Genomic DNA, 55,863 nt, shown 5'->3' with positions numbered 1-55,863 from the left:
CCAGGGGCGGATCACGGTGAAGACGGCGCGCGGAAACGTCAGCGCGGATCATCTGGTGCTTGCCTGCAACGGCTACCTTGGGGGGCTCGACCGTCAGACGGCCGCGCATGTCATGCCGATCAACAACTTCGTCGTCGCCACGGAGCCGTTCTCCGAAGACGAGGCGGAAAAGCTGATCGCGAACAACGTCGCGGTCGCCGACAGCAAATTCGTGATCAACTATTTCCGCCTGTCGGCCGACCGGCGCCTTCTGTTCGGCGGCGGCGAGAATTACGGCTACCGGTTCCCGGAGGACATCAGGTCCTTTGTGCGCGGGCCGATGCTGGAGATTTTCCCGCAGTTGGAGGATGCCGGCATAGACTACGGCTGGGGGGGCACGCTGGCGATCACGCCGAAACGCATGCCGTATTTCGCAAGGCTCGCTCCCAATATGCTGACAGCGGCCGGTTATTCCGGGCACGGGATCGCCATGGCAACGCTCGGCGGGCGGATTCTCGCAGAAGCGATTGCCGGCACGGCAGGGCGGTTCGATGCGTTGGAAAAGCTGAACATTCCGGCCTTCCCGGGCGGCGACCGCCTCCGGTTTCCGCTTCTCGTGCTGGCGATGACCTGGTTTTCCCTGCGCGACAGGCTTGGAATCTAGGGCCATGAGAAACAGAGAACCTGTCGCGTTCGGTCTTTGTGCCCGTTCCCGGCGGCGTGCCAATTTCACCGCATTTATGAGTCCATAAACGAACATGCTGCAAAGCCACACGGATAACCGCCGCACCATCGGCAGCTATTGGGAAGCCAGTGTGCCCGAGCCCAGGCTCGACCGGCAGCTCATCGGCAACGCGCTGTTCGACGTTGCCGTGGTCGGCGCCGGATATGCGGGCCTCAGCGCGGCGCTGAAGCTTGCGCAGGCGGGTGTTTCCGTCTGTGTTCTGGAGGTCGAACATGTCGGCTATGGGGCTTCCGGCCGCAATGGCGGTTTCTGCTGTCTGGGAGGCACGAAGCTCAACGAGCGTCAGCTGATCAGGGCATTCGGACTGGAAGAAGCCCGCAAATTCGTTGCCTTTCAGGTCGCCGGCGTCAATCTGGTCGCCCACCGGCTCGATAGCTGGGGCGTCGATGCCGACCGCCATTCAAAGGGCGAGGTCTTCCTGGCGCATCGGCCGAAAGACACCGCAGGTCTCCAATCCGAGGGAGCCTTTCTCAAAGAGACGTTCGGCATCAAGACCAGATACCTGTCAAAGGATGACCTGGACGCGGAAGGCCATGGCGGGCCCGGCTTTCACGGCGGCCTGCATGTGCCCTACGGCTTTGCGCTGAACCCGATGGCCTACGTCCAGGCCCTTGCGGAGCAGGTGCGCACGGCAGGCGGGAAGATCTTCGGCAAGTCACCGGTCACGGCCCTGAGCCAGGACGGCGACCGCTGGCGCCTGGAGACCGGGTACGGCCTCGTTCGCGCCAAGAAGGTCGTGCTGGCGGGAAACGGATATGCCAGGGAAGACGTGCCCAAATGGCTGCACGGCCGCACTCTTCCGGTCATGTCGTCCATTCAGGTTACGCGCCCCTTGAGCGAAGATGAGCTGTCCGCCCAGGGCTGGACGAGCGACACAATGTCGGCGGACACGCGCATCCTCCTGCACTATTTCCGACTGCTGCCCGACAGGCGGTTTCTGTTCGGCACGCGCGGCGGCATTTTCGAAAACGAACCCTCTCTGGCGGCAATGCGCAAGCGCGCGCGGTCCGACTTCGAAAACATGTTTCCCGCCTGGGCGCATGTGGAGGCGGAATTCAGCTGGTACGGGCATGTCTGCCTTGCGCGCAGACTGACGCCTTTTGTCGGCGAGGTGCCGGGCATGGCGGGGGTTTATGCGGCCATGGGCTGGCACGGCAGCGGCATCGCCATGGCCTCGATCTCAGGCGAAAAGATCGCCGGCCTGATCACCGGAAAGCTGCGCCGGGAGGACCTGCCGGCGCCCCTGCAGCGGCCGTTCGCAAGATTTCCCCTGCCGGGCCTGCGCAAGCTTTATCTGCAGGGCGCCTATTGGTGGTACGGGATCAAGGACAGGTGACGGGTTCGGTCCACCTGCGTCCGGCGTCGCTTCTGGACCTCGAGGCACTCTATGCCATCTGCCTGCGGACCGGCGATGCCGGCAAGGACGCATCGGGGCTCTATTCCGATCCCAGACTGATGGGACACATCTATGCCGCCCCTTATGTTGCCCTCGACGGACTGATCTGCCTTGTCGCGGAGGACGCCGGGGGTGTTGCAGGATATGTGGCGGGCGCCGCGGATACCCGGGACTTTGAAAGGCGTCTGGAAGCGGAATGGTGGCCGGCCTTGCGCAAGTCATATGCCGAGCCCGAAGGTGACAGGTCTGCCTGGACGGCGGACGAGTTCCGCATCTGGACGATCTTTCACCCCACACCGATTCCGGATGAAATCGCCCGGCGTTATCCGGCCCACATCCACATGAACCTCTTGCCGCGTGCGCAGGGAAAGGGCATCGGCTCAAAGCTTCTGGACGCCTGGATCGAAGCTGCAAAAGCGCTAGGCGTGCAGGCGGTTCATGCAGGTGTCAGTGCTGTGAACCAGCCAGGGCTGACGTTCTGGAAATCCCGGGGCTTCCGGCCCGTGTCGGTCGACCGGTCAGCGGGCTCCCGGGGAACCGTCTGGTGTGGCCGGGATCTCTGAGCATCGGCCTGGACGACAGGCTCAAGCCCTGCGCCGGACCACCGCGACATTCACCCGGCTCCAGATTTCAAAGCCGAGCTTCCGGTAAAGCGCGATGGCACCGTGGTTGTCCGCATAGGAATGCAGGATGGGCGTGTCGCCCCGCTTCCGGATTTCGGCGGCTACATGAACGAAGAGCACGGAGGCGAGCCCGCGGCCGCGATAATCGGGATGGGTGCAGATGCCGCTAATCTCCGTGTAGCCGTCGAGGGCGAGCCGCGTCCCCGCCATGGCGGCAAGGCGCCCGTCGAGCTTCACTCCCCAGAACGTCCCGAGGTCTGGCGTGCGGGACGTAAACGGACCGGGTCTGGTCAGCTCCGCGAGAGCAACCATTTCCGGAATGTCTTGCGGCCCGAGGGCCACGATCGCTGCGTCCCCTGCCGGTCTGGATGAAGGGGTGCGCTCCGTCATCAGGACGCCGGGTGCCGTCATCTCGGCCTCCAGGCTATCAGGCAGGGCAATGTCCTCGCCCTGCAGCAGGTAGACGCGGTCGGCTCCGGGCCCAACAAGCTCGGCAAGCGCCTCGAGCGCCGCCGGCGAATTGTCCCTCGCGGCCGCAAACGGGGAAACGGCTGGATCGAAGCGCCGGGCCAGCGTGCCGCCGGCGGCAAAGGCGTCCTGTCTCGTGGTCAGCGCCGACCAGACGGCGCGGCTGAGCGGGTGTGTCACGGCCGGCTTATTCATAGCTGCGTGCATCTTTGAGCTCGTAGTGCTGCGAAACCTCGTCCCAGCGTTTCAGCACGGACCTCGCCACATCGGGCACATAGCAGCGCTCGTAATCCGCGCCTTGAAAGGCGCCAACGTCGTTGAGCGAGCGAAAACTCATGATGGTGAGGAATTCCACCTCGTCCGCAAGCTCCCGCCGCAGCACCTCGATGCCGAGAAATCCAGGGATATTCTTTGCCTCGATCCCCGGTATGACTTGGGTGGTCAATACTTCGAGATAGGTCGCGGCATTTTCAAGCGTGGTCCAGCCATGCCATATGCGCTTGATCATCAGCCTTCCTCCCGGCGTCGGGCGAGGCTGTCCCAATCGGGCAATGGCGGCGATGGAACGCGTTGCGTGATCGGGACCTCGGCCAGCGCGTCTTCGAGCTGTGCGAGCTGCTCCAGAAACGGTCCGCTGAGCTGCGCGCAGGCGTTTTCGACGGCAAGCGTCACCGCCGGCCAGAGCGTGGCGCGCAATGTCGCGACGAGCACTGCGCCCTTCTCCGTCAGCGCGATGGTGCTCACCCGCCTGTCCCTGTCATCCGGCTGACCCACCACAAGGCCGTCCGCCTTCATCTTGTTGATCATCCTCGTGACCCCGGGCTGGCTGTGCCCTAGGGCCTTGGCGAGATCGCCGATGCTCAAGGGACCATGAAGATCCAGCGCCGCCAGGACCGGGTTGTGCGGCGTCGGCAGATCCGTTCCGGCGAGTTCCCCCGCCAGCTCCTGCGTTTCCGCCTGCAGTCTTTCTCCGATCCTTTTCAACCGGCTGCCGAGAGTGGCGTATCCCAGCGAGCGGACAACGTCTTCAACCATTCATGCCTCCACTAACATAACAAGCTATATAACAAGATATATTTTATTGGCAAGATGTGTCTTGGGAATTGGAGCGCTCTGGTGGGAGAGGAGTTAGACGCTGGTCGAGGCAACCGTCTCGTTTCGACGCGTGTCATCAACTCTGTTCTGCGAATTGATCCCTGATCGCCAGGACGCAATGCGCGATCGGGTCACGGCCGCAAACAGTCACCCCGGCCAAGCACAGCGCAGAGCCGGGGCCTACTCGCAGGTCGGCTTGCCAAAGCTGAAGAGAGGTGCCGGTACGGCCAGCGTCAAACAGGACCCGCTCTGCAAACGAGTAGGCCCCGGGTCTCTCTTCGTTCGCCCGGGGTGACCCAGTGGGGGTTGGTGGGGCAGCTGGAACTACTGATTGTCTGTCTCAAAAGGCTAAACCGGACCAAGCCCACCAACCCACAGTCGGTCAAACAGTGGCCTTGCCGCCCGCTCTCGCCCGCGCATCAGTCAAACTCCGGTCCGCGCGCCCGGTAGGGGGTGATTTCCTTCCAGGCCTTCATCAGGGTCTCCAACTCCTCGTCGTTGTGAGGCGGCATGATGATCTGGAGCTTGACGAGCAGGTCGCCATGGCCGCTGGTCTTGGTCGGCAGGCCCTTGCCCTTCAACCTCATCGTCTTGCCGCTGGAGGAATTGGGCGGAATGGCCAGGTTGACAGCACCGGAAAGTGTCGGAGTGCGGACCTTGGCACCGAGCACGGCCTCATAGAGCGCGAGCGGCAGATCCAGATGCAGGTCCGAGCCCTTGACCTCGAACAGTTTGTGAGGCTTGAAGCGGACCTCGACCATGGCATCGCCTGCCGGGCCGCCGTTCTCGCCCGGATAGCCCTGACCCTTCAGTCGGATCTTCTCGCCTTCCTCAACCCCTTTGGGCAGCGTGACGTTGACGGTCTTGCCGCTCGGCAGCGTCACTTGCGTCTTGCCGGAATTGACGATGTCTTCCAGCGATACGCGCGCCACGATTTCCGCGTTCTTGCCCTTGGTTCTCGGTGCCGTCCTGGCACGTGCGCCGCCAGCAAAACCGGCTCCGGGGCCTGCGCCCGCGCCGGCACCAGGGCGCGCGCGGCCGCCGCCGAAGCTTCCGAAAATATCGTTCAGAATGTCGTCGAAGCTTCCGCCGCCCGCGGTCGACTTGAAGCCGCGCGCCCCGCCTGCGGCGCCGAAGTCTTCGAAACCGCCCGGATAGCCTTCAAATCCATGGGACTGGAAGCGCTGTCTTCCTTCCGCATCGATTTCGCCGCGGTCAAACTGGGCGCGCTTTTCCTTGTCGCCAACGATCTCGTAGGCCTGGTTCACTTCGGCAAAACGCTGCTGTGCCTCCGGAGCATCCCTGTTCTGATCCGGATGGTATTTTTGGCCAACGTTCTGAAGGCCTTTTTTATTTCGCTCTCGCTGGCGGTTTTTGCCACACCGAGAACGCTGTAAGGATCACGCATTCGCATCACCAGATTTCTAAGATTTCCCCGTTGGCAGCCCCACGCGCAAACGCTCCGGATTTGTCCTGTTCCGAAGCGTGCGATCGTCTGGGACTGACATGGCCGGACTTGTCCTCAATATCGGGATGGTATCGTCAAAATTCCAGTCTTCCATCACCGGTCAGAGGATCAGATGTTTTTTTAGCTGGTTTTGCCGCCGGTTCAAGCGTCTGCGACAGAAAGTGTCGTGACGGAGAATTTCTGTGTCACGTCGCGGCAGGCGGTTCCGGAATAGAGCTTGATGCCGGCGATCGTGTTGGCGGTCGTCTTGAAGAAAACGCAGCCCGTTTCGCCAAGCGAGGCGCTGTCGATATTCGTCAGGGTGCCGGAATTGCCGCTCACCGCATTGAGCCAGGGCAGGCTCAGGGCATCCGCCTGACCCGTCTCGGCCAGCTGCGGGCCGGCCACGTCGAGGTTTTCCGCGATGATCTTGCGGTCTTCGACGCTGATATCGGAATAGGCGACATCGGAGGACGAGGGGATCGAGCCTGTCAGCAGGGTCGGCGTATCGACATTGTTGCTGCCCACCGGAACCGAGAACTGGCTGCAACCGCCCAAGACCAGGCCAAGCGGCAGCAGGACGGCCGCAAACTGTTGGATCTTGATGTTACCGGCGATATATGAACGCATAAGCCAGATCTTTAGACGGTCCGAACATCTGGCAGAGGGTTTGGCGGATCCTTGCCATCTTCGGGCCATTCAATCCTTCGACAGGTTATCAATGACAGATCTCAAGCATCCTCCTGAAGAGTTAACAAAAGGTGACTTCGCTGAGGTCACGAAGCCATTTGATCTTTTCCGTGAATGGCTTGTGGATGCGGAAGCTTCCGAACCCAACGATCCCAATGCCCTTTCGCTCGCAACGGTCGACGAGACCGGCATGCCGAATGTGCGCATGGTTCTCCTGAAGGGCTTCGACGAGCGCGGCTTCGTCTTCTACACGAATTTCGAAAGCGCGAAAGGCCGTGAGCTTCTTTTCGCGGGCAAGGCGGCAATGTGTTTTCACTGGAAGTCCCTGCGGCGCCAGGTCCGGATTCGCGGGCCGGTGGAGCAGGTCTCCAAGGAAGAGGCGGACGAATACTACCGGTCGCGGGCGCGCGGCAGCCGCATCGGCGCCTGGGCCTCGAAGCAGTCCCGGCCCCTGGAGAGCCGGTTCGCGCTCGAAAAGGAAGTCGCCAGATACACGGCGAAATTCGGGATCGGCGACATTCCGCGTCCGGACCACTGGTCGGGCATGCGGCTCGTGCCGCTCACCATCGAGTTCTGGCACGACAGGCCGTTCCGCCTGCATGACCGCATTCTCTTCACCCGCGAAAGCGCGGACCGGCCCTGGTCGAAGGAACGGCTTTATCCGTGAGGCCCCGGGGCACGGAGTGCGTTACAGGAGCCCCTTCCAACGGAAAAACAGGAAGGTGGCGATGACGGAGGCGAACATCAGGGCCAGGGAGTACGCAAAGCCCTGTTGCCATTGAAGCTCGGGCATGTTGGAGAAGTTCATGCCGTAGATCGAGGCGATCAGCGTGGGGGGAAGGAAGATCACCCCGAGGACCGTGAAAATCTTCGTGATCTGGTTCTGCTCCAGCGTGACGAGCCCCACCGTGGCGTCCAGCAGGAAGGACAGTTTGTTGTCCAGGGCGTCGCTGTGTTCCTTGATGGAGTGAATGTCCCGGCTGTACATCTTGCACTCGGCGGTCTGTTCCTCGCTCAAGCCGACCCGCTTTGCATGGGCGCTTAGGAACAGCATGACCCGCGACAGGCTGGTGCATACGTCGTGCATCTTGGAGACATGGAGCCCGATCTGGCCGAGCCGCCGGATGGCGACCTGATAGCTGCCAGTCTTGCGGGTGTTGAGGCCCTCGCCGAAGACCTGAATGGAAAGCTCGTCATACCAGGTCGAGGCGCTTTCCATCTCGTCGGCGCAGCGGTCGACAATGATGTCGACCATGGCAAAAAACACCGCCGGTCCCCGATGCGCGATGGTCGCATCGAACTGCACCTTCTTCGACAGGATCACGATGGATTTCGGTTCGCCGTACCGGACGGTAACCAGCCGCTTGGTGTTGAGCACGAAGGTAACCGACGAGACAGCCGGATCGATCATCCGCGTCGCGATCGGCAACTGGGCCGTCATGACGACCGCGCCCGGCTCCACATAGAGCCGCTCGGAGGTCTCGATCGAAGCGATCTCCTCCCGTGTGGGAATCTCCGCGCCCATCAGTTTCTCCGCCGCCAGCTGTTCTTCATGCGTCGGAGAAACGAGGTCGATCCACACGGATGTGGAAGGCAGCGGCGCTCCCGGAGGCAGTTCGATACGCTCCAGGCCCGTGGTCGAGGGGCAGTAGGCAATGATCATTCGGGCAATCTCCGCAAGGACACGCCTGGTGTCCGGTGGGCGGCAGTTTGCCCAAGAGACCGAATTTCAGCAACCGCATCTGCAGGGCCTGGCCGGAGGGTACATATACCGTGCCGGCAGGCGTGGCCGAAAAGCCCGTGTCAGCCCGTCAAGGACGGATCACTTGCCTTTTTTGGCGACTGCGGTTTTGTTGCACAGTGCAGCTGCGTTGAGCGCAGCAATTCCCACAGGCTTGTAGTAGTTTATAAGTTTCGCTCCGGCCGATGGGGCTGGCGCCGGTTGCGCTGTTTTCTCAGACATTTCCTCAGGTCCGTTTTTTGTTGTCCAGGGCCCGCTGGCTGGTGCTTTGTCGTGACTTCACGCGGGCGCAGGTGCATGTCGTATTCAACTAAGGCATTTGGATGGCCGTCCGCCTTGCGAATGCCAATGCCTTACCTGACAACGCAAGGATGCGCCTAAAGTTTCGGCGTGACCAGTCAAAAACAATAACAGGATGTGACGATATCGACAGGAAGTTGAACGTTTCTGGTAAGTAAATCTTTACCATTTTGCTTTCTGGAAATGTAAACGGCCGATTTCGGGAAGTTCACACAAAATAGCTTCGGTAGTTCCGCGGAGGCCGGCAGCGCAGCGCGCGGGAAAGCCCGGTGACACCGCGCGCCAGGGTCAGGGCCACGGTCAGGACCACAAAGGCCAATCCGGCGAAAATCAACGTTGTGGAAAACGAGGCGCCAAGCACGATCATGAGGCAGCCCAGGCCGGCCCCGATCACCAGAAGCCCGACGCTGGTGCGGATATAGAAATAGTGCGCCCTGAACGCGTGCGGCCCGATGTCCGCAAAGAGGATTGCCATGACCAGGGCCAGTGGTGACAGAAACACGGTGAGGGTCAGGAGATAGCAAAGGCAGATAGTGCCGTAACCCGGCCTTGAGAGAGCTGTGAATGCCGCCGGTTTGCGGCCGTTTCCGCCGCTCGTCTTGTCTGGACCACCTGCCGGATGACGGAACCGCGTTCCGGTCATGCCCCACCCCGATTCCAAAAATCATTCCGGCCGGATCCTGGCCCGGCCGAGCCTGGTTCTTATGCTGTTGCTATGAAAGTATGATGAGAGTGCAGGCGAAGTGAAGTTCATTTTTGACAATTTGCCTGTAAAGGAGGAAAGACTCATATGCCCGCGCCAAGCGGCCGGCGGGCAATGCAGGTTGGAAGGCCATGAAGCGCTACGCCGTCAACAGAACTGCCTCAGCCCCCGCCAGCCGGGTGACCGGAGCGCTTGCGCTTGCACTGGCCGTGATCGCCTTTCTGCTCAAGCGGTTCGACCTGATCAGCGCCGACGTTTTCGTGCTGTCGCTGATCGCCGCTGCCGCAATAGCGCTGTTGTCGGCGGCAATGGCCGCGACCGCATTCCACCGGATATGGACCTATGGCGGACCGGGAATTCCCTCGGCGCTGGCCGGGCTCGTCTTCAGCGGACTGTCTCTCGTGCCGCCCGCTCTGGTTCTGGCGATGCTGGTCCTGCGCCCCGAAGCGGAGGATCTGTCCACGGATCTCGGCAATCCGCCGGAGCTGAAGCGCCAGGCGGTGGCGGGTGAACAGCCGTTCTTGAACTGGCTGCAGGATGCGGCGGCGGATCGTGTCTGGCCGTTCATTGCGGGACTGTCCGACCGCAGCCTTTCGGCCGGTGCCGGCCAGGAACAGCTTTACCCCGATATCGTCTCGCGCAGATACAGGATCCCCCCGCCCAATTGCATGCCGCCGCAGAGAAAGCCTTTGAAGAGTTGGGATGGACTGTTGTCGGCGAGTTGCCGCCTGATCTGCTCGATGATCCCACGTGGCTCCAGGCCGAAGGCACCACGCAGATCCTCGGATTGAAGCATGACGTGGCGCTCCGCATCCGCCCCGACGCGGTCGGCGCGCTTCTGGATGTCCGCGCCACATCGCGAACAACCTTGAAGGATCTGTCAGGCAACCCCGACCACATCCGTACCGTCTTCGCTGAAATCGACCGGGTGCTGCTGGAAACCTACGGCGATCTGGCCCGCCTCTCTGTCGAGGAAGCCGGCCTGGACGAGGAGGAATTGCTGCCACAGCCGCAGGAGGAACCGCGCGAGACCATCCCGCAGCCGGGCTTCAAGCCCTACATCGAGAGCGAGGACGAACCGGTCGCGGATGATCTCGGGCTGAGCGACCTCGAAGGCTGACCGGCGGTTGGCGACCCCGGCTACGGAAACCGGCTCCCCGTCAATCGGTCCTGCGCTCTAGCCTGAATTCCGCCGTCAGGGACAGGCCCGGCGCAGCGGACACCAGGCCGCGCGCGGCCAGATCCTCAAGATGGGCGAAAACCGAAAGCGCGGCGGCCGGGTGGAGGGCAGGGTCGACCTCCACGTAGAGCCTGGCGACGATCTGCGCAATGGTCGCCGGACCTGCGGCGAGTTCTTCCAGGATCGAGGCTTCCCTGTTCAGACGGTGGCGTTTCAACTCGCCGACATAGGCGAGGGCGTTGCGGAGAACGCCGCCATGGCCGGGAAAATAGGTCTGCTCCGGCCGGTCCAGAAGTTTGTCGATGGAGACCATGTAGTCCCTCATGCTGCCGTCGGGCGGCGCGACGATCGACGTGGACCAGCCCATGACATGATCGGCGGAAAGGAGAACGTCCTCGCCCTGCAGCACAAAACACAGATGATTTGCCGTGTGCCCGGGCGTCTCGATCGTCTCCAGCGACAGACCCGCCGCCTGGAGAACTTCGCCATCCCGCAGCTCCCGGTCCGGCAGATAGTCCTTGTCGCCGCTGGCGTCGAGCGGATTGATCTCATCCTCCAGCAGCTCCCGGGCAGCCCGGTGGATGCCGCAGCCGACGATCGCTGCCCCGGTCTGTTCCTTGAGCAGGCGTGCCCCCGGCGAATGGTCCACATGTGTGTGGCTGACCAGGATGGCTTCGATCCGCGCGCCGCCGGCCGCCTTTACGATGTCGCCGATATGGTCCGGCAGAGCGGGACCGGGATCGACGACCACGAGCCGGTCCGTGCCGAGCAGATAGGTGTTGGTGCCGAAGAAGGTAAAGGGGCCGGGATTGTGCGCCGTCAGCCGGCGCAGGCCGGGCAGCAGTTCAACGGCGGTTCCGTAGGTGGGGTCGAAGTCGCGATCGTGTTTCATGCCGGATTGCCGTGCGAGGGGCTTTTAGAACTCTCTGCAGAACGTGGTCCGGTTCGCAGGTGAAGGCAATGGTCAATGCGCGGGCATTGGCTTGAAACCGCCTTTTCCTTTGGCGTATCGAGCCAGACCTTTGCCAAGCAGGGGGAATCTATGGAACATTGTCCGTCAGATCGGTCCTGACCACTGAGATTCGCTTGTCGACGGAAAGCCATGACACACGAAACTGAATGCCGGTTCGAGAGCCTTTTGGACCTGCCGCGAGAGCGCGCCTTTTCCCTGTTTGTCGATCGGCCTGATCTGTGGTGGTCCTCGCCGTTCTCCGAGGCAGGCGAGGGACCCGTCGAAGCCGGCATAGAACCTTTTCCCGGCGGCCGTTGCTATGAGATCGACAAAAAGGGCCGCCGCCGGATCTGGGGGACGGTGCTTTCGATCGAGCCTCCGCTGTATCTCCGTCTGGCCTGGCAGGTCTCGCAGGAGGGAGTTGAGATCGCCGATCCGGCTGCGGCGAGCCGGGTGATGGTGAATTTCAGGGAATCGGGCGATGCAACACGCCTGGAGATCGTGCATGACGCCTTTCTCCGCCACGGGGAACATGGCCCGTCCTATCTTGAACAGATGCGCCGGCCGGAAGGATGGCCCCGGATCATCGCCAATCTGAAGGAAGCCGCCCGCACGGCCGTGTGGCGGTGATCTGCGCCTCCACGGCGGTGTGCAATTTCGCCGTGTGGTCTGCAGGCAAACCAACCGCCGCTGTCGCGCAGTTGACATGCTTGCCATGTTAGAGCGTTTCCCGATCTCCCTGTTTCAGCCTTGCACATTTGCTGAGACGTCGAAATAGTATCCGCGATCGTGGCGTAAACCGCTGGCTGACAAGCGCTTATAAAAATCATGACCTTATCCCCATCGCCCCTTGAGGAAACCTCCGAGGCCCGGGCCACCGCATCGCCGCTGACAAGAATAGGCGAAGCGCGCTGGATCCTCCTGACGGCCCTCCTGGCTGCCGGTTCCGCCGTCTTTGCCTATCAGGTTCCGGTCACGGCTGCGGTGGCCGCAATGGCGGCGCTGACGTTCGCGGCCGCCTTCGTGCCACGGCGCTCCGCAAGCCGGCGGGTCAAGTTCAATGCGCAACGGGAAGTCCGCAGGATGTGGCCCGGCACCGGCATGAAGGTGACGGTGGACGCTTTGCCGACTCCCTGTTTCGTCGCCGATGGCCGTGGAATAATCCGCTATGTCAACACACAGGCTCAGACCCTCTATAGCGGCGTGAAGCCGGGCAGTCCCCTGTCGTTTTTCCTGCGGGCGCCGTCCTTGCTCGAAGCTTTCGACCGCGTCTGCGCGACCGGCGGCACGGAGCGCATCAACTGGACCGAACGGGTGCCGACCGAGACCTGGTACGAAGCGCATATCGCGCCGATCTACATGCCCGGTTCCGACGCCCGGGACCGGCCGCACGGCCTGCCGGACTTTATCCTGGTCGTCATTCAGGACCTGACGGAAAACCGGCGGCTTGAGCGCACGCGCACGGACTTTGTCGCAAATGCCAGCCACGAACTGCGCACGCCGCTGGCGTCCCTGACCGGCTTTATCGAAACCATCCAAGGGGCCGCGAAGAACGATCCGGAAGCCCAGGACCGTTTCCTGTCCATCATGCTGGATCAGGCCCGCCGGATGCGCCGCCTGATCGACGATATCCTGTCCCTGTCCCGGATCGAGCTCAAGGCCCATGTACGCCCGGAGAACAAGCTGGATCTGACCGATATCGTGCGCCACACCTCGGACGCCCTGTCGCCGCTGGCGGCGGAGATGAAGGTTGAGATCCGCATGGACATGCCGGAGAAACCGGTCGAGGTGAAAGGCGACCGGGACGAACTCATCCAGGTCGCGGAGAACCTCGTCGAGAACGCGCTGAAATACGGCGGCAGCGGCAAATATGTCGATCTCAGCCTCGCCGAACAGCGCGGCGCGGACGGCGGCCGTCTCTGGGTGCTGTCCGTACGCGATTACGGCGAAGGCATTCCCCGCGAGCATCTGCCGCGTCTGACCGAGCGGTTCTACCGGGTCGATACGGATTCCAGCCGCGCCATGAAAGGCACCGGACTGGGTCTTGCGATCGTCAAGCACATCGTTACCCGCCACCGGGGCCGCCTGGACATCGAGAGCGAGCCGGGCGAGGGGGCAACCTTCAAGGTGACGCTGCCTGCCATCCAGGAGCCGGCAGACGTTTCCGGACCATCGACGGCCTGATTGCGCTCCGGCGGAGCTTCACTTCTGAAAAATTGCAGGCAGGCACACCCTCACCGTGTTTTCGGCAAGCGGCGATAAGAGGCCGCCGTTACCAACACGACACCCGTGCGGCACGCATAGATTGCATCTTTTGAATTTTCGCAATCAGGTGGTTCAAGGAGTCGTTGCGGAACTTTCGGGTGGCCGGAATCGGAGAGGCTTCCGAAAGCCCGGTCCAGGCCGCTCCGGAGGGCGACATAATTGCGATCAAGCGACATAAAAGCTGCAAAGTGAATAATTAGTCTTGTAATTTCAAGATGTTACGATGTCACAAAACTGATAAGGAACTGTCATAGAACTCTCATCCATGGAGCCTAGGTTCCCGGCATCGCTCGTGCAAATCAGTGCTCGGTGATCATCTAGAAACCTTGACATTCAAAGGGAGTGGTCAAGTGAAATTTACGACCCTCGTTAGCGCAACTGCTCTTGCTGTTGCTTCGACCGCATTCGTTGGTGCTGCTCAGGCTCGCGACCAGGTGCAGATCGCCGGTTCCTCCACCGTTCTGCCCTATGCATCCATCGTTGCTGAGGCCTTTGGCGAAAACACCGAATTCCCGACCCCGGTGGTTGAGTCCGGCGGTTCCTCTGCCGGTCTGAAGAAGTTCTGCACCGGCGTTGGTGAAAACACCATCGACATCGCAAACGCCTCCCGTGCGATCCGCGAAAAGGAAATCGCAGCCTGTGCGGAAGCCGGCGTTAAGGACATCATCGAAGTCCGCATCGGTTACGACGGGATCGTCTTCGCTTCCCAGAAAGACGGCCCGGCCTTCGACGCTTTCAACCAGGTACAGTGGTTCAACGCCCTGAGCCCGAAAGTCCTCAAAGACGGTGAACTGGTCGACAACCCGTACACCAAGTGGTCCGAAGTCGACTCTTCCCTGCCGGACGTTGAAATTGCGGCTTTCATTCCCGGCACCAAGCACGGCACCCGTGAAGTCTTCGAAGAGAAGGTCCTGGCCGTCGGCTGTGAAGAATCCGGCGCCCTGAAGGCCATGATCGACAGCGGCATGTCCGAAGACGATGCGGAAGACGCCTGCATCGCGGTTCGCACCGACGGCAAGTCCGTCGACATCGACGGCGACTACACCGAAACGCTGGCTCGCATCGACTCCAACCCGAACGGCATCGGCGTCTTCGGTCTGGCATTCTACGAGAACAACACGGACAAGCTGAAGGTTGCGAACATGGCCGGGGTTGCTCCGTCCACCGAAACCATCGCTTCCGGTGAATACCCGGTTTCCCGCCCGCTGTTCTTCTACATCAAGAAGGCGCATATCGGCGTGATCCCGGGTCTGCAAGAGTACGCCCAGTTCTTCGTTTCTGACGAAATCGCGGGCCCGGACGGCCCGCTGGCTCAGTACGGACTTGTCTCCGACCCTGAGCTGGCCGCTACCCAGGCCAAGATTGAAGCTGCAGAAACGATTGGCAACTAAGCACATCGCTTGCGGAGGGGAGGCCGCGGCCTCCCCTCCTTTCTTTCCTGCCGATCGGGTCGCGTCATGTCACTTCCTCTTGTTTCTGCCGTGCTGCTGGTTCTTGCGGTCGCCGGATATATCTTCGGCCGCGGAAAGGCCCTGAAAACTGTGGGAGGGGATTCGCGCCGCCTGCATTCCCTGTCCGGCTATTACGGCTGGAACGCCGTCGTCTGGACACTGGCGCCTTCGCTCCTGCTCCTGGTGATCTGGCTCCTCCTTCAGCCCATCGTCATCAACGGCAGCGTGTCCTCGATGATTTCGGAAGAGACTGCCGCCGGAAGTTCGCTCGACCTGGTGATGAGCGATGTGGTCCGCATTGCCGAAGGGCTGGACCTTGCCGCCACGCAGGGCGTGATGTCTGCCGAGGACGCCAGCTCCATCCGCATCGAACTGACGGATGTCCGCGACCGCCTGGGGGACGTCGGCGTGGCGCTGGGTTCCGATGTGACAGCCGAAACACTTCGTGCCGCACAGGCCTACCGGGAGATCTCCGCCACCGGCTACCTTCTCCGGTCGGTCGTGGTTATCGGCGCCGCGCTGCTCGGATTGGTGCTTGCTGTCGTGCGCACGAACCCGGAGTTTCGGGCACGGAACGCTGTTGAGAGCGTGGTCCGCTGGATTCTGATCGCGGCCGCATCGATCGCGGTCCTGACGACACTCGGGATTGTACTGTCGCTGATCTTCAACACGGTCGAGTTCTTCCGCATCTATCCGGCCAGCGAGTTCTTCTTCGGTCTGACCTGGGCGCCTAGCTTCGGCGGTGGCTCGGTACTGGGCATCTTGCCGCTGATCTGGGCGACGCTCTATATCTCCCTGATTGCACTTGCTGTGGCCGTGCCGATCGGCCTATTCGCGGCGATTTATCTCTCCGAATATGCAACGCCGCATGTGCGTGCGGTTGCCAAGCCGCTGCTCGAGATCCTGGCGGGTATCCCGACCATCGTTTACGGTCTCTTCGCGTTGCTGACGGTCGGTCCGCTGCTGATGAACGTTTTCGGTTCGGGCGGGGCCTTGGGTGTCAACTGGATGTCCGGCGCCTCGTCGGTCCTCACCGCCGGCATGGTCATGGGGATCATGCTGATCCCGTTCGTGAGTTCTTTGTCCGACGACATCATCAACGCCGTGCCGCAGGCCATGCGTGACGGGTCGCTCGGCCTTGGCGCCACCCATTCCGAAACTGTGAAGCAGGTCATTCTGCCTGCCGCGCTTCCCGGCATTGTCGGTGCCATTCTGCTGGCGGCCTCGCGTGCAATCGGCGAGACCATGATCGTGGTGCTCGGTGCCGGCGCCGCCGCCCGCCTCAGTGTCAATCCGCTTGAAGCCATGACCACCGTTACCGCAAAGATCGTCAGCCAGCTTACGGGCGATGCCGACTTTGCCTCCCCCGAAGCGCTCGTCGCCTTCGCGCTCGGCATGACCCTGTTTGTCGTGACCCTCGGGCTCAACATCATCGCGCTCTACATCGTGCGCAAGTACCGGGAGCAGTACGACTAATGACCGACACGACACTGGCCCAGCAGTCGGACACATCGCACGCTTCGCCCGAGCGAACGGTCTTCTCGATCCTGGAAGGCGACGCCCTGACCAGAAAGCGCAACGCTGCCGAAGCCCGCTTCAAGCTCTACGGCATCATTGCGATCGGGATCGGCCTTTTCTTTCTCGTCGCTCTGCTCTGGGCGATACTGTCCAACGGCCTGGGCGCGTTCACCCAGACCTTCGTGAAGGTCGAGGTCCCGCTGAACCAGCAGCAGATCGAGGAAGCGGAAAAATCCGTCGTCAAAACGTCCAAGTACCGGGCGATCCTCATCGAGGCCTTTGAAAACGACCTGTCAGCGGCCAACATTTCCACCGGCATATCGGCGAAGGACCTCGAGAAGCTGTTTTCCTCCGGTGCGGCAGCCACGATCCGCGACCATGTCCTGGCCCATCCGGACAGCATCGGCTCCACGGTCGGGTTCGATCTGATCGCCTCCTCCCGCGTCGATGGCTATATGAAGGGCCGCGTGGATCGCGACGACCTGGCACAGGACAAGAACCTTGATGCGGCGCATCTGGATCTCGCCGATCAACTGCAGGCAGCCGGCATTCTGGAGAAGCGTTTCAACTGGGAATTCGTGTTCGGCACCGATGCGTCGGACTCTCGTCCCGAGCAGGCCGGTATCGGCGCTTCCATGGTCGGCTCGCTGTTCATGATGCTGGTGGTGCTGGTGCTCTCCCTGCCTATCGGCGTCGCTGCATCTATCTATCTGGAGGAGTTCGCGCCGCAGAACCGGTTTACCGACCTGATTGAGGTGAATATTTCCAATCTCGCCGCGGTTCCGTCGATCGTGTTCGGTATCCTCGGTCTGGCGGTGTTCATCCAGTTCATGCATCTGCCGCAGTCGGCTCCTCTTGTCGGCGGCCTGGTGTTGACCCTGATGACCCTGCCGACGATCATCATTTCGACGCGCGCCTCCCTCAAGGCCGTGCCGCCGAGCATTCGCGACGCGGCCCTCGGCATCGGCGCGTCGAAAATGCAGTCGATCTTTCACCACGTGCTGCCGTTGGCGATGCCGGGCATCCTGACCGGCACGATCATCGGTCTGGCGCAGGCGCTTGGGGAGACGGCGCCGCTGCTTCTCATCGGGATGGTCGGCTTCATCGCCTCCAATTTTCCCGATGGCGTCGCCGCCGGTTTCCTGTCGCCGAACTCGGCCATGCCGGCCCAGATCTACGAATGGGCGAAGCGAGCCGACCCGGCATTCTACGAGCGGGCATGGGGCGGGATCATTGTCCTGCTGGTATTCCTGATGGCCATGAACATTATCGCGATCATCCTGCGCCGCAGGTTTGAGCGCCGCTGGTAAGGACCGAGCCGATGAACGAGATGCCGACAATCGAACAGGCGAACAACATGTCACAGAGCAAGATCTCTGCCGGGAATGTGCAGGTCTATTACGGCGATACCCATGCCATCAAGGATGTGAGCATTGAAATCCGGCCACAGTCGGTCACGGCTTTCATCGGTCCCTCCGGCTGCGGGAAGTCGACTTTCCTGCGGTGTCTGAACCGCATGAACGATACGATTGCGAGCAGCCGGGTCGAGGGCCGGATCGAGATCGACGGTGAAAACATCTACGATCCCAGGGTCGATCCGGTGCGGCTGCGGGCAAAGGTGGGCATGGTGTTCCAGAAGCCCAATCCGTTCCCGAAGTCGATCTATGACAATGTCGCCTATGGGGCGCGCATCCATGGCCTGGCCCGCAACAAGGCCGAGCTGGACGACATCGTCGCCTCCAGCCTGCAGAAGGCGGGACTGTGGGAAGAAGCCAAGGACCGCCTGGACGAGCCGGGCACGGGCATGTCCGGCGGCCAGCAGCAGCGTCTGTGCATCGCCCGTGCGATCGCCGTCAGCCCGGAAGTGATCCTGATGGACGAGCCGTGCTCCGCGCTCGACCCGATCGCGACGGCGAAAGTGGAAGAGCTGATCGACGAACTGCGCGAGAATTTCACCATCGTCATCGTGACGCACTCCATGCAGCAGGCGGCCCGCGTCTCGCAGCGTACCGCATTCTTCCACCTTGGCGTGCTGGTCGAGGAGGGCCTGACCCAGGACATCTTCACCAACCCGAAGGACAAGCGGACGCAGGACTACATCACGGGCCGCTTCGGCTGACCGAAATACCGGATACTAGGGGACACACGATGTCTGAACATATTGTCTCGGCGTTTGACCAGGAACTGACGGACATGGCCGGCAAGATCGCCGAAATGGGCGGCCTGGCTGAAAGGGCCTTTGCGGATGCCGTGTCCGCGCTGGTTTCGCAGGATCTCGAGCTGGCCAGAACCACCATCCGTCAGGATGAGCGCCTGGACGCGCTGCATCACGAAGTCGAGGTGAAGCTGATCGAAATGATCGCCCGCCGCCAGCCGCTGGGCCAGGACCTCAGGGAAATCACCGCGGCAACGCGGATTGCCAACGACCTGGAACGGGTCGGAGACCTGGCCAAGAACGTCGCCAAGCGGGCGATTGCCATCGACAGCGGGCTGCAGTCCAAGAAGCTTGCCATCGGCGTCGAGCACATGACCGAGCTTGCCCTGTCGCAGCTCAAGCAGGTGCTGGACGCTTATACCCGCAAGGACGCCGAAGCCGCGCGCCGGGTCCAGGAGGCCGATGCCGAGGTCGATGCGATCTACACCTCGATCTTCCGCGAGCTGCTGACCTACATGATGGAAGACCCCCGGGTCATTACCCAGTGTGTCCATCTCCTGTTCTGCGCCAAGAACATCGAGCGCATCGGCGATCACGCGACCAACATCGCCGAGAACGTCTACTACATGGTCACCGGTGAGCGCCTGCCGGAAGAGCGCACGAAGATGGACGAAACCATGGGTCCTGCCTGAACCTTGCTCGTTGAACGCCAGGAATGAACTGTCCGGCGCTCGGCGCCGGTGAGGGAAGTGGAGCGATACTGTATGCCGAAGGTGCTCATCGTTGAAGACGAAGAACCACTCAGCCTTCTGTTGCGATACAATCTGGAAGCGGAAGGATACACGGTTGAATCCTGTGTCCGCGGCGATGAAGCGGAACTCCGGCTGAGGGAAAGCCTCCCGGATCTCCTGCTCCTCGACTGGATGCTGCCGGGCCTGTCCGGAATTGAACTGTGCCGGCGCCTGCGTGCCCGTGAAGATACCGAACGTCTGCCGGTCATCATGCTCACGGCCCGCGGCGAGGAGGCCGAGCGCATTCGCGGCCTGGCGACAGGGGCCGACGACTACGTGGTCAAGCCCTTCTCCGTGCCCGAACTGATGGCCCGCGTGCGCGCCATCCTGCGGCGGGCAAGCCCGGAAGTGGTGTCGAGCATGCTGCGCTCCGGCGACATCGAACTGGACCGCGAAACGCACCGCGTCCGCAGGAACGCCAAGGAGATCCATCTCGGGCCGACGGAGTTCCGTCTGCTGGAATTCCTGATGACGTCGCCCGGGCGTGTTTTCTCGCGCGAGCAGTTGCTCGACGGCGTCTGGGGTCACGACGTCTATGTCGACGAGCGCACCGTGGACGTCCATGTCGGGCGCCTGCGCAAGGCGCTCAACAAGGGCAAGGCCAGTGACCCGATCCGCACCGTCCGCGGCGCCGGGTACGCCTTCAACGATCAGTTCTCGGCAACAGGCTGAACCGTAGAGGCGCCACTGCCGCGCCGCCCGCACTGCCGAAAACGGGCACCCCCTTCACGAATGCCCATAGCCGTGGTGCACCCGGCCTAGCCTAGCGACAACCTTTCCTTCGTCCTCCCGGACGGAGCGAAGCGCAGATCCGGGACCGGTGAGCCGAGGTCTGTCGTGTAGGATGGAAGGAGAACGGGCTTGCGGCTCTCCGATCCCGGCGCGCCCGGCTGGCGATGGAGATCGCAGGGTCAGAAAACAAAAATGCCCACCGGATCGGCGGGCACTTCAAGTCTGAGCTGAACTGTTGCGTCAGGATGCCTGGGCGATCACCTTGCGGTCGCGGCGGCGGTCGGCGACCGGCTGGTAGGCGATCTTGCAGTGGTGCGCGCAATAGGGCACGCCGGCATCCGACTGGCGGCCGCAGAAATAGAAGTCGTCCGTTGCCGGATCACCGATCGGCCATTTGCAGGTCCGCTCGGTCAGCGTCAGGATCGTTGCACGCTGGGAGATCGGGACCAGTTCCGCGATCGGTTCCGGTTTTGCTTCGGCCACCGGAGCCGGTGCGTAATCGGCCTTCAGGGCGGTCGCGCCGATCGATTGCGGCTGGGCGGCCGGTTTCTTCGGTGCCGAAGTGCCCGCGGGAGCGTTGGGTCGTGCGCGACGCTGTTTGGACGGGTTGGAGGCCGTTTTGGCGCGGCCGGAAAGGCCCAGCCGGTGCACCTTGCCGATCACGGCGTTGCGGGTCACCCCGCCCAGCTCGCCCGCAATCTGACTGGCGCTCAAGCCGTCGCTCCAAAGCTTTTTGAGAAGCTCAACCCGTTCGTTCGTCCAGCTCATTGCCGCACCCTTTTTATTTGACCGACCGGCGGCCATTAGCCTCGTGACAAGCATGCGCTCGATCGGCATATCTAGTGCCTGTATCCGATTGACGTCACGAGATCTCGTGTCTGACTGCCCAGAGGTTACAATAGTGTTAATTTGTGAGGCAACCACTGGTCTTAAACCAATTGGGGATGAACCGACTTTTCCCCAAATAAGGCGAGCCCGTTGAACGTGTCGTGACTTCCCGATTTGCGGGCAAATACGGCATTTCCATTGACAGGCAACGGTAGGGACGGTGTATAAGTTCTCCGCTGCGTGCCGCCTCATCGGGGCGGCACGTTGCGTTTTGGCCTTTCCGTACCGTTATCGTGACGTAACCGGAGCGGGAAAGGCGCTAACAGGAGTTGTACGAGGAATGTCCGAGACGGCACTATTTGGAAACTACGCAAGATCGAACCTGTCTTTCGATCACGGGGAAGGTGTCTGGCTGGTAATGGCAGACGGCCGACGATTCCTCGATTGCGGTTCCGGTATTGCCGTGAACGCGCTCGGCCACAGCCACCCGCATCTGGTCAAGGCCCTGCAGGATCAGGCGGCCAAGCTCTGGCATGTCTCCAATCTCCACCAGATGCCGGAAGGCGAGCGGCTGGCGAAGCGGCTGTGCGAGGCGACATTTGCCGACAAGGTGCTTTTCGTGAATTCCGGAGCCGAGGCGATGGAGGCCTGCATCAAGTGCGCGCGCCGCTATCACTATGACAACGGCCAGCCGGACCGGTTCCATATCGTCACTTTCGAGGGCGCGTTCCACGGCCGCACGATTGCGACCATTGCCGCCGGCGGACAGGCGAAATACCTGGAGGGCTTCGGGCCCAAGGCGCCGGGTTTCGATCAGGTGCCGACCGGTGACCTGGATGCGCTCAAGGCCGTGATCGGCCCGCAGACCGCGGCGATCGCTATCGAACCGATCCAGGGCGAGGGCGGTATCCGGGAGATCCAGGTCGATTTCCTGCGGGCCCTGCGCAGGATCTGCGACGACAACGGCATTCTCCTGATCTATGACGAGATCCAGACCGGCGTCGGACGGACGGGCAAGCTGTTCGCCCATCAGTGGACGGGTGTCGAACCCGATCTGATGGCTATTGCCAAGGGGATCGGCGGCGGGTTCCCGATGGGCGCCTGCCTTGCGACCGCCGAGACGGCGAAGGCCCTGGCACCTGGAACCCACGGCACCACCTTCGGCGGCAATCCGCTGGCCATGGCGGTCGGCAACGCCGTGCTGGACGTCGTGCTCGGCGACGGGTTCCTGGAAGAGGTCCGGCAAAAGGGCCTCAGCTTCAAGCAGAAGCTTGCCGGGCTGGTGGACAGCCATCCGAAAGTTCTGGAGCAGGTGCGCGGCAACGGTCTGATGCTCGGCCTGAAATGCGTCGTGCCGGCAGGCGACTATGTTGCCGCCGCCCGCGAGGCCGGGCTTCTGGCAGTCCCGGCCGGCGAAAATGTGGTGCGCATCATGCCGCCGCTGACCATTAGCGAAGAAGAAATAGCAACCGCCGTCGAGCGGCTCGACCAGGCCGCCCGTGCAGTGGAAGAAAAACTGGTGGAAGGAGCGGCCGAATGACCGCGAACGGAACCTATCGGAATTTTCTGGATCTGACCGAATTCGAAGGCGACGAGCTGCGCGCCATTCTTGAAGCCGGCAAGAAGATCAAGGCAAACCGAGACGGTGTCCGCAGCGAGCGGCCGCTTGCAGGCAAGGTCCTTGCAATGATCTTCGAGCAGCCCTCCACGCGGACCCGCATCTCCTTCGATATCGGCATGCGCGAGCTTGGCGGCGAAACCCTCATGCTGACCGGCGCTGAAATGCAGCTCGGGCGGGGCGAGACGATTGCCGACACCGCGCGTGTTCTCTCCCGTTTCGTGGACGGGATCATGATCCGGATTTTGGATCATGACGAGCTGAACGAACTGGCCGCAAATGCGACGGTTCCGGTGATCAACGGCCTGACCAAGCTTTCGCATCCCTGCCAGATCATGGCCGACCTGATGACATTCGAGGAGCATCGCGGTTCCGTGAAAGGCAGGAGCGTTGCCTGGACCGGCGACAGCAACAACGTGCTGGCCTCCTGGATCCATGCCGCGCCGCGGTTCGATTTCGAACTGCGTATCGCGACGCCGGGCGAACTGGCACCGCCGCAGGAGCTGATCGACAGCGCCCGCGCCAAGGGAGGTTCCATTTTGGTCACAACGGACCCATATGAGGCAGTGAAAGGGACCGACTGTGTCGTCACCGACTGCTGGGTGTCCATGGGGGATGATGATGCGGAAACGCGTCACAACCTTCTCGGCGCCTATCAGGTGAACCAGCGGTTGATGGCAGAGGCGAACAAGGACGCCTTGTTCATGCACTGCCTGCCGGCGCACCGGGGCGAGGAAGTCACCTCGGAAGTCATGGACGGTCCGAATTCCGTTGTGTTTGACGAAGCCGAGAACCGGCTCCATGCCCAGAAGGGCATTCTGGCCTGGTGCTTCGGCGCAGCTTGAGGCAGAGCCAATTGGCACTAAATCTCGATGACCTGGGCATAAGGCCCGCAGGGCTGGACGCCGTCCGGCCCTTCGCCGTGGAAGGACTGGACGTCCGCGGACGGGCCGTTGCGCTCGGTCCGGTGCTGGAGAGCATCCTAGACCGGCACGATTATCCCGAACCGGTCTCCCGTCTTCTGGCCGAGGCGATCGTTCTGACCAGTCTGCTCGGCACCTCGCTGAAATTCGAGGGCCGCTTTACGCTGCAGACGCAGACCGAGGGACCGGTGTCCATGCTGGTCGTGGATTTCGCATCCCCGGATGCGATCCGGGCCTGCGCGACTTTTGACGCCGATCGGGTCGCGGCGCTGATGAAGGCCGGCAAGGCCTCCCAGGAAGCGCTGCTCGGGAATGGCCACCTTGCCATGACCATCGACCAGGGCAAGCACATGCAGCGCTACCAGGGGCTCGTGGAACTCGACGGCATATCCCTTGAGGAGGTCGCGCGGCGTTATTTCGAGCGCTCCGAACAGATCCCGACCGAAGTGCGGCTGAGCGTCGGCGAACTGTTCTCGCGTCCTGAAGGCGCGGCGCTCACCAGGAGCTGGACTGCGGGCGGTATTCTGGTCCAGTTCCTCCCTGAGGCTCCGGACCGCATGCGCCAGGCCGATATCGACCCGGGCGATGCCCCCGAAGGCACGATGTCGCACGAGATCGAGGAGGACGACGCCTGGGTCGAGGCCAAGTTGCTGGTCGAGACCGTGAAGGACGTCGAACTCACGGATCCGGAAGTCAGCGTCGAAATGCTGTTGTTCCGCCTGTTCCACGAACGGGGCGTGCGCCTCTACGAGCCACAGCCGCTGGCCGACAAGTGCCGCTGTTCGCGGGAGAAGATCGAAGAGGTCCTCTCCAACTTCAGCACGCAGGAAATGGACGACATGACCGTCGACGGCAGGATCGTCGTGACGTGCGAGTTCTGTAACACGCATTACGAGTTCGACAACAAGCGCGGCCACTGATCCGCGAACAGCCCGGACCGGAAACGGTCCGGGCTGTTGATGCAGCCGATCGGCTCAGGAAACGCTCTGCGTTCGCCACTCCTATTTCACAATCTCTCCGACAAAGCCCTTCACCGCCGCCGCGGCCTCGCGGATATTGCCGTCGAGCGTGGCGGGGGACTTGCCGCGTGGGCCGAAATCGTGGTTGCCGTCTTCCAGATAGGTGACGGCGATGTTGTCCGGCAGGGTGATCCCGTCGATCTCGGCCCGGGTGCCAAACGGGTCCCGGTCGCCCTGCAGGATCAGCACCGGCCGCCTGGCGTCCTCCAGGGGAGCCAGCCGCCATTCGGCCTCCGGAGTGCCGCTCGGATGGAACGGATAGCCGAAACAGCAGACACCGGCGACGCGGCCGGGGAGAGAGCCCCCGCCTGCGAGCATGGCGGCGACGCGTCCGCCCATGGACTTTCCCCCGACAATTAGCGGCCCTTGAGCTTCTTTCATCAGCGTCTGGAGAGCGGTCTGGAACTCCGCGACCAGCTTGTCGGCGCGCGGCGGCGGCTTCTTCGAACCGCCGGAGCGCCGCCCGGCCATATAGGCGAATTCGAACCGCGCAACGGCAATTCCTTCGGCGGCCAGGGCCTCCGAGAGCTTGTTCATGAAGGCCGCATCCATCGGCGCTCCGGCCCCGTGGGCGAGAAGAAGCGTTGCCGAGGGGCCGGTGTCGGGGCGTGTCCAGAGAAAGGCGCTCATGATGGTGTGATCCGGAACTGCGGCAGAGAGGATGCCGGGACATGATGACGGGATTGTCGACGGGACAGCGGCTCGATCCGCCGGAAATCAATAAAAACTGAGCGGGAAATAGCGCAGATAGAGTTCGCGGAAAATCCCTTTTTCGTGCAGCTGCCGGAGGGCGTAGTTCAACGCCGCGGCCCGCTCGGGATCGTTTGGCCTTGTGGCAATGGCCATGCCCTCGTCGAAGTAGCCGGGCTCGAGCCAGGGGCCGCCTGCGAACGCGCAACATCCGCCGGCGGACTCGCTCGGCAACCAGAAGGAAAGGCTGAGGCCGTCGCCGAAATAAGCGTCGGCGTCGCCATTCTTCACCGCCATGCGTCCCTCGGTTTCGCTTTCCAGGCCGAGAATGGTCGCATCGAGCCAGAACTCTTGCGCGAAAGCTTCGTAGCGCGAGCCGGTTTCAACGGCGATCGTCTTGCCGGCGAGTTCCTGTTCGTCGAACGTGTCGGCCTTGTCGGCGGGCACGACAAAGCGCGCGGGAAGCTTCAGATAGTCGTCCGTGAAGTTGAGGCGCCGCGTGGACGGCAGGCTGCGGGACAGACCGGAAATGATCGCGTCGCCTTCTTCCTCGTCGAGGGCGGGCAGAAGGACTTCGAAGTCCTTGATCCGGAGCGCGCAGGAGCTGTCGAGTTCCTGGCACAGCGCACGCGCGAGATCGACGTTGAAGCCGGTGAGCCGCCCTTGCGGATCCCGGAAGACGAAGGGTGGATAGTTATCCGTTGCCAGGAACTGGATCTTGTCCGGGATCGAGGCGGGCCGGTCATGAACGGCCTTCGGATCCCAGAAATTCGGTACGTGCACGCGGGTCTGCTGAGACTGGGCCTGAACGGGCAGCCCGGCGAGACATGACAGCGCGACCAGCGCACAGACGATCGAGCGCCTGGCGCGGGAACCGGCTTTTCGGGAAAAGGGAAGTCCAATGATCACGCGGCGATCCTGAAACGGTCTTGAAGGCGGCCTGCCGGCTTCCGGCATCCGGTGAACTGCTGGCCAGAATATCCCGTCCCCGGCAGCCTTGTCAGCCCGGAATGTCTTCGGGCCCACTGTTTTGCGGCTGCGGGCGCCTTTTGGCCGGCGTCGCTGGATGTTCGCCGGCTCGAGCGCCTGCGGGAGATCGGAGCGTCCGTCGGGCGCGGGCTCAATCCGGCTCCGGATCGTAGGACCGCAGAACGACGATCGTGTCGAACCCCTTGATTTCGTCGGCATAGAAATGCGCTTCGGTGAAGGCGGCATAGGCTTCCATCGAGGCGCATTGCACCGTCAGCACCAGGTCGGCCTCGCCGGTGACGTGATAGATCTTTTTCACTTCCGGCCGTTTCAGAAAGTTGCGCCTCAGCAGGGCGGCCCGGTCCGGCTTTCCCCGCACCAGCGTGAGCATCACCAGAAGGGTAACCGAGCCGCCGGTCACCTTTGGCGAAATGACTGCGACCTCCCTTTCAATGGCACCGGTCTCCCGCAGCCTTTGCACCCGGCGCAGGCAGGCGGCCGGGGAAAGGCCGATCTTCTCCGAAAGCTGCTTTCCCGTCTGGCGGCTGTCCTTGCTCAGAAGGTCGAGGAGCTGATGGTCGAAATCGTCAAGATGTTCCAAATCGGCGCCTCCGGTACCGCCTTTAACCCGATTCGCGAAAGTTTATCACGAAATCAGGAATCTTTGCGAAATTGTCGCACAGTCGCCTGAAGATCGCGCATTTTGCGCGACAGCGCCGCGTAAACTTGCTGCATCGAACCTTGAATGGAGCAAGTGAGATGACTGATTATCCCGTTGGTGTCCTGAACCGGCCCCATCGCCTGGGCCTCTTCCGGCGCTGCTTCAAGTATCTGTTGCGCCGCACGCGCATCCGGCGGGACGCACGAATCCTGTCGGATCTGCCTGACTATCTCCTCGACGACATCGGCCTCACGCGAGCCGATGTGCGCAAACCGGACCGTATCGGCGAAACGCTTCGCTGAGGCCGGTGAATTCGGGAGCGGGAGCTTGTGAGATTGGGGAGTTTCTGGAGCGGGTGAGGGGAATCGAACCCCCGTCTTAAGCTTGGGAAGCTTCTGCTCTACCATTGAGCTACACCCGCTTCGAGCTGGAGATTTCTGCGCTGAGTTGCCGTTGCTGTCAAGCAGGCCGCCGATCTTTTCCCCTTCGGCGGCATCTTGCACTGCAACGAAGGAATCGCCATGTTCTGGCCGGCGCACGTGCGCGGACCACAGGTTGGTCAAGTTCCAGGGCAGATATATGCGAAATCGGATCAGGGCGCTGGTCGCCTCACGTAATTGGGAATTCTGGATCATCGGTATCATCGTTCTGAACGCGGTGACGCTGGGCCTGGAAACGAGCCCGTCGGTCATGGCGCAGATGGGCGAATTCCTGAAGTTTCTCGACAGCCTGATCCTCGGCATTTTCGTCGTGGAACTGGGGCTGCGGCTTTACGCCCATGGTCCGAAGTTCTTCAAGGACCCTTGGAGCAATTTTGATTTTGCGATCGTGGCGATCTCGCTGATGCCGGCGAGCGGTGCCTTCACCGTGCTGCGTTCGCTGCGCATTCTCCGCGTGCTGCGCCTCATCTCCGTAGTGCCGTCGTTGCGCCGGGTCATCGGCGGCCTCATTTCCGCCCTGCCGGGCATGGGGTCGATCGTGGTGCTGATGGCGCTGGTCTTCTACGTGTTCGCCGTGATGGCGACCAAGCTCTATGGCGCGGCGTTTCCCGACTGGTTCGGCGATCTGCCAAAGTCGCTCTACACGTTGTTCCAGATCATGACCCTTGAAAGCTGGTCCATGGGCATCGTCCGGCCCGTTATGGAAAAGTTTCCGCTGTCCTGGTTGTTCTTCGTGCCCTTCATCCTGTGCACGGCCTTCACGGTCCTGAACCTCTTCATCGGCATCATCGTCTCGGCCATGCAGGAAGAGCATGATGCCGAGGCGGATGCCAACCGGCAGGCGATCCATGACGATACCGGGCTGATCCTGGAGGAAGTGAAGGCGCTGAGGGCGGAACTGAGGCAGCTCAGGAGCCAGGTGGGGCAGGAAAGGGTCTAGCCGGACCAGAGTTCAGCAGGCGCCCTGGCGGATTTAAAGCTCGCAAAGAGCCTCTTCCGGTCCCTCGAGGGTCAGCGTGACGCCGTCTTCGGTGAAATCGCGCGCGAGCACGGTGAGGCCAAGGGTTTCAACGCGCCTTTCCAGGTCCGAGCTAGCGGCGAAATCGGCGCTGACCTTCCTGGTGAGGATCTTCCGGAACGCCACGAGGTCCGCATTGTTGATTGCATCCTGCGCCGCCCCCGAATAGGCCCGGGCAAGACCGCCGCCGCCGAGCTTGGTTCCGCCGAAATAGCGCACGATCAGGACCGCGCAGTTGATGAGATCCGCGCCCTGCAGCACGCGCAGGGTCGGCATGCCGGAGGTGCCTGCCGGTTCGCCGTCATCCTTGCCGCTTTCCTCGATCCGGTCGTCATCGAGGAGCCGCCGGTGGGCGGTGACAATATGGGCGGCTTTCTTGTGCTCTTTCCGCAGCTCTTCCAGGCGCTGCTCGAACCGGTCCATGGGAACGAGATAAGCCAGAAAGCGGGACTTCCGGTCTTCCAGAAAACCCTCGAATTCACGCGTGATCGTCTTCAGGGCCATGTCGCCTCAGGTTGGACCGACTGCATTCAGCGCTGGGACAAACCGCGTTCATCCGGACGCAGTATGATCCGGGGACCTGAAATGCTTGGAGAGCTTCAGGGCCTGGCCCTGGTAGTTGGACCCGATGCCTTCGCCGTAGAGCCGTTCCGGCCGCTCCGCCATGTGCTCATAGACGAGACGCCCGATGGTCTGGCCGTGTTCGACGATGAACGGCACATCGTGCGAGCGCACCTCCAGCACCGCCCGTGAGCCGATGCCGCCGGCGCTCGCATGGCCGAAGCCCGGATCGAAGAACCCGGCATAATGAACGCGGAATTCGCCGACCAGCGGATCGAAGGGCACCATCTCGGCCGCGTAGGCCGGCGGCACATGCACCGCTTCCTGGCTGACGAGGATATAGAATGCATCCGGATCGAGGATCAGCTCCGCCGTCTGCCGCCGGTAGATCGGTTCCCAGAAGTCCAGCGGATCCTGCGCGCCGACCACGTCGACGTCGATCAGGCCGGAATGCTGTTTTGCGCGGTAGCCGATGAGTTTGCCCGGACCATCGCCTTCCAGGTCGATGGAAAGCTGCACCCCGCCGCCGATCCGCTGATTGCCGCCGCTCATCAGCGTGTGATCCTTGTGGACCTGTTCAAGCTCCACATCGGGAATAAGCGACTGGCCGCGGCGGAAGCGGATCTGGCTGAGGCGGGAGCCCGTACGCACCAGGATCGGGAAGGTGAGGGGCGAGATCTCCGCATAGAGCGGGCCGCTATAGCCTGCGGGAACCGTGTCGAAGGCCAGCCCGTTGTCGGTGATCACCCGGGTGAACACGTCCAGCCGCCCCGTCGAACTCTTCGGATTGGCGGTTGCGGAAATATCGGCGGCAAGCGCAAGGCTTTCCTGCAAGGGCACGATGTAGACGCAACCCGTTTCCAGAACGGCGCCGCTGGCCAGATCCACGGTGTGGAGCTTCAACTGCTCCAGACGGTCGGCCACCCTGATATGGGGGCCCGGCAGAAAGCTGGCGCGCACGCGATAGGCAACCTTGCCGAGACGCAGGTCGAGGCTGGCCGGCTGAACCTGACCGCTGACCGGCGCTTCGTCCGCTGCAATCTCGCCGGCGGCGAACATGGCGTGAATGATGCGTTCGGGCAAAATACCGTTTGCTGAAAGAGATGCGCTTCCGTTCAAGACCTGACCCGCTGTCACGTTCATTTAAGCTTTCCATACGTTCATTTGCCCTACGTCCTTAACGGATGCGGCCGCGCGCGCCAACAGGAAACCGGCACCTTTGTCGGAAGGAGATTGACCCGCTGCAGGTTTTCCCTTAGGAGAAAAGCACTTCGTGGTGATTTGGGCCGGCCGGCTTGCAGCCACGTTAAACAAGTTGCTAAAAAGGCCGGAGGTGCGAACCCCGGTCTTCAGGCTGGGGTTTTTGCGTTTGGAGCGGAATGAAACATGACTGAGAACACCGGAAACAGGAACTGGCGCGCGGCAACCAATCTGGTTCACGGAGGAACGATGCGCTCGCAGTTTGGCGAGACGTCGGAAGCCCTGTATCTGACACAGGGGTTTGTCTACAGCGATGCGGAAGCCGCCGAAGCCCGGTTCAATGGCGAAAATCCGGGATATGTCTATTCCCGCTACGCAAATCCCACCGTCTCCATGTTCGAAGACCGCATCAAGGCCCTGGAAGGGGCGGAAGCCGCAAGGGGCACCGCCAGCGGCATGGCGGCCGTGAACCTCGCCCTGATGGCCTCCGTCAGGGCCGGCGACCATGTGATCGCCGCCAAGGCTCTGTTCGGCTCCTGCCGCTACATTTGCGAAACGCTTCTGCCGCGCTTCGGTGTGGAGAGCACGCTGGTGAACGGCACGGATATCAATGAATGGAAGGCCGCCGTGCGGCCGAACACCAAGGCGCTGTTCCTTGAAAGCCCGACCAACCCGACGCTGGAAGTCATCGACATTGCCGCCGTTGCCGACATCGCCAAGACCGCCGGGGCGCGCCTGATCGTCGATAACGTCTTTGCAACGCCGCTTTATCAGTCGCCGCTGAAGCTCGGCGCCGATGTGGTGGTCTATTCCGCGACCAAGCATATCGACGGCCAGGGCCGCTGCCTCGGCGGCGTCGTCCTGTCCGACGAGGAATGGATCACCGAGGAGGTGATGCCCTTCGTCAAGCACACCGGCCCGCATATGAGCCCGTTCAGCGCCTGGGTGCTGCTGAAGGGCCTCGAAACCCTGCCGCTGCGCGTTGGCCGCCAGACGGAGAGCGCCGGCAAGATCGCCGATTTCCTGGCGGGCCGGCCCAAGATCAGGCGCCTGATCTATCCCGGCCGGGACGACCATCCGCAGGCGGATGTCGCAAAACGCCAGATGAGCGGCGGATCGACCATGCTGGCGATCGAAATCGAAGGCGGCAAGGAAGCGGCCTTCCGCTTCACCAATGCGCTGGAGCTCATCCAGATTTCCAACAATCTGGGCGACGCGAAGAGCCTGATCACCCATCCGGCGACCACGACGCACCAGTCCATCGGCGAAGAGGCCCGCGCGGAGCTCGACATTTCCGACGGCATCCTGCGCCTGTCCGTCGGCCTGGAAGATCCGCTGGATCTGCTGGAAGACGTGGAGAAGGCGCTGAGCGCAATCTAGCGGGAAAAGGCCCGGTCCGAGCGACCGGGCTCGCCTTCGGGAGGAATGTGGTTTTCTCCCGTCGGCCAGGTGCAGCGTCAGCCGGGACTGGCTCAGACCGAGGCTGCAGCGAACCATCAGAGCATTTTCAGGTGCCGCGCAGGGCCCTTACCCCGATCATCACCCGGGCGCCCGCGGATACCAGGCAGATAATTGCAAACCCCCAGGCCAGTACGGGAAACAACCCGGGTATTAGCGCCATCAGCAGAAAGACCGCGACGGTCTCCGCGCCTTCCGCAAGACCGCCCAGATAGTAGAGCGACTTGGCGCCTTGCGCGTCGGTGCGAAGGCCGGTCCTCTCCGCCATGACGGCAAACGCCAGGAAGGCGGAACCGTTGGCATAGAAGCTGAACAGGAGGGCCGCCGCGGGCAGGGCGTTGGCGTCCGGGTCCAGAATGGCGAAGGCAAGCGGGATGGCGCCGTAAAAGAAGAAGTCGAGGGTAATATCCAGATATCCGCCAAGGTTGGTCTTGCGCGTCGCCCTGGCGATGGCACCGTCGAGACCGTCGGCCAGCCGGTTGAGGGCGATCAGGACGAAGCCGGCGAGCGTGGCGCCCATGACGATTGCAGCCATCGCTGCCACGCCAAAGGCAAAGCCGGCCAGTGTCATGCCGTTGGCTGTGATCCCGAACCCGGCAAGCATCTGCCCCATGCGGTTCAAGGGAGGGTCCATCAGGGGACGCAGGCGGGCATCGAACATTAAACAAGCACCTGTTCTGGGAATTTTCAGCACAGTTCATGCAGAATCCCGGCGGAAATCACAATCAAGTCCCTTTCAAGCCTACGTCATTCGCCCTATAAGCCCCTGCATATTTGAGGGACTGGATCGTCGAGGGCTCCAAGAGCCATCGCGCCCCCGGCTCCGGGCCCTGGTCTTAAACCAAAGGGAATTATCGTGTCTGGCAGTTACAGCGCCACTACCGAAGGGATCGAAGTTTCGGTTGAACCGTTCTATCTGGACGATGAATCGAAGCCGGAAGAGCGCGAGTTCATCTGGGCCTATATGGTCGAAATCCACAACGGCGGCACCGAGCCGGTGCAACTGAAAACGCGGCATTGGCAGATTACAGACGCCATGGGGCGGCAGTCGGAAGTGCGCGGTGACGGCGTGGTCGGAGAACAGCCGGTGATCGACCCCGGCGAGACCTACGAATACTCCTCGCATTGCCCGCTTACGACCGAATCCGGCATCATGGCGGGGTCCTATTCCATGGAACGCCCGGACGGCACCCAGTTCGACGTGACCATTCCGGCCTTCTCGCTGGACCTGCCGGACGCCATCCATAGCCTGAATTGATGACCCTCGCCAAATCCACGCTTTGAAAGCGGGAGCTCAGGCCGCGAGGAGCGAAATACTCTAACTCGCTAAATCTGCCTGCGGCGGGTCATTTGCTTGGCAAGAAGCTCTATTTAGGGCTGCCGCCTTGTCGCGACCTTGAAATCCTTAGCGCAAGCTCGTTCACGAGGCTGACAAATTTCTCGCTTTCAAACGGGCCGTTAATTTGGTCATATAACAAGTCTTCGGAAAATTTATCGCGCTTGGAAGGACTTCTCGAAGCGTGATGAACAATATATATCAGATCTGCTTCCTTGAGGTAGTATATTCGAGAATTGCATTGCCTCTCTACATATCTCAAAAACCCGCCTTTGGAAAATCTGGTCACATTGGCATTATGCAGAAAGTTTCTTCTCTTTCGTTTGCTGCCGATACCGCAGAAACCTGGATATTCTTCTTCGAAATAGTAGGAATGGCTGGAGAGGTTGAGAACGTCGTGTCCGCCAGGCAACGGGGGGTAATAGGAGCTGTCCGCGCGGAGGCTTTCGAATAGCCGCGACGCAATTGCTTCATGGTTTTTCTCGATAACGACATCTGCGGTAGCCGCGTTGGAGTGGTCACTCACGCTCGGTGTGTCGGGAAACGCGGCCGTTACACTGATCAATATGTATACGCACCCATACATCAAAACCGGTAGCGGCCTGGCGAGTGCTCTTTGCTTCTTCATACAAGCCTCCGAGTCGAACCAGGCGACTACAGGATGCCGCTCTGTATCAAAAACGTCATTACCAGGCTCCCGACTCCACTGCCAAGCACAACCCCCAAGGCGGCCCAGAGACTTCTGTTGCGGCGAGGAAACGTAAGAATTGTGAAGATCAAGAACAGCAATACGACAAGCCCGGTCGCTAACGCGGCGACAGCCGCCACGACGATCCAGACGTAGAAATCGCCGCCGACTTCTTTTGCTGCTTCATAGTAGAAGTTTGCAAACTTCAGCACGGCTGCCGTCATAAAAGCGACCAGAAATCCGTTGACAGCATAGTGAATTCGGTCGCTGCGATTGAGCGGCGGCTTTTTTGTCTTCTGCTGAGGTTGCGCTGGTTCGCGCTCGCCGGAAATTGACACAGACCCCTCCACATTTTCCCAAGCTGGTGCGCCTCACCCTGGGGCAATGCGGTGCACAGGACAAACCTGAAGTACAGTCTATAATTGAAATTGTCTTGAGCGCGCAACTGATATGCCGGCTGCGGTCGTACGTTTCTCAATCAAATGGTGCAACCTGATCGAGAAACGTACTCAGCTCTGCATTCATTCCTGGGTTAACAGCCGTCGGCCTCAAACCGTCCGGTGACGCGCAATCGCGCCGCGTTCGATGGCGGCGACGGTCAGCTTGTCGAGCCGGAACCGGTCGCGCAGCAGCTGCAGGACGCGCAGTTCTTCCTGATGGACTTCCAGGTCTGCCGCCGCGACTTCGACCGCAAGCGCATAGGCCGTGTCGTAGAGCTTCGCCGGCAGGACATCGCCCACCAGCTCCAGAACCAGGGAGAGGCCGTTGTCCTCCTGCAGGATGTCGCCGCAGCGCTGGGCCGCCGGAATGATCTTGTTGTTGTCGTAGTCCAGGAATACGGGCAGCATCTTGATCATGTCACCGATCGTGGCCAGTTCGTTGTCGGTCATCGAGTTGTCCGACGCCGAGACGATGACCATCACGTAGATGAGGGCTTCCTGCACACTGATTGGTTCATTCATAGACACTATTCATTCTCCGGTGGCGCCGCATTGAGGGCCAGGTCATTCCGAGACCTGTGGTGTGCCCGATGTAACGGGTTGCAGGGAAAGCTTCAAGTCATCCCATTGCAACCAACTTGCCTCTTCCCGTGATTGCACATCAGGGCAGGTTGATCTAGTGTCGCGCTGCAGCATCCGGCCATCGCACACATGATACCTGCCGGAATGGGGCTGTTTCCATTCAAAACAACAGAACGATACGAAAATGACCGACCAATCCCTGCCTCCGCTTGACCTGTCGCAAGAGTTTGTCGAGGCGGCCCGGAAATCGAAAGCCTGGCCGTTCGAAGAAGCGCGTAAGCTGGTCAAACGGATCGAGAAACGGGATCCAAGCAAAACGGTCATCTTCGAAACCGGTTACGGCCCCTCCGGCCTGCCCCATATCGGCACCTTCGGGGAAGTCCTGCGCACGACGATGGTGCGCACGGCCTTCCGTCTTCTGACCGAAGACAAGATCCCGACCCGCCTGCTGTGCTTCTCCGACGATCTGGACGGCATGCGCAAGATCCCGGAAAGCGTGCCGGACCGGGCCGCGATGGAACCTTACCTGCAGATGCCGCTCAGCTCCGTGCCGAACCCGTTCGGCGGCGATTTCGACAGCTTTGCCGCGCATAACAATGCCATGCTGCGCGGGTTCCTGGACACGTTCGGCTTCGACTACGAGTTCGCCAGCGCGACCGACTATTACAGGTCCGGCAAGTTCGACGAGGTGCTGATCCGGGCGACCGAGAAATACCAGCAGATCATGGACGTCATGCTGCCGACGCTCGGAGAAGAGCGTCAGGCAACCTATAGTCCTTTCCTGCCGATTTCGCCGACCTCGGGCCGCGTGCTTTACGTGCCGATGAAGGACGTGAACCCGAAGGACGGCACGATCACCTTCGAAGACGAGACGGGCGACGACATCACGGTTTCCGTGACGGGCGGCCGGGTGAAGCTGCAGTGGAAGCCGGATTTCGGCATGCGCTGGGCGGCCCTGGACGTCGATTTCGAAATGTTCGGCAAGGACCACCAGACCAATGCGCCGATCTACGACAAGATCTGCAACATCCTGGGCGGCACCGCGCCGGAACACTACGTCTACGAGCTGTTCCTGGACGAAAAGGGAGAAAAGATCTCCAAGTCCAAGGGCAACGGGCTGACCATCGACGAGTGGCTGACCTACGCGGCGCCCGAAAGCCTTGCGCTGTACAATTACCAGAAGCCCAAGACGGCAAAGAGGCTGTATTTCGACGTCATCCCGAAGGCGGTGGACGAGTACTACACCTTTGTCCAGAAATACGAAGAGATGACGGTGGAGCAGAAGCTGCAGAACCCGGTCTGGCACATTCACTCCGGAAGCATTCCGAAGATGGACATGCCGGTGCCGTTTTCCATGCTGCTCAACCTCGTCTCGGCTTCCAATGCGGAGAACAAGGGCGTGCTGTGGGCGTTCATCTCGCGCTATGCGCCGGGCGTGACGGCCCACAGCCATCCGGAACTGGATGCGCTGGTCGGCTATGCGATCCGCTATTTCGACGACTTCGTCAAACCGGCCAAATCCTTCAAGACGCCGGACGATGTCGAGCGGGAGGCCCTCGAACGACTGGACCGGAAACTGGCCGAACTGCCGTCCGATGCGGACGGAGCGACGATCCAGGACGCGGTCCTGGATGTCGGCCGTGCGGTCGAGCGCTATCAGGACCCGAGCAAGAAGGGCCCGGACGGCGGACCGGGCGTTTCCGTTGCCTGGTTCTCGGCGCTCTACCAGTTGCTGCTCGGCCAGGAAAAGGGCCCGCGCTTCGGGTCCTTCGTGGCGCTCTACGGCATAGCGGAAACCCGCGAGCTGATCCGCAAGGCGCTCGCCGGGGAATTGACGGCCTGAGGAAATGGAGAGGCGGAGCGATGAGCTCTGCCTAGTTCCATAAGGGCAAGCCGAACCGGCGATCATGCGCCCGCAATTTGTGCAGGCGCTCGGTCTTTCGGCAATCCGCCGGTCGATACCCAGATCGCCGAACTGGGCGCCGGCGACAAGGGCGGAGTGATGTGCTCCGCCCTCAATCCTTCGAATTAGAGGCTGGGTTGAGCGTGCCGGTCGGGCTTACTGCGAACCGGATGCTCCTGCCACTCGATTGGCCTTGGTGGCGCCAGCGTCGCCGAGACCGTTTTCCATGGCCGTGGAGAGCCGGGCAAGCCCCTCCAGAACGCCCTTGCTGGCCTCATCCAGTTCGGCAAGGGCTGTGAATGCTTCAGTCGCGCGGCCTGCTTCGATAGCGCTCAAGGCCCGGTGTCCCGCATCATGAACCGCTTTGTGCGGAGCGAGCAATCTCTGGTATGCCGGATGGGCCTTGATCCGTTCGTCCTGAACGCCGTCACACCATTTGCCCAGGGAGCAATGGTGATGATCCGGCAACTCGGCGCAGGTCCAGTTATCGTGGCCGGTTACGGTGTCGACGACGCGCTTCTTGAACAGCACATGGTCGATCCTGGCCATTTCGCACAAGGACTGCGCGGAATCGGCGTTGACGAGCGACTGCGCGTTGTCGTTGAACTGATTGTTGCTGTTCTGGAGGATGATGTGCATGTCCTTGAGCTGCGAATCCGTGCTTTCGTTCAGCGCAGCAACGTTCGACACGTTCTGAGCGATCTCGTGGCTGGCATCCTTTTGCTGATGCAGGATCCCGGTAATCTGGGTGACCCGTTCGGAAACGGTCGAGACCATGCCGTCGATTGACTGCATGATTTCATTGGCGGATCCGATCGCTTCTTCGCCTTTGTTGATGGCGCCCTCTGAACTCTCTATCGCCGACTGGATCGTTTCCATCCCCGCCGTCAGCGCTTCGATCCGTTGGGAAATGTCCTCTGTCGCCTTGCCGGTTTGTGCCGCGAGCGTTTTGACTTCCGCGGCGACCACCGCAAAGCCTCTGCCGGCTTCTCCCGCGCGTGCCGCCTCGATGGTGGCGTTGAGCGCCAGAAGATTTGTCTGATCCGCGATCGACTGGATGACCGAAAGAAATTCACTGATCTGGGAGGCTGCTTCGTTCAGGTCCTGCAGGCTCCGGGAGGTTTGCCGGGACGTCGATGAAATCTCGCCGATGGCATTGGATACGGCCGACATCTTGGCGAGACCGTCTTTGGCCGCATTGTTGGTCTGGATCGCTTCCTGGGCAGCGCCCTCGCTGTTTTCGGAGATCTGCCCGATCGATGCGACAAGCTCCTCGACGGCAACGGAAATGGACTGGCCGTTGGCGTTGGCGTCCTGTGTATTGCGGGACAGGAGGGCCATTGCCATCACAAGCTCATTGAGCTCGCAAATCGTGTCTGCGGTCGCCCGAAGGTTCAGCAGGCTGTCCGCCTCCTTTTTGTTGATATCCTCCAGGCGGCGTTGCTCGACCTCGAACGCCCGTTGCGCCATCACCATGTCCAGAAAGAACCGCGTCACAACCGTCTGGAGCGTTTCAATCATGGCGCTGTGTGAAAAACGGTGCTTCTTGACGATAATCGGAATTGCTTCGTTGAGCAGGCGGCCGAAGGCCGACATCAGCCATTCGGCTCCCAGGCCTATCCTGACATGCGCCACACCGATGCGGGCGGATTGGCGGAAGAATTCCGGATCGGGATCGTTGTTGAAGATGTACTCCCAGTGTCTGGTCTGAGCGTTCTTGAGCGGGGCCGTATTCTGTTCATGTTTGCCCATCTTCTGGCGCAGTTCCTCCTGGGCCAGAAGATCGTCGTAAAAGCGGCCGAGAATCTCCGGCAGAGCCGGCTGCAAGGTCTTCCAGGCGCGCTGTGCCGACTGGGTGTTGCTTCCCGATTTGGACATGAAGCGGAGGTACTTGGCGACATTTCCGGTTTGTGAAGGAGCGCTCTTCTCGGGTGCGGACATTGGGTTCTCGCGGGAGGTTGATGGAAGTACATTCACTATGGCGAAAGTTCGTTAAGGAACGCTCTACCGGAATGAGCAGGCAAGATAGGTAGTATTGTCAGTTCAACCTGACGATTGCCGTCGCAGGGTTTCAAATACCTGGCCGTGCTCAACGTTGAATCACTGAAATCAGGTAACTTTCCACGGGGGCGTCATGGACGTGCAAGAACTGCCGAATCAGCTACTGGAGCTGACCGGATGCATTGTCAGGGTTGGCAGGTGCGCTCACCTGACCGGCTTCCTCCGGATCCGCCTGAAGACTCCATTCCACGATCTCCGGCACTAGGTCCTTGAGGCCGGGTAACTCGACGCCGGTGTCGTAGTCCGAGTTGACTTCAGGAAGCGTGGCAACCAATTCCGACTGCCATTTGCCGAGGGTCTTCTCCCGGGCGGTCTGAGCCAGGTTGGCATAGCGGGGAGGGGCATCGGGAGCAGGGTCCGCCCAGCCGTAGCGCACCATGCGTTCGCCCAGGTCGATATTGCCCCTGCTGCAGGTGCCGCGGATATGGCCCGGCCCAAGCTCTTCGGTCATTTCGCACGAGACCTTCAGGTGCCGGATCAGACCGCGCAGAAAGGTTCTGGCGCGAGCACCGCAGGGCCATTGTCCGCCCAGCTTCGAAACGCAGGTTTCATCGGGTTGCAGAGGTTGAATATGGGCCAGCGTGACCGTCAGTTTGTCCGTCCTGATGCGGCCACCGTCCAGGACCTGCACCCTTGTGAGCTCGATCGGTCCGTCGCCGATTTCTTCCGCGGGCGGGTTCCGGAGCTCCAGATAGCGCTTTGACGGGTCGATGCGCGTCAGCGTCCCGGTCACCTGCGGTGCCGACACGCCTTCGGGCGATACATCGCGAATGTCCTGCGGCAGGGGAACCGCGGAGGCGTCCTGGTCCGTGATGTCCGTCGTGGCGATCGAACTGTCCTGCGGAGCGGAGGCTGCCGATTGCGCGTCGTCCACTTCGGGCGGTTCGGCCAGCAACAGCCATGCAAGCAGGCCGCCGGTGACGGTCAGCATGATGGCAGGTACCAGGAAGGGCCGAAACTTCATACCAGGATCGCTCAATGTTACTGGCCAGGAACGCTCCGTCGAGCGTGCCGGGTTTTCCCGGCCATATTACAGACATCGGGTAAAGATTAGGCAACCCGGCTTGTCCGGATAACACCGTTTGAGTAGTTTCCGTTCCAGATCAAGGCAGCCGGACAACCGGTCGCTTAATGGAAATGTGGATGAACAGGGCGCGCCCATGACTTTGATATTCAAGATCGTCCCCCGGTCCCTGTGGCAGGAGGCGGTCGAAGCGGGTGTGTTCAAGGGCGCGCCGGTTGATCTCGCCGACGGTTTCATTCACTTCTCCACCGCGCAACAGGTCCGCGAAACGGCGGCAAGGCACTTTGCCGGCGAGGACGACCTGCTGCTTGCCGAGTTCGACGCGGCCGATTTCGGCGATGCGCTCAAATGGGAGCCCTCGCGCGGCGGCGCCCTGTTTCCCCATCTTTACGGCGACTTCGACCCGAGCTCAGCCCTGTGGGTAAGGGACCTGCCGTTGGCACCGGACGGATCGCACGTCTTTCCGGAGCTGGGCGAATGAACCTTCCCTGGCTGGAAAACGCGGCCCTCAAGGGCCTTCAGCGTCTCGACGCTGAAACGGCGCACCGGCTGACGGTGCTGGCCCTGAAAAACGGTGTCATGCCGGGACGCACCCCGGTTTCGGATCCGCGCCTTGCCGTGAAGCTCTGGGATCTCACCTTTCCCAATCCGCTCGGAATGGCGGCGGGGTTCGACAAGAACGGCGAAGTGCCCGATGCGCTGCTGAAGCTTGGCTTCGGCTTCACGGAAGTCGGCTCGGTTACGCCGAAGCCCCAGTCGGGCAATCCGCGTCCGCGCGTGTTCCGCCTGCCGGAAGACCAGGGCGTCATCAATCGCTACGGGTTCAACAATGAGGGCCACGCGGCGCTGCGCAAGCGGCTCGACGGCCGCCCGAGGCTGAACGGCATCGTCGGCATCAATGTCGGCGCCAACAAGGATTCGGCCGACCGCATCGCGGACTACGTCGCCGGGATCACCGAATTCGCCGACATTGCCTCCTATTTCACGGTCAATATCTCCTCGCCCAACACGCCGGGCCTGAGGGACCTGCAGGCACGTTCCGCGCTTGCGGACCTGTTGACCGGGGTCATTTCGGCGCGGGACGACTGTACCCGCACGCTCGGCCGCCACGTTCCCGTCCTTCTCAAGATCGCTCCGGATGTGACCGATGATGATCTGCAGGACATCGTCGAGGAGGTGCTGGCCAAGAATGTCGACGGCCTGATCGTCTCCAACACCACCATCAGCCGGGACGGACTGAGCGGATCGGGACCTGCCGGGGAACCCGGCGGTCTTTCCGGCCGGCCGCTGTTCCGCAAATCGACCATCGCCCTGGCCCGCAGCCGCAAACTTGCCGGCCCGGATCTGCCGATCATCGGTGTCGGCGGGATAGACAGCGCCGAGACCGCCTGGACGAAAATCACCGCGGGGGCGGATCTCCTGCAGCTCTATTCCTCGCTGGTCTTCAAGGGGCCCGCGCTGATCGACGAGATACTGACAGGGCTCAGTGCCAGGCTGGACGAACACGGTCTGTCTTCCCTGCGCGAGGCCCGGGACGCCAATGTCGAGGCCTGGGCGGCGGAGACCGGTTAGGCCGCCGCGAAGGTCTCGGCCGCGCGCTTGCGGCAGGCGAAAAGAAGCGTGATGCCCCGCAGGCCGAGAAAGAGCTCCATCGCCAGCCAGAGCCCGTGATTGCCCAGAAGCGGGAAGAGGGCGTAGTAGGCGGCGATAAAGGCTGCGAGCGACAGCAGCATCATGTTGCGCATGGTCTCCGACCACGTGGCACCGATAAAAACGCCGTCCATCTGAAATGCGAGCACGCCGAGAAGCGGCGCAACAACGGCCCAGATCAGATAGGTGTCCGCGAGTTCGCGCACGTCCGGCGCGGTGGTCATGAAGGCGATCATCGCCGGGCCGGCCAAGTAGAAGATGACGGACAGGCCCGCGGCAAGGGCGAAACTCCACAGCGCAGTGAGCTTGAGCGTGCGGTCGAAGGCCTGCCGGTGCCGGGCGCCCACCGCCCGGCCGGCCAACTGTTCGGCGGCCGTTGCAAGGCCGTCCAGGAAATAGCCGGAAACGATGATGAACTTTTCAAGGACCGCGTTGGCCGCCAGAACCGTGTCGCCCTGGTCCGCCGAACGGGCCATGAAAAAGGCATAGGCATAGAGCAGGGCGAAGGAGCGGATCATGATGTCCCGGTTCACCGCCATCATGCGCACCAGCAGGCGGCGGTTGAACACAATGGCGGCGGCGGGCCAGCTGCCGCGCTTGACGCTAGCAAGCACCAGCGCCAGACCGAGCAGCGTCGCGGCAATTTCGCTGAAGACCGTGGCAAGCGCGACGCCCTCGACGCTCCAGTCCAGCCCGATGACGAACCAGAGGCTGAGCGCAATGTTCAGCCCGTTGAGGAAGAGCTGCAGCGCAAGGCCGGTGCCGGCACGGCCGAGGCCGATGAACCAGCCGAGAATGGCGTAGTTCGCCAGGAGGAACGGCGCACTGTAGATCCGGACGTCGAAATAGCGCGAGGTCGCCGTCTGGACGTCCTTGCTGCCGCCGAGAAACCACAGGCCGGTCTCGCGAAGGGGGGCGTGAATGGCGATGACGGCGAGGCCGCCGATGGCCGCGATGACAAGGGCTCTGAGGAGCGTCGCCTTGATTTCCTCCTCGTTCCGCGCCCCGAAGGCCTGGGCCGTCAGCCCTGTCGTTCCGGAACGCAGGAAATTGAAGGTCGTGAACACCAGGTCGAAGATGATGCCGCCCATGGCAATGCCGCCAAGCAGCGCCGCATCGCCAAGCCGCCCGATCACTGCCATGTCGACGACGCCGAGGAGCGGTGTCGACAGATAGCCGAGCGTCATCGGAATGGCTATCGCAAGGACGGAGCGGTGCGTGACGGCAAAGTCGAGCGTCGACGGATCGCCGGGGCTGGGGACGTGGGACATGATGGGCAGCTCATGATCGAAGGCAGACCTTCTTGTCCGGCCCGCCGCCTGCCGTCAATCGTTTTCCGCACATACCCGATATTCGAAATCGTGTTGCAATCGCTGGTGACGGGGTGTCGAAAGGCACAAGGCGCCCTATGATGGGAGGATGACCCTGCCGATCGTTCACCATCCCGCCTATTGCGCCGATCTGCCGGCCAACCACCGGTTTCCGATGGACAAGTTCCGCGCCGTCGCGGAGCGGGTCCGCGAGGAAGGCCTGCTGGATGGCGGGAGCTTCTACCGGCCGCGGCCCGCGCCGTTCGAATGGGTCGCCCTGGCTCACGATCCGGCCTATGTGGATCAGGTGTTCAGCAGCAATGTGCCGGACAGGATCGCCCGGGAGATCGGATTTCCGATGCGCCAGGATATTGCCCTGCGCGCACGTTGCGCGACAGGCGGCACGGTGCTGACCTGCTATCTGGCCATGGAACACGGCCTTGCCTACAACACGGCCGGCGGCAGCCATCACGCCCGCCGGGCGCACGGAGCCGGGTTCTGCGTTTTCAACGACGTGGCGGTCGCCATAAGGGTGATGCAAGCCGACGGTGCGATCCGCAAGGCGCTGGTCATCGATCTTGACGTGCATCAGGGCGACGGCACGGCCGATATCTTCCGGGGCGACCCGGACGTGTTCACCTTTTCGATGCATTCGGAACGGAACTATCCGGTCCGCAAGATCGCGTCCCATCTGGACGTGGGTCTTCCCGACGGCACCGCGGACGCGGCCTACATGCGCCGCCTTGAAGAAATCCTGCCCGTGCTGCTGGAGCGGGAGAGCTGGGACATCGTGGTCTACAACGCCGGCGTCGATCCCTATGAGCACGACCGCCTGGGCCGCCTTGCCCTGACGCGGGAAGCGCTTTTCATGCGCGACCGCTATGTCATCCAAACGGTGCGCGCGGCAGGCGTGCCCCTGGCCGGGGTCCTGGGTGGGGGTTACTCAACGGATATCGACGAACTTGCGGACCGTCACCTGAACCTGCACAGGGCGGCAAGGGCCGTCGTTACCGAGATCGTCCCATCGCTAGAAGTCGGGTTAGCAGCCATATTGGCACAACCACGATTGCGCCGATGAGAAGGTAGTTGCCTAGCCGCCCAAGTGCCTGGAAGCCCATGTTCCAGAGCCGTTCGACGAACTGGACCGCCATGGTCACCAGATCGAGCGGATCGAGGTTCAGGGCGGCGAGTATGATACCGACGACAAAGGACAGGAACACAAGCCTCAACAATACCTGGACGGGGGACCCTCCCAAAAAGCGGCGCAGGCCGGTATCGGACATGTGTTTCTCCTGATTCCGTTCAAGACCGAACTGTTATCGGAAAGTTAGGGATCGGCCAACCCAATTGCAACGCGGAGCGCCGCTTGCTGCTCGATGGGCCAAAACGCCGGCCGGAGCGGTTGAGCAGGTCGCCGTTGGCAGTCCTCCTCATGCTGAGGAGGGCCTTCGGCCCGTCTCGAAGCATGGGCGGCATCTTCCGAGTCCAGCGGCCCATCCTTCGAGACGCGAGCAAGCTCGCTCCTCAGAATGAGGTGGTTTTCGCGGTGAGGCATGTTTGGTACCGTTCTGCTGCAGCCATGCGGCCTCCGAAAGCTCACCGCCGGCCGTGCTGGCCGGTCTTTTCGGTATGCTGCGTTCCGGCGGGATGGCGAGGCGATCCGGCTGATGCTTGACGCACTTTCCTGGGCGACACGCCGAACCAGGTCTTCACCGCCCGGGAAAAGGTGCTGAGCTCGGAAAAGCCCAGCAGAAATGCGATTTCCTTCATCGGCAGCTCGGTGCTGCGCAGATACCGCTCGGCCGCAGCGCGGCGAACCTCTTCGCTGAGCTTCCTGAAGCTCGTCCCCTCCTTTTCCAGAAGCCGCTGAACGGCTCTTTGCGACATGCCCAGCCTGGCGGAGATCAACGGCAGGGCCGACGCCCCCTGGGAGAGGTTGGAGGCGACTTCATTGGCAATCCTGGACAGCGGCGATTCCTTCTGGCCGAACAACTCCATCTCGGTCATCGCCGATTTCAGGATGATTTCGTAAAGATGCGGGTCGTGCCGGGGCAGGGGCCGCGACAGCAGCGCGCGCGGGAAGGAAATCCTGTTGCGGGGCACGCAGAAATTCAGCCGGCCCTGATATTTCTTCTGGAGAGCGGATGTGCTCTCCGGCGCGGCGGTGGCCAGGTCGATCATGATCGGCGGCGCGTGCATGTCGAGCGCCTGTTCAAGCTGGTGGGCGGCCCAGCCCACCCGGGCAAACATGCTCTGCCGCCATTCGCCCCGTCCTTCCAGGATCGGCCACTCGAGATAGCCGCTGGTTTCGGTTTCCTCGAAAACGACACGGCAGGCATTGGTGCGGATCGGCATGAACTTCACCCAGGCCTGGCAGGCATGGCGCAGGGTGGGGGCGCAGGCAAACAGATAGTCGAAGACGGAGAGGCAGCCGATTTCGACATTGTTGAAAAGGTCGAACATGACGGCATCGCTGCCGAGGGCTTCGGCCACGTGTTCGAAAACGCCGTGCCAGGCGGCGATCGGTACCACGCCTTGCGGGTCGTCCATGCTGGCCAGATCGAAATCGTAAAGGCGGGCGATGTACGGCCAGTCCAGGTCTTCGTTTGAACAGATATCGCGCAAGACGCGGAGAATATCCGCACGCGCCCATTCCCCCTCAACCGGCATCCGCGTCTCCAGCCGACTTCCTCAATGCGTTCGGCAAACTTCGCATGGCAAGCCGCTGCGGATCAAGTTGTGTCGCAAATTGCCAACATCTATTGAAAGGGGGAAACCGGCCTGCCGTCCGTGCGAAAGACAAAACCGCCTCCCGAGGGGAGGCGGCTGTCCACGTGTCTTAAGCGGCGGCTTTCTGTTTTTCTTCAGCCTTGGGCGGGAACTTGCCGTAGAACGTCTCGTTCTCCTTTGCCATGTCCCGCAGCAACTTGTTCGGCTTGAAGCGCGGACCCCACTTGCGGGTGAACTTCTTGCACAATTCCAGGAAGGCGGGCGTGCCCATCATGTTGATATAGCTGAGCGTTCCACCGGTATAGGGCGCAAATCCGAAGCCGAGGATCGAGCCGACATCGGCTTCACGCACGTCCGTCAGGCACTTTTCCTCGAAGATGCGTGCCGTCTCAAGAGCCTGCATGACGAGAAGGCGCTGCTTCAGTTCTTCAATGTTGAAGCTGTCGGCGGATTTCGGCTGGCCGGTGACGTCGGCAATACCGGGCCACAGGCTCTTTTCCTTGCCTTTGTAGTCGTAGAAGCCCTTGCCGTTCTTCCGGCCGAAGCGCTCGCGCTTGACCACCATGTCTTCCAGGATATTGTCCAGCGGTCCTTCGACATATTTGACGCCGAGGTCCTTGCGGGTTGCGGAGACGATCTTCCAGGCAAGGTCGAGCGCAACCTCGTCGCCGAGCGACAGCGGTCCGACCGGCATGCCGGCCATCTTGCCCGCGTTCTCGATCATCGCCGGCGGTACGCCGTCCGCCAGCATCATCAGGCCTTCGCGGATATAGGTCATCACGACACGCGAGGTGTAGAAGCCGCGGCTGTCATTGACCACGATCGGCGTCTTTTTGATCGCCTTGACATAGTCGAGAGCCATCGCCAGAGCCCGCTCGGACGTGCGTTTGCCGAGGATCACCTCGACGAGCATCATCTTGTCGACCGGGGAGAAGAAGTGGATGCCGATGAAGTTCTTCGGCCGTCTGGAGGCCTGGGCCAGGGAGGTGATCGGCAATGTCGAGGTGTTCGACGCGAAGATGGCACGGGACTTCATCACCGCTTCGGCCTGTTCCGTCACCGCCTTCTTGATGTCGCGGTCCTCGAACACCGCCTCGATCACCAGATCGCAATCGGCGAGCGCCTCGTAGTCGGCGGTCGCGTTGATCCTGGAAAGCAGCTTTTGCTTGTCTTCTTCCGTGGCGCGGCCGCGCTTGATCGCCTTCGTAATCAGTTCGTCGGAATGGGCCTTGCCCTTGTCGGCGGCTTCCTGGTCCCGGTCGATCAGGACGACGTCGATGCCGGCCTGCGCCGTGACATAGGCAACGCCAGCGCCCATGAAGCCCGCACCCAGGATGCCGATCTTCTTGACCTTGTTCGGGCGCTGGTCGGCGGGGCGGCGGGCGAGCTTGTTCAGTTCCTGCATGGAAACGAACAGCGAGCGGATCATGTTGGCCGCTTCCGGTGTCTGCAGGACCTTGGCGAAGTAGCGGCTCTCGACCTGCAGGGCGAGATCCATCGGCAGTTGCAGCCCTTCGACGACCGAGCGGAGCAGGTAGCGGGCGCCCGGGTAGTTGTCATAGGTCTCGCGCCGGTAGATCGCGTTCGCGGCCGGCCAGAACTGGAACCCGCCCGGGGAATAGACCTTGCCGTTGGGCAGCTTGTAGCCCTTCTTGTCCCAGTCCTTGACCGGGTCGAGGCCCGCCTTCAGCATCTTCTTCGCAGCCGCCACCAGCTTCTTGGCGGTCGTGACTTCGTCCACCAGCTTCATCTGTTTTGCCTGGGGTGCGCGCAGGGTGCGGCCCTGGAGCAGGAATTGCAGGCCCTGCTGGCTGTCGGTCATGCGCATGACGCGCTGCGTGCCGCCGGCACCCGGGAAGAGGCCGACCTTGACCTCCGGCAGACCCATTTTCAGGCCGTCATCGACAATGCATCCATGGCATGCAAGCGCCAGTTCCGTGCCGCCGCCCATGCAGGTGCCGGCCACGGCTGCCACGAACGGTTTGCCGCAGGTCTCCAGCTTCCGGTACACCTGAGACAACTTGCGGGAGCCGTCGAAGAGGGCTCTGGCGGCGGCTTCCGTATCGTTGCCGCGCTTGACATGGAAATCCTTCAGCAGGCCTTCCAGCATGGTCAGGTCCGCACCGCCGGAAAAGGCGGGCTTTCCGGAGGTGATCACGGCGCCCTTGATGGCTTCACTGCCCGTGACATCGTCGATGATCGCATCCAGTTCTTCCATGACGGTGAGGTCGATGACGTTCATCGACTTTCCCGGCATGTCCCAGGTGATCAGGGCGAAACCGTCCTCATCGGTCTCTATGGTGAAATTCTTGTAGCTCATTGGAAATCTCCTCCTCGGGTCAGGCGCCGGACGTGTCAAGATGGGCGCGCTGCTGCGCTGCCGTCCTGGTGCCTTCCACGACAACATTGCCGGTGTGTTTGGTTTCCGCGGGCTCGAACAGCATGACCCAGCATTCTTCGGCGGCGATCGGGTTATGCTCGACGCCCTTGGGCACCACATGCATGTCGCCTGCGTTCAGAACCACATCGTCCCGGTCGCGATAGCGGATCGTCAGGCTGCCCTTGACGATGAAGAACAGCTCGTCTTCATCCTCGTGATCGTGCCAGACGAACTCGCCCTTCAACTTGGCGAGCTTGACGCTCTGACCGTTGACATCGGCCACCACGCGCGGCGACCAGTGGTCGGTGATCTGCGCGAACTCCTTGTCGATGTTGCTGATCATCGGCTCACACCCGTTCGATGATGGTCGCGGTGCCCATGCCCGCGCCGATGCAAAGTGTGACGAGCGCGGTCTTGAGATCGCGCCGTTCCAGCTCATCGAGAACGGTGCCGAGGATCATCGCGCCGGTGGCGCCGAGCGGATGGCCCATGGCAATGGCGCCGCCGTTGACGTTGACGATTTCCGGGTCGAGATCGAAAGCCTGCTGATAGCGCAGCACGACGGAGGCGAAGGCCTCGTTGATCTCGACGAGGTCGATGTCCTTCATCTCCATGCGGGCGTTTTTCAGCAGCTTTTCGGTGACATCCACCGGGCCGGTGAGCATCAGGGCCGGTTCGGAGCCGATATTGGCGAAGGCCTTGATGCGCGCGCGCGGCTTCAGGCCGCAGGACCGGCCGGCGGTGCTGGAGCCGATGAGCACGGCGGCGGCGCCGTCGACGATGCCCGAGGAGTTGCCTGCATGGTGCACGTGCTTGACGGCTTCGACCTCCGGATGCGCTTGGATGCCGACCGCATCGAAACCGCCCATGCTGCCCATCATCTCGAAAGACGGATTGAGCGAGGCGAGCGACTGCATGTCGGTGTCCGGCCGCATGTGCTCGTCCCGGTCGAGGATGGTGATGCCGTTGACATCCTTCACCGGCACCACGGACCGCGAGAACCGGCCTTCCTTCCAGGACTTTGCGGCCCGTTTCTGGCTCTCGACCGCATAGGCATCGCAATCGTCCCGGCTGAAGCCGTATTTGGTGGCGATCAGGTCGGCGGAGATGCCCTGCGGCATGAAGTAGGACGGAATGGCGACCTGCGGCTCGATCGGCCAGGCGCCGCCCGATGCGCCGAGGCCCACTCGGCTCATGCTCTCCACGCCTCCGGCGATCACCAGCTTGTGCTGACCGGCCATCACCTGAGCGGAAGCCATGTTGACCGCGTCGAGGCCGGAGGCGCAGAAGCGGTTGATCTGCATGCCCGGGACCGACGTCTCGTACCCGGCCGCGAACACGGCCGCGCGGGCAACGTCGCCGCCTGCTTCCCCGACCGGATCGACGCAGCCGAGAACGACATCGTCCACCCTGGCGGTGTCGAGACCGTTCCGGTCGCGGAGCGCCTCCAGGGCGGTTGCGGCAAGCCGGACCGTCGGCACCTCGTGCAGGGCGCCGTCCGGCTTGCCGCGTCCGCGCGGGGTGCGCACGTGATCATAGATATAGGCTTCGGGCATCAAATCCTCCTCTGGATCGACCTGCTTTCACGGGCGATCCCGTGTAGGCGGAAGGTCGATCGGTTTTCGCTGCCGGAGCATCTTGCGTTCTTTCGAATGCCGGATGCTCCGGTTCATGTCGTCCTCACCCGGCGGCCGGCAGGGGATGTCCGGGCATGAGGTCATAGGGGTGTTTCCAGCCGGGCAGCGCCTTGATCCGCTCCAGCCATTTCGTGACATTGGGATAGGGCTCAAGGTCGATGCCGAGTTCCCCGTCGTAGAACAGATAGCCGCAGAGCGAGAAGTCGGCACTGGTCGGCTTTGCGCCGATGGCGAACTCGTTCCCGGCAAAATGCTTGTCCAGGATGCCAAGCGCGGAGCGGCCCCGGCCATCCAGCCATTTGGTCACTTCGGTTTCGCCAGTCTTGACGAGAGTGCGCAGAAAGCGGAGCGGGCCGAGCATTCCGGAGACTTTCTGATTGTCGAAGATAGTCCAGCGCAGCACCTCGCGCCGCTCCTCGTCGCTCTCGCAGCCGAACCGTCCGAACCTGTCGAACAGGTAGTCCATGATGACGGCCGACTGGGTGAGGATCGCGTCGCCGTGGATCAGGACCGGCACTTCTCCCATTTCGTTCAGCGTGTCGCGGAATTGTTCCGTGCGGGTTTCTCCGTTGAAGAAGTCGACCCATTCCGGCTCCCAGTCGGCGCCGCAAAGCTCCAGCATCAGGGCCACCTTGTAGGAGTGCCCAGACTGCGCCATGCAATGAAGAACGTATTCAGCCATAACTCGAGATCTCTCCTGGTAAATCGCATCGGAGCGGGACTATAGCGGCCGGAACGGGCTTGCGGGGTCAAATTTCCGCCAGACGGGCGCCTGGCGGACGGGTCTCAGAATGCGTCGGCCCTCAGCGACATGACCGTGCCGGAGCCTGAGGAAATCCGCGCGAGATGCGCGCCGGTTTCAGGAAGGGTGCGTTCCATGAAGAACCTGCCGAAGGCGAGCTTGTCCTCCAGCCATTCGGTCCTGTCACCGGCGCCTTCCGCAAGCCTGTCCTTGATGGTCCCGGCGATCCTCGCCCACATGTAGCCGAGGGCGGCGAGGCCGAAGAGATGCATGTAGTCCGTGGAGCCGGCCCCGGCATCGTCGGGGTTCTTCATGGCATTGTTCATGAACCACATGGTTGCGGCCTGAAGGTCGTCGGCCGCCTTCTTCAACGGACCGGTGAAGGCGGCGAGGTCTTCATTGTCCTTGTTGTCCTTCAGGAACGAATTGACCTCGTTGAAGAAGCTCATGACGGCGCGCCCGCCATTGGCCGGCAGCTTGCGGCCCACGAGGTCCAGCGCCTGAATGCCGTTCGCCCCCTCGTAGATCATGGCGATCCGGGCATCGCGGACGAACTGCTCCATCCCCCACTCGCCGATATAGCCGTGGCCGCCATACATCTGCTGGGCGTTGACCGTGTTGGCAAAGCCGGTGTCGGTCAGGACGCCTTTCAGCACCGGGGTCATGAGCCCCATCATGTCGTCGGAGAACTGCCTGGTCTTGTCGTCATCAGAGCGGTGGGAAAGATCGCCGTGCATCGCGGTCCAGATGACCAATGCCCGGGCCGCTTCGTTGAAAGAGCGGATGGACATCAGCGTGCGGCGGACATCCGGATGGACAATGATCGGGTCCGCGGCCTTGTCCGGGTTTTTCGGTCCGGTCAGCGACCGGCCCTGCAGGCGGTCCCTCGCGTAGGCAACGGCGTTCTGATAGGCGACTTCCGACTGGGCGAGGCCCTGAACGGCAACGCCGAGGCGGGCCTCGTTCATCATGGTGAACATGGCGCGTAGGCCCTTGTTCTCCTCGCCGACCAGCCAGCCGGAGGCATTGTCGTAGTTCATCACGCAGGTGGAATTGCCGTGAATGCCCATTTTGTGCTCGATGGAGCCGCACGAAACGCCGTTGCCGCCGCCCACGGCGCCATCCCCGGTAACCTCGTTGCGCGGCACGACAAAGAGCGAGATGCCCTTGGTGCCCTCAGGCGCGCCCTCGATGCGGGCAAGCACCAGGTGGATGATGTTTTCCGCCAGGTCGTGCTGGCCGGCGGAGATGAAGATCTTGGTGCCGGAAATCCGGTAGGAGCCATCCGCCTGGGGCACGGCCTTGGTCCGGATCAGGCCGAGATCGGTGCCGCAATGAGGCTCGGTGAGGTTCATGGTGCCGGTCCAGGTGCCGGCGATCATTTTCGGCAGGTAGGTCTGCTTCTGTTCCTGCGTTCCGTGCAGCGTCAGCGCCGCAACCGCGCCTGCGGTCAGGCCGGGATACATGGAAAAGGCCATGTTGGCGGAGGAGGAAAACTCGTTGAAAATGGCTGCCAGCGTGTGCGGCAGGCCCTGGCCGCCATATTCGGGATCGGCGGACAGCGTGCCCCAGCCGTTCTCGCAGAAAGCCTTGTAGGCTGCCGCGAAACCCGTGGGCGTGGTCACCGAGCCGTCGTCGTTGCGCTTGCAGCCTTGCTGGTCGCCGGTCTGGTTCAAAGGCTGCAGGACTTCCTCGGCGAATTTCCCGCCTTCGCGCAGTATCGCTTCCACCAGATCGAGCGGGGCGTCGGAAAAGCCCGGCAGGTTGGAATAGCGTTCGTAACCGAAGACGTCCTTCAACAGGAAAAGCGCGTCATCGACGGGCGCGGTATAGCTCGGCATGGAAGTCCTCCCAGATCTGCCGTTTCCAGTCTGACCTTACGTTTCCGTAAACGTCATGTCGGGCTGTTATAACCGGCCTGATTTGCCCCGTAAAGTGGGTGCCCCCACGGAAGGGGCGATAAAAATTACGCCTAAAACCGGCCTTTGGGAATGATTTTGAGCTTATCGGAACACAGTTTCGTGCGCCGAGGGTGTTTTTTATGCGCTTCGTCGGGAACGGATTCGCGCCGTCGGGACACTGAGGGAGGTGTCAAAAGAAAAACCGCCGGTCGCAACGGCCGGCGGCTTTTCTATCAGAAGCTGAAAATGCGGCCAGCCGATGCTTCGCGCGGTCGGCGTGCCGATCTGTTGAAGTGCACAATCAGCCTTCTTCGGCTTCCTTGTGCTTCAGCATGCCCGAGACGATCTCCACCGTGCGGGACAGTTCCTCGATCGCCTGTTCGATGTCCTTGCGCTGAACTTCCAGGACGGCAATCTGTTCGTTGAACCTGGAAAGGGCAACGCGAAGCTGGGTCACCTGACCGTCGCGCAGGTCGTAAAGGTCAAGCATGTCGCGGATTTCGGACAGGGAGAAGCCGACGCGCTTACCCATCAGCACCAGCTTCAGGCGTGCGCGGTCGCGGCGGGTATAAAGGCGGTTCATGCCGTCCCGCTTGGGGTTCAGAAGGCCTTTGTCTTCGTAGAACCGCAGCGTACGGAGCGTACAGCCGAATTCCTTTGCCAGCTCGCCGATGGTGAATTGGGTCTTCTTGGTGCCGTCACTCGCGGACACGACGTCCACAAGATCGTTTTCGTTCAGGATCGAAAGCGCTTCGCTCATCATTGCTCTTAGCTCGTTTTTCAGCCGTCTTCCGGCTTGTCGGGATATTCTCAACCTTGCACGAGACCGGCACCGAAGAGGCTCTCTTCAGCGTATATGCGATTGGATGCGTTTCGGTGCGCAGGTACCTGCCAGGCTCTGCGGTTCTTTTACCTTACGTTTGCGTTAACGTCCAGCCGCGCAAGGTCGGAGCGGAAAAACATTAACGGTGATTCGATTCGCACCGTGCCCGTTTCAGGCAAGAAACGAGCGAAACCTGCGGCAATTCGCATTTGGCAAGCCCGATTAACGGCCTGTTTACCCTAAATCGACAAAGTCTCTTAAAACGCTGCCCCTAATCCCCCTTGTGCAGGAGAATAGATGCAGCCCGCTGAATCCGCGGCCTGAGGAGGCCGTAAGCCCAGGGTCTAGATATGCCGGCTTGGAAGAAACACGAGGCAGGACGCCGCAGTCGTGATGCGCATGAGAGCGACGGCTACTACGATGCGCCGCAGCGTGAAGCCGCACGAAATCGTATAGAGCGCCTCACGCGCACGGCCACCGCACTCGGCGGCGGATATGATACCCGCCTGGACGAGCCGGATGACGACCTTGATGCCGTGGCCGATGAACTGGACAGGCTGCTGTCGGACCAGGAAAAGGTCGCCGCGCCCCGATCGGCCGCGCCGCGTCCCGACCGGCCGTCCCGGAGCCCGCGCCGCCGCGCTCCTGTGCGCGACACCGGCCTGGAGGATGTCCTCGGCGCCCTGGACCGGCTCGACCAGCAGGTGCAGGGGCTTGCGGGTGAAGATGACGACTACGACGACGAGGAGCCCTACCGCGCGCCGGAAAGGCCCCGGCGCCGTCCGGGCCGCTATGCGCTCGATGCCCTGCGGGAGGATGCCTATCCGGAAGGCGGCGACGACTATTACGACGATGAAGACGAGCGCGGCTACGGCCGCGACTACCCGCCCCGCGAGCGCGTTGGACGTGCGCGCCGCGAAGAGTCCATGCATGTCTACAAGGATCTCGGCAGGCGTATCGACGCCTTGCGGGCGCCTCAGGAAAAAGCCCTCGACCAGGTTCGCGAGGAGCTCGGCTCCCTGCGTGACGTACTGGGCGGCTTCTCCCGCGGCACCAATGAGACGGTCAGCCGCCAGAATGCGGAGCTGCGGCGCCTCGCCGACATGGTGGAGCGTTTGCGGGTCGACAAGACGCATGACCACCTGGCCAAGGACATCCGCAAGGAGGTTTCCGAGCTGAAGTCGATGGTCGGCCGGACCAATGTGGAAGGCGCGCTTCAGACCCTCGAACACGGCTACGCCCATATTCTGCAGCGCCTGGACGAGCTGTCCCGCGCCTCGGTCGACCCCAGGGTCATGCGCAGCGTCACAGCCCGCCTGGACGAAATTGAAGACACCTTCGCCGCCCTGCCGCGTTCGGAACATATGACGGTGCTGGAAGACCGGGTCGTCACCATTGCCGAGCGCATGGAAGAACTGCTGCAGCGCAAGGGGCATGCGGAAATCGAACCCTTGCGGGCCGAACTCCGGGAAGTGCGCGATTTCGTCGAGCAGATCGACATCAAGGGCCTGGTCGAAGGCATCGACGACCGGATGAAATTCGTCTCCGGCCGGCTGGACGACCTGGAGGTTCTGGCCCGCGAGCAGCGCGGCCTCGACAGCCGCCTCTCGGCCATGGAAGACCGCATGCCGGAGCCGGAGACCATCTCCCGGCTTCAGGGGCGCCTTGAAGACATCGTCGGCATGATGGCCGACGACCGTGCGGCGCCGGTGGACCATGAGCACATGTCCCACGTCGACCGCCGCCTCAACGAAATTGTCGACCGCCTGGAGCGCATGGAACAGGCCGGCCCGCTGCCCTCGGCGAATGCCGGTGCTTTCGAGGCGCTGGAAAAGCGGCTGGAGATGATCTCCGGAAAGATCGACACGATCGAGAAGAGGGCCTCGCGGCCCGTGCCGGTTCTCGATGCGGCCGCCATGAAGTCAAGTGGCGCTCCGGACGGCAAGTTCCTCAATCAGTTGCAGGAGCGGCTGAACGATCTGACCGTGCGTCTGGATCAGCCCAGGGATACGGTCACCACGGCGGACCTAGACAAACTGCGCGAGGAAATCGGTTCCATGCGCGCTTCCGTCGCCGCCCCGGCCTCCACGGACGCACTGGAAAGGCGGATATCGGATCTGGCCCAGATCGTCTCCAAGGGAGCCGACGCCACGGATGACAGCCGTTTCGAACTACTCGGCGAAAAGGTTGCAGCGCTCGCGGAGCAGATCGAAGAGACCTCCTCCAAGGCGCTCAGCGTTGAACAGTTCTCGCCTGTCCTGGAGCGGATCGAGCAGAGCCTCGAGCAGACCCGCACCGATGTCGCCGGCATCGCCAGGAAGGCGGCGGCCGAAGCCGTTGCGAATGCTCCGGCGCTGAAAAATTCCCAGTATGACGAAGCCATCACGGCCCTGCAGGGCGATCTGAAGCGTTTGCTGGACGCCGCCGAAGGCGGTGAAGAGCGGACCCGCAATACCTTTGACGGCGTCAAGTCCGTTCTCGGCTCCCTGACCGAACGGCTGGACAACCTGGAACGGACCGACGCCACGGCACCGGCCGCCAGTTTTTCGCCGGCCAGGAGCGAGGAGGATATCCTCGCTTTCCCGAACTACGGGTCGTCGAAGCCCCGTGAGGACAATCAGGCGAACCGGTCCGAGGGTTCGGAAAACGACCGGCCCCAGGAACGTGTGCGCGACCGCAAGGCGGATTTCATTGCCGCTGCGCGGCGGGCGGCGCAGGCAGCCTCCGCGGAAGCAGCGCAGCTTGAGAAAAAGCAAAAGGCCGGCACCGATTCCGAACTGGCCGACGAAGAGCGCGGCCGGGCGCGCGTCGGCTGGTTGCGCAACGTCCTGAAACGCGACAAGTCGGCCGCCGCCGCCGAGGCCGACCAGGAGCCGGCGGACGATCTGGAACTGGCCGTTGAGGATATTGCGGACAAGGCTTTTGAAGCCAACGACGCAACGGTTCTGCCTGGCGACCGCCCGGCGCCGGAAAACACGCCGAGCCCGGGTGGCCGGCGCCGCGCCATCCTGTACACCGCCGCCGCCGTCGTTCTTCTGAT

The 55,863-nt window shown here is 62.0% G+C and carries 55 protein-coding genes, 1 tRNA gene, 1 pseudogene and 1 riboswitch (2 of these 58 running past the window's edge); of the genes and pseudogenes, 26 read left to right on the top strand and 31 right to left on the bottom strand.

Annotation, left to right across the window (positions count from 1 at the left end):
* From ON753_RS15160 to ON753_RS15150, 3 genes are all read left to right on the top strand, one after another.
* Positions 1–643 carry the 3' end of an NAD(P)/FAD-dependent oxidoreductase gene (locus ON753_RS15160; protein ID WP_265963461.1) on the top strand. The gene continues 677 nt to the left of window position 1, outside the view, so the window shows 643 of its 1,320 coding nt (coding positions 678–1,320); its start codon lies off the left edge, out of view; it ends in the stop codon at positions 641–643.
* Between the two features lie 94 nt (positions 644–737).
* On the top strand, positions 738–2,060 hold the full coding sequence (locus tag ON753_RS15155; protein WP_265963460.1) for an NAD(P)/FAD-dependent oxidoreductase: 1,323 nt from the start codon (positions 738–740) through the stop codon (positions 2,058–2,060).
* Complete coding sequence (locus ON753_RS15150; protein ID WP_265963459.1) at positions 2,057–2,683, top strand: GNAT family N-acetyltransferase; 627 nt, start codon at positions 2,057–2,059, stop codon at positions 2,681–2,683. Before ON753_RS15155 ends, ON753_RS15150 begins: the two co-directional genes overlap by 4 nt.
* A 21-nt stretch (positions 2,684–2,704) precedes the next feature.
* Here ON753_RS15150 and ON753_RS15145 read toward each other — a convergent pair whose 3' ends face one another.
* The 6 genes and pseudogenes from ON753_RS15145 to ON753_RS15125 all read right to left on the bottom strand — a co-directional run bounded on the left by ON753_RS15145 (position 2,705) and on the right by ON753_RS15125 (position 6,383).
* Complete coding sequence (locus ON753_RS15145) at positions 2,705–3,391, bottom strand: GNAT family N-acetyltransferase (RefSeq protein ID WP_265963458.1); 687 nt, start codon at positions 3,389–3,391, stop codon at positions 2,705–2,707.
* A gap of 7 nt (positions 3,392–3,398) precedes the next feature.
* Complete coding sequence (locus ON753_RS15140; protein ID WP_265963457.1) at positions 3,399–3,719, bottom strand: antibiotic biosynthesis monooxygenase; 321 nt, start codon at positions 3,717–3,719, stop codon at positions 3,399–3,401.
* On the bottom strand, positions 3,719–4,246 hold the full coding sequence (locus tag ON753_RS15135) for a MarR family winged helix-turn-helix transcriptional regulator (protein WP_265963456.1): 528 nt from the start codon (positions 4,244–4,246) through the stop codon (positions 3,719–3,721). Before ON753_RS15135 ends, ON753_RS15140 begins: the two co-directional genes overlap by 1 nt.
* Before the next feature lie 479 nt (positions 4,247–4,725).
* Complete coding sequence (locus tag ON753_RS15130; protein ID WP_418067940.1) at positions 4,726–5,574, bottom strand: DnaJ C-terminal domain-containing protein; 849 nt, start codon at positions 5,572–5,574, stop codon at positions 4,726–4,728.
* Positions 5,575–5,580: 6 nt separating this feature from the next.
* A pseudogene (locus ON753_RS26815) lies at positions 5,581–5,648 on the bottom strand (hypothetical protein); the annotation flags it as partial.
* A 267-nt stretch (positions 5,649–5,915) separates the two neighbouring features.
* Positions 5,916–6,383: an RT0821/Lpp0805 family surface protein gene (locus ON753_RS15125; RefSeq protein WP_265963455.1), complete on the bottom strand. Its 468-nt coding sequence runs from the start codon at positions 6,381–6,383 to the stop codon at positions 5,916–5,918.
* A gap of 91 nt (positions 6,384–6,474) precedes the next feature.
* On the opposite strand from ON753_RS15125, the gene pdxH reads away from it, so the two are divergent.
* Positions 6,475–7,110 (top strand): pyridoxamine 5'-phosphate oxidase, encoded by a 636-nt coding sequence (gene pdxH, locus ON753_RS15120; protein ID WP_265963454.1) that lies wholly within the window; start codon positions 6,475–6,477, stop codon positions 7,108–7,110.
* Positions 7,111–7,131: 21 nt separating this feature from the next.
* Here pdxH and ON753_RS15115 read toward each other — a convergent pair whose 3' ends face one another.
* Positions 7,132–8,106 carry a magnesium transporter CorA family protein gene (locus ON753_RS15115; protein ID WP_265963453.1) on the bottom strand — a complete coding sequence of 325 codons (975 nt, stop codon included), beginning with the start codon at positions 8,104–8,106 and terminating at the stop codon, positions 7,132–7,134.
* 586 nt (positions 8,107–8,692) lie between these two features.
* Positions 8,693–9,127 carry a hypothetical protein gene (locus tag ON753_RS15110; RefSeq protein WP_265963452.1) on the bottom strand — a complete coding sequence of 145 codons (435 nt, stop codon included), beginning with the start codon at positions 9,125–9,127 and terminating at the stop codon, positions 8,693–8,695.
* Between the two features lie 191 nt (positions 9,128–9,318).
* Here ON753_RS15110 and ON753_RS15105 point away from each other — a divergent pair, with 191 nt between their 5' ends.
* Positions 9,319–9,978, top strand: a complete 660-nt coding sequence (locus tag ON753_RS15105; protein ID WP_265963451.1) for a hypothetical protein — start codon at positions 9,319–9,321, stop codon at positions 9,976–9,978.
* Positions 9,885–10,307 (top strand): DUF1499 domain-containing protein, encoded by a 423-nt coding sequence (locus tag ON753_RS15100; RefSeq protein ID WP_265963450.1) that lies wholly within the window; start codon positions 9,885–9,887, stop codon positions 10,305–10,307. Before ON753_RS15105 ends, ON753_RS15100 begins: the two co-directional genes overlap by 94 nt.
* A 40-nt stretch (positions 10,308–10,347) precedes the next feature.
* Here the strand turns inward: ON753_RS15100 and ON753_RS15095 are convergent, their stop codons facing one another.
* Positions 10,348–11,259 carry an MBL fold metallo-hydrolase gene (locus ON753_RS15095; protein WP_265963449.1) on the bottom strand — a complete coding sequence of 304 codons (912 nt, stop codon included), beginning with the start codon at positions 11,257–11,259 and terminating at the stop codon, positions 10,348–10,350.
* A gap of 210 nt (positions 11,260–11,469) precedes the next feature.
* Between ON753_RS15095 and ON753_RS15090 the strand changes: the two genes are divergently transcribed.
* The 8 genes from ON753_RS15090 (at position 11,470) to phoB (ending at position 20,171) form a co-directional block, all read left to right on the top strand.
* Positions 11,470–11,949, top strand: coding sequence for an SRPBCC family protein (locus tag ON753_RS15090; protein ID WP_265963448.1), 480 nt, complete (start codon positions 11,470–11,472; stop codon positions 11,947–11,949).
* Positions 11,950–12,147: 198 nt separating this feature from the next.
* Positions 12,148–13,503 (top strand): ATP-binding protein, encoded by a 1,356-nt coding sequence (locus tag ON753_RS15085; RefSeq protein WP_265963447.1) that lies wholly within the window; start codon positions 12,148–12,150, stop codon positions 13,501–13,503.
* A 431-nt stretch (positions 13,504–13,934) separates the two neighbouring features.
* On the top strand, positions 13,935–14,975 hold the full coding sequence (locus tag ON753_RS15080) for a substrate-binding domain-containing protein (protein WP_265963446.1): 1,041 nt from the start codon (positions 13,935–13,937) through the stop codon (positions 14,973–14,975).
* A 66-nt stretch (positions 14,976–15,041) separates the two neighbouring features.
* Positions 15,042–16,511 carry a phosphate ABC transporter permease subunit PstC gene (gene pstC, locus ON753_RS15075; RefSeq protein ID WP_265963445.1) on the top strand — a complete coding sequence of 490 codons (1,470 nt, stop codon included), beginning with the start codon at positions 15,042–15,044 and terminating at the stop codon, positions 16,509–16,511.
* Entirely contained in the window at positions 16,511–17,863 is a 1,353-nt protein-coding gene (gene pstA, locus ON753_RS15070; RefSeq protein WP_265963444.1) for a phosphate ABC transporter permease PstA, read from the top strand. Before pstC ends, pstA begins: the two co-directional genes overlap by 1 nt.
* An 11-nt stretch (positions 17,864–17,874) precedes the next feature.
* Entirely contained in the window at positions 17,875–18,672 is a 798-nt protein-coding gene (gene pstB / locus ON753_RS15065; RefSeq protein WP_323054741.1) for a phosphate ABC transporter ATP-binding protein PstB, read from the top strand.
* Between the two features lie 29 nt (positions 18,673–18,701).
* Entirely contained in the window at positions 18,702–19,400 is a 699-nt protein-coding gene (phoU, locus tag ON753_RS15060; protein WP_265963443.1) for a phosphate signaling complex protein PhoU, read from the top strand.
* Positions 19,401–19,472: 72 nt separating this feature from the next.
* Entirely contained in the window at positions 19,473–20,171 is a 699-nt protein-coding gene (phoB, locus tag ON753_RS15055) for a phosphate regulon transcriptional regulator PhoB (protein ID WP_265963442.1), read from the top strand.
* A 300-nt stretch (positions 20,172–20,471) separates the two neighbouring features.
* Here phoB and ON753_RS15050 read toward each other — a convergent pair whose 3' ends face one another.
* The gene (locus ON753_RS15050) at positions 20,472–20,999 is read right to left on the bottom strand and encodes a GcrA family cell cycle regulator (protein WP_265963441.1); all 528 of its coding nucleotides are present in this window, start codon (positions 20,997–20,999) and stop codon (positions 20,472–20,474) included.
* A gap of 400 nt (positions 21,000–21,399) precedes the next feature.
* On the opposite strand from ON753_RS15050, the gene ON753_RS15045 reads away from it, so the two are divergent.
* From ON753_RS15045 to ON753_RS15035, 3 genes are read left to right on the top strand one after another with little or no spacing between them, the layout of a single operon-like run.
* Entirely contained in the window at positions 21,400–22,599 is a 1,200-nt protein-coding gene (locus ON753_RS15045; RefSeq protein WP_265963440.1) for an aspartate aminotransferase family protein, read from the top strand.
* Positions 22,596–23,522, top strand: a complete 927-nt coding sequence (gene argF, locus ON753_RS15040) for an ornithine carbamoyltransferase (protein WP_265963439.1) — start codon at positions 22,596–22,598, stop codon at positions 23,520–23,522. The genes ON753_RS15045 and argF overlap by 4 nt, the downstream gene beginning before the upstream one ends.
* A gap of 11 nt (positions 23,523–23,533) precedes the next feature.
* On the top strand, positions 23,534–24,520 hold the full coding sequence (locus tag ON753_RS15035) for an Hsp33 family molecular chaperone (RefSeq protein WP_265963438.1): 987 nt from the start codon (positions 23,534–23,536) through the stop codon (positions 24,518–24,520).
* A gap of 81 nt (positions 24,521–24,601) precedes the next feature.
* Here ON753_RS15035 and ON753_RS15030 read toward each other — a convergent pair whose 3' ends face one another.
* The 3 genes from ON753_RS15030 to ON753_RS15020 all read right to left on the bottom strand — a co-directional run bounded on the left by ON753_RS15030 (position 24,602) and on the right by ON753_RS15020 (position 26,879).
* Positions 24,602–25,249, bottom strand: a complete 648-nt coding sequence (locus tag ON753_RS15030) for an alpha/beta family hydrolase (RefSeq protein WP_265963437.1) — start codon at positions 25,247–25,249, stop codon at positions 24,602–24,604.
* Positions 25,250–25,336: 87 nt separating this feature from the next.
* A complete protein-coding gene (locus ON753_RS15025; protein WP_265963436.1) occupies positions 25,337–26,218 on the bottom strand; it encodes a transporter substrate-binding domain-containing protein in 882 nt (293 codons plus the stop codon).
* A 211-nt stretch (positions 26,219–26,429) separates the two neighbouring features.
* Positions 26,430–26,879 (bottom strand): Lrp/AsnC family transcriptional regulator, encoded by a 450-nt coding sequence (locus ON753_RS15020; RefSeq protein WP_265963435.1) that lies wholly within the window; start codon positions 26,877–26,879, stop codon positions 26,430–26,432.
* Between the two features lie 158 nt (positions 26,880–27,037).
* On the opposite strand from ON753_RS15020, the gene ON753_RS15015 reads away from it, so the two are divergent.
* Positions 27,038–27,241 (top strand): DUF1127 domain-containing protein, encoded by a 204-nt coding sequence (locus ON753_RS15015; protein ID WP_265963434.1) that lies wholly within the window; start codon positions 27,038–27,040, stop codon positions 27,239–27,241.
* Positions 27,242–27,286: 45 nt separating this feature from the next.
* Here the strand turns inward: ON753_RS15015 and ON753_RS15010 are convergent.
* A tRNA-Gly gene (locus ON753_RS15010) sits at positions 27,287–27,360 on the bottom strand.
* 158 nt (positions 27,361–27,518) lie between these two features.
* Between ON753_RS15010 and ON753_RS15005 the strand changes: the two genes are divergently transcribed.
* Positions 27,519–28,319, top strand: a complete 801-nt coding sequence (locus ON753_RS15005; RefSeq protein WP_265963433.1) for an ion transporter — start codon at positions 27,519–27,521, stop codon at positions 28,317–28,319.
* Between the two features lie 33 nt (positions 28,320–28,352).
* Here the strand turns inward: ON753_RS15005 and ON753_RS15000 are convergent, their stop codons facing one another.
* Together ON753_RS15000 and ON753_RS14995 are read right to left on the bottom strand one after the other, a co-directional pair.
* On the bottom strand, positions 28,353–28,901 hold the full coding sequence (locus ON753_RS15000; RefSeq protein WP_265963432.1) for an IMPACT family protein: 549 nt from the start codon (positions 28,899–28,901) through the stop codon (positions 28,353–28,355).
* Positions 28,902–28,949: 48 nt separating this feature from the next.
* Positions 28,950–30,101 carry a 2'-deoxycytidine 5'-triphosphate deaminase gene (locus ON753_RS14995; RefSeq protein WP_265963431.1) on the bottom strand — a complete coding sequence of 384 codons (1,152 nt, stop codon included), beginning with the start codon at positions 30,099–30,101 and terminating at the stop codon, positions 28,950–28,952.
* A 120-nt stretch (positions 30,102–30,221) separates the two neighbouring features.
* Positions 30,222–30,301, top strand: a riboswitch (SAM riboswitch).
* Between the two features lie 43 nt (positions 30,302–30,344).
* Here ON753_RS14995 and ON753_RS14990 point away from each other — a divergent pair.
* Positions 30,345–31,538 carry an O-succinylhomoserine sulfhydrylase gene (locus ON753_RS14990; RefSeq protein ID WP_265963430.1) on the top strand — a complete coding sequence of 398 codons (1,194 nt, stop codon included), beginning with the start codon at positions 30,345–30,347 and terminating at the stop codon, positions 31,536–31,538.
* A 127-nt stretch (positions 31,539–31,665) separates the two neighbouring features.
* On the opposite strand, the gene ON753_RS14985 is transcribed toward ON753_RS14990, so the two are convergent.
* Entirely contained in the window at positions 31,666–32,277 is a 612-nt protein-coding gene (locus tag ON753_RS14985) for a CDP-alcohol phosphatidyltransferase family protein (protein ID WP_265963429.1), read from the bottom strand.
* Positions 32,278–32,472: 195 nt separating this feature from the next.
* On the opposite strand from ON753_RS14985, the gene apaG reads away from it, so the two are divergent.
* Entirely contained in the window at positions 32,473–32,874 is a 402-nt protein-coding gene (apaG, locus tag ON753_RS14980) for a Co2+/Mg2+ efflux protein ApaG (protein ID WP_265963428.1), read from the top strand.
* 109 nt (positions 32,875–32,983) lie between these two features.
* Here apaG and ON753_RS14975 read toward each other — a convergent pair whose 3' ends face one another.
* From ON753_RS14975 to ON753_RS14965, 3 genes are all read right to left on the bottom strand, one after another.
* Positions 32,984–33,580 carry a hypothetical protein gene (locus ON753_RS14975; protein ID WP_265963427.1) on the bottom strand — a complete coding sequence of 199 codons (597 nt, stop codon included), beginning with the start codon at positions 33,578–33,580 and terminating at the stop codon, positions 32,984–32,986.
* Between the two features lie 26 nt (positions 33,581–33,606).
* Complete coding sequence (locus ON753_RS14970) at positions 33,607–33,978, bottom strand: hypothetical protein (RefSeq protein WP_265963426.1); 372 nt, start codon at positions 33,976–33,978, stop codon at positions 33,607–33,609.
* A gap of 210 nt (positions 33,979–34,188) precedes the next feature.
* Positions 34,189–34,602, bottom strand: coding sequence for a tellurite resistance TerB family protein (locus ON753_RS14965; RefSeq protein ID WP_265963425.1), 414 nt, complete (start codon positions 34,600–34,602; stop codon positions 34,189–34,191).
* Positions 34,603–34,846: 244 nt separating this feature from the next.
* Here ON753_RS14965 and ON753_RS14960 point away from each other — a divergent pair, with 244 nt between their 5' ends.
* Positions 34,847–36,505: a lysine--tRNA ligase gene (locus ON753_RS14960; RefSeq protein WP_265963424.1), complete on the top strand. Its 1,659-nt coding sequence runs from the start codon at positions 34,847–34,849 to the stop codon at positions 36,503–36,505.
* 216 nt (positions 36,506–36,721) lie between these two features.
* Here the strand turns inward: ON753_RS14960 and ON753_RS14955 are convergent, their stop codons facing one another.
* Positions 36,722–38,506, bottom strand: coding sequence for a methyl-accepting chemotaxis protein (locus ON753_RS14955; protein ID WP_265963423.1), 1,785 nt, complete (start codon positions 38,504–38,506; stop codon positions 36,722–36,724).
* Between the two features lie 220 nt (positions 38,507–38,726).
* Positions 38,727–39,590: a thermonuclease family protein gene (locus tag ON753_RS14950; RefSeq protein WP_265963422.1), complete on the bottom strand. Its 864-nt coding sequence runs from the start codon at positions 39,588–39,590 to the stop codon at positions 38,727–38,729.
* Between the two features lie 196 nt (positions 39,591–39,786).
* Between ON753_RS14950 and ON753_RS14945 the strand changes: the two genes are divergently transcribed.
* Together ON753_RS14945 and ON753_RS14940 are read left to right on the top strand one after the other, a co-directional pair.
* The gene (locus ON753_RS14945) at positions 39,787–40,131 is read left to right on the top strand and encodes a DUF952 domain-containing protein (RefSeq protein ID WP_265963421.1); all 345 of its coding nucleotides are present in this window, start codon (positions 39,787–39,789) and stop codon (positions 40,129–40,131) included.
* Complete coding sequence (locus tag ON753_RS14940; RefSeq protein ID WP_265963420.1) at positions 40,128–41,222, top strand: quinone-dependent dihydroorotate dehydrogenase; 1,095 nt, start codon at positions 40,128–40,130, stop codon at positions 41,220–41,222. Before ON753_RS14945 ends, ON753_RS14940 begins: the two co-directional genes overlap by 4 nt.
* Here the strand turns inward: ON753_RS14940 and ON753_RS14935 are convergent.
* Entirely contained in the window at positions 41,219–42,571 is a 1,353-nt protein-coding gene (locus ON753_RS14935; protein ID WP_265963419.1) for an MATE family efflux transporter, read from the bottom strand. The genes ON753_RS14940 and ON753_RS14935 overlap by 4 nt on opposite strands.
* Positions 42,572–42,719: 148 nt before the next feature.
* Between ON753_RS14935 and ON753_RS14930 the strand changes: the two genes are divergently transcribed.
* The gene (locus ON753_RS14930; protein WP_265963418.1) at positions 42,720–43,688 is read left to right on the top strand and encodes a histone deacetylase family protein; all 969 of its coding nucleotides are present in this window, start codon (positions 42,720–42,722) and stop codon (positions 43,686–43,688) included.
* Here the strand turns inward: ON753_RS14930 and ON753_RS14925 are convergent.
* From ON753_RS14925 to ON753_RS14890, 8 genes are all read right to left on the bottom strand, one after another.
* Positions 43,618–43,893 carry a DUF6460 domain-containing protein gene (locus ON753_RS14925; RefSeq protein ID WP_265963417.1) on the bottom strand — a complete coding sequence of 92 codons (276 nt, stop codon included), beginning with the start codon at positions 43,891–43,893 and terminating at the stop codon, positions 43,618–43,620. The two genes, ON753_RS14930 and ON753_RS14925, sit on opposite strands and share 71 nt — an antisense overlap.
* A gap of 313 nt (positions 43,894–44,206) precedes the next feature.
* Positions 44,207–45,280 (bottom strand): helix-turn-helix transcriptional regulator, encoded by a 1,074-nt coding sequence (locus tag ON753_RS14920; RefSeq protein WP_265963416.1) that lies wholly within the window; start codon positions 45,278–45,280, stop codon positions 44,207–44,209.
* 169 nt (positions 45,281–45,449) lie between these two features.
* Complete coding sequence (locus ON753_RS14915) at positions 45,450–47,660, bottom strand: 3-hydroxyacyl-CoA dehydrogenase NAD-binding domain-containing protein (RefSeq protein ID WP_265963415.1); 2,211 nt, start codon at positions 47,658–47,660, stop codon at positions 45,450–45,452.
* A gap of 19 nt (positions 47,661–47,679) precedes the next feature.
* Complete coding sequence (locus tag ON753_RS14910) at positions 47,680–48,063, bottom strand: cupin domain-containing protein (protein ID WP_265963414.1); 384 nt, start codon at positions 48,061–48,063, stop codon at positions 47,680–47,682.
* 4 nt (positions 48,064–48,067) lie between these two features.
* Positions 48,068–49,276: an acetyl-CoA C-acetyltransferase gene (locus ON753_RS14905; protein WP_265963413.1), complete on the bottom strand. Its 1,209-nt coding sequence runs from the start codon at positions 49,274–49,276 to the stop codon at positions 48,068–48,070.
* A 124-nt stretch (positions 49,277–49,400) separates the two neighbouring features.
* Complete coding sequence (locus tag ON753_RS14900; protein ID WP_265963412.1) at positions 49,401–50,039, bottom strand: glutathione S-transferase family protein; 639 nt, start codon at positions 50,037–50,039, stop codon at positions 49,401–49,403.
* Between the two features lie 104 nt (positions 50,040–50,143).
* The gene (locus ON753_RS14895; RefSeq protein WP_265963411.1) at positions 50,144–51,940 is read right to left on the bottom strand and encodes an acyl-CoA dehydrogenase C-terminal domain-containing protein; all 1,797 of its coding nucleotides are present in this window, start codon (positions 51,938–51,940) and stop codon (positions 50,144–50,146) included.
* Positions 51,941–52,301: 361 nt separating this feature from the next.
* Positions 52,302–52,760: a MerR family transcriptional regulator gene (locus tag ON753_RS14890; protein WP_265963410.1), complete on the bottom strand. Its 459-nt coding sequence runs from the start codon at positions 52,758–52,760 to the stop codon at positions 52,302–52,304.
* 413 nt (positions 52,761–53,173) lie between these two features.
* Here ON753_RS14890 and ON753_RS14885 point away from each other — a divergent pair, with 413 nt between their 5' ends.
* A protein-coding gene (locus tag ON753_RS14885; RefSeq protein ID WP_265963409.1) for a peptidoglycan-binding protein crosses the window boundary here: on the top strand, positions 53,174–55,863 show its 5' portion. The gene runs 1,411 nt beyond the window's last position; only the first 2,690 of its 4,101 coding nucleotides appear in the window; the start codon lies at positions 53,174–53,176; its stop codon lies beyond the right edge, outside the window.

It is taken from the genome of Roseibium salinum (assembly GCF_026240905.1).
In the GTDB taxonomy this organism is placed as follows: domain Bacteria; phylum Pseudomonadota; class Alphaproteobacteria; order Rhizobiales; family Stappiaceae; genus Roseibium; species Roseibium salinum.
This window is presented reverse-complemented; position numbering and strand designations above follow the sequence as displayed.

What these genes read in the sequence shown, in the direction of transcription:
- ON753_RS15045 (WP_265963440.1), top strand. Translation starts at nt 21,400, where the DNA reads ATGTCCGAGACGGCACTATTTGGAAACTACGCAAGATCGAACCTGTCT.
- ON753_RS15015 (WP_265963434.1), top strand. Translation starts at nt 27,038, where the DNA reads ATGACTGATTATCCCGTTGGTGTCCTGAACCGGCCCCATCGCCTGGGC.
- ON753_RS14900 (WP_265963412.1), bottom strand. Translation starts at nt 50,039, where the DNA reads ATGGCTGAATACGTTCTTCATTGCATGGCGCAGTCTGGGCACTCCTAC.
- ON753_RS15095 (WP_265963449.1), bottom strand. Translation starts at nt 11,259, where the DNA reads ATGAAACACGATCGCGACTTCGACCCCACCTACGGAACCGCCGTTGAA.
- ON753_RS14935 (WP_265963419.1), bottom strand. Translation starts at nt 42,571, where the DNA reads ATGTCCCACGTCCCCAGCCCCGGCGATCCGTCGACGCTCGACTTTGCC.
- ON753_RS15050 (WP_265963441.1), bottom strand. Translation starts at nt 20,999, where the DNA reads ATGAGCTGGACGAACGAACGGGTTGAGCTTCTCAAAAAGCTTTGGAGC.
- ON753_RS15090 (WP_265963448.1), top strand. Translation starts at nt 11,470, where the DNA reads ATGACACACGAAACTGAATGCCGGTTCGAGAGCCTTTTGGACCTGCCG.
- argF (WP_265963439.1), top strand. Translation starts at nt 22,596, where the DNA reads ATGACCGCGAACGGAACCTATCGGAATTTTCTGGATCTGACCGAATTC.
- ON753_RS14990 (WP_265963430.1), top strand. Translation starts at nt 30,345, where the DNA reads ATGACTGAGAACACCGGAAACAGGAACTGGCGCGCGGCAACCAATCTG.
- pstC (WP_265963445.1), top strand. Translation starts at nt 15,042, where the DNA reads ATGTCACTTCCTCTTGTTTCTGCCGTGCTGCTGGTTCTTGCGGTCGCC.
- ON753_RS14945 (WP_265963421.1), top strand. Translation starts at nt 39,787, where the DNA reads ATGACTTTGATATTCAAGATCGTCCCCCGGTCCCTGTGGCAGGAGGCG.
- ON753_RS15155 (WP_265963460.1), top strand. Translation starts at nt 738, where the DNA reads ATGCTGCAAAGCCACACGGATAACCGCCGCACCATCGGCAGCTATTGG.
- ON753_RS14895 (WP_265963411.1), bottom strand. Translation starts at nt 51,940, where the DNA reads ATGCCGAGCTATACCGCGCCCGTCGATGACGCGCTTTTCCTGTTGAAG.
- ON753_RS14985 (WP_265963429.1), bottom strand. Translation starts at nt 32,277, where the DNA reads ATGTTCGATGCCCGCCTGCGTCCCCTGATGGACCCTCCCTTGAACCGC.
- ON753_RS15030 (WP_265963437.1), bottom strand. Translation starts at nt 25,249, where the DNA reads ATGAGCGCCTTTCTCTGGACACGCCCCGACACCGGCCCCTCGGCAACG.
- ON753_RS15005 (WP_265963433.1), top strand. Translation starts at nt 27,519, where the DNA reads ATGCGAAATCGGATCAGGGCGCTGGTCGCCTCACGTAATTGGGAATTC.
- ON753_RS15105 (WP_265963451.1), top strand. Translation starts at nt 9,319, where the DNA reads ATGAAGCGCTACGCCGTCAACAGAACTGCCTCAGCCCCCGCCAGCCGG.
- ON753_RS14950 (WP_265963422.1), bottom strand. Translation starts at nt 39,590, where the DNA reads ATGAAGTTTCGGCCCTTCCTGGTACCTGCCATCATGCTGACCGTCACC.
- phoB (WP_265963442.1), top strand. Translation starts at nt 19,473, where the DNA reads ATGCCGAAGGTGCTCATCGTTGAAGACGAAGAACCACTCAGCCTTCTG.
- ON753_RS15125 (WP_265963455.1), bottom strand. Translation starts at nt 6,383, where the DNA reads ATGCGTTCATATATCGCCGGTAACATCAAGATCCAACAGTTTGCGGCC.
- ON753_RS14930 (WP_265963418.1), top strand. Translation starts at nt 42,720, where the DNA reads ATGACCCTGCCGATCGTTCACCATCCCGCCTATTGCGCCGATCTGCCG.
- ON753_RS14905 (WP_265963413.1), bottom strand. Translation starts at nt 49,276, where the DNA reads ATGCCCGAAGCCTATATCTATGATCACGTGCGCACCCCGCGCGGACGC.
- ON753_RS15115 (WP_265963453.1), bottom strand. Translation starts at nt 8,106, where the DNA reads ATGATCATTGCCTACTGCCCCTCGACCACGGGCCTGGAGCGTATCGAA.
- ON753_RS14890 (WP_265963410.1), bottom strand. Translation starts at nt 52,760, where the DNA reads ATGAGCGAAGCGCTTTCGATCCTGAACGAAAACGATCTTGTGGACGTC.
- ON753_RS14915 (WP_265963415.1), bottom strand. Translation starts at nt 47,660, where the DNA reads ATGAGCTACAAGAATTTCACCATAGAGACCGATGAGGACGGTTTCGCC.
- ON753_RS14910 (WP_265963414.1), bottom strand. Translation starts at nt 48,063, where the DNA reads ATGATCAGCAACATCGACAAGGAGTTCGCGCAGATCACCGACCACTGG.
- ON753_RS14960 (WP_265963424.1), top strand. Translation starts at nt 34,847, where the DNA reads ATGACCGACCAATCCCTGCCTCCGCTTGACCTGTCGCAAGAGTTTGTC.
- ON753_RS15110 (WP_265963452.1), bottom strand. Translation starts at nt 9,127, where the DNA reads ATGACCGGAACGCGGTTCCGTCATCCGGCAGGTGGTCCAGACAAGACG.
- ON753_RS14925 (WP_265963417.1), bottom strand. Translation starts at nt 43,893, where the DNA reads ATGTCCGATACCGGCCTGCGCCGCTTTTTGGGAGGGTCCCCCGTCCAG.
- ON753_RS14995 (WP_265963431.1), bottom strand. Translation starts at nt 30,101, where the DNA reads ATGAACGTGACAGCGGGTCAGGTCTTGAACGGAAGCGCATCTCTTTCA.
- pstA (WP_265963444.1), top strand. Translation starts at nt 16,511, where the DNA reads ATGACCGACACGACACTGGCCCAGCAGTCGGACACATCGCACGCTTCG.
- ON753_RS15085 (WP_265963447.1), top strand. Translation starts at nt 12,148, where the DNA reads ATGACCTTATCCCCATCGCCCCTTGAGGAAACCTCCGAGGCCCGGGCC.
- ON753_RS14975 (WP_265963427.1), bottom strand. Translation starts at nt 33,580, where the DNA reads ATGAAGAAGCAAAGAGCACTCGCCAGGCCGCTACCGGTTTTGATGTAT.
- pstB (WP_323054741.1), top strand. Translation starts at nt 17,875, where the DNA reads ATGAACGAGATGCCGACAATCGAACAGGCGAACAACATGTCACAGAGC.
- ON753_RS15000 (WP_265963432.1), bottom strand. Translation starts at nt 28,901, where the DNA reads ATGGCCCTGAAGACGATCACGCGTGAATTCGAGGGTTTTCTGGAAGAC.
- ON753_RS15135 (WP_265963456.1), bottom strand. Translation starts at nt 4,246, where the DNA reads ATGGTTGAAGACGTTGTCCGCTCGCTGGGATACGCCACTCTCGGCAGC.
- phoU (WP_265963443.1), top strand. Translation starts at nt 18,702, where the DNA reads ATGTCTGAACATATTGTCTCGGCGTTTGACCAGGAACTGACGGACATG.
- ON753_RS14940 (WP_265963420.1), top strand. Translation starts at nt 40,128, where the DNA reads ATGAACCTTCCCTGGCTGGAAAACGCGGCCCTCAAGGGCCTTCAGCGT.
- ON753_RS14955 (WP_265963423.1), bottom strand. Translation starts at nt 38,506, where the DNA reads ATGTCCGCACCCGAGAAGAGCGCTCCTTCACAAACCGGAAATGTCGCC.
- pdxH (WP_265963454.1), top strand. Translation starts at nt 6,475, where the DNA reads ATGACAGATCTCAAGCATCCTCCTGAAGAGTTAACAAAAGGTGACTTC.
- ON753_RS14965 (WP_265963425.1), bottom strand. Translation starts at nt 34,602, where the DNA reads ATGAATGAACCAATCAGTGTGCAGGAAGCCCTCATCTACGTGATGGTC.
- ON753_RS15140 (WP_265963457.1), bottom strand. Translation starts at nt 3,719, where the DNA reads ATGATCAAGCGCATATGGCATGGCTGGACCACGCTTGAAAATGCCGCG.
- ON753_RS14920 (WP_265963416.1), bottom strand. Translation starts at nt 45,280, where the DNA reads ATGCCGGTTGAGGGGGAATGGGCGCGTGCGGATATTCTCCGCGTCTTG.